Annotated in this window: 42 protein-coding genes and 2 pseudogenes; 21 read left to right on the forward strand and 23 right to left on the reverse strand. The window is 64.7% G+C overall.

The window, feature by feature from the left end; translation table 11 throughout:
- Positions 1-225: 225 nt before the first annotated feature.
- Both AADJ04_RS07810 and AADJ04_RS07815 read left to right on the forward strand, forming a co-directional pair.
- Positions 226-420 (forward strand): hypothetical protein, encoded by a 195-nt coding sequence (locus tag AADJ04_RS07810; protein WP_341239264.1) that lies wholly within the window; start codon positions 226-228, stop codon positions 418-420.
- A gap of 471 nt (positions 421-891) precedes the next feature.
- Complete coding sequence (locus AADJ04_RS07815; RefSeq protein ID WP_066691171.1) at positions 892-1209, forward strand: DUF4148 domain-containing protein; 318 nt, start codon at positions 892-894, stop codon at positions 1207-1209.
- 100 nt (positions 1210-1309) lie between these two features.
- On the opposite strand, the gene AADJ04_RS07820 is transcribed toward AADJ04_RS07815, so the two are convergent.
- Positions 1310-1735 carry a hotdog fold thioesterase gene (locus AADJ04_RS07820; RefSeq protein ID WP_066691168.1) on the reverse strand — a complete coding sequence of 142 codons (426 nt, stop codon included), beginning with the start codon at positions 1733-1735 and terminating at the stop codon, positions 1310-1312.
- Positions 1736-2224: 489 nt separating this feature from the next.
- Between AADJ04_RS07820 and AADJ04_RS07825 the strand changes: the two genes are divergently transcribed.
- Positions 2225-3379, forward strand: coding sequence for an ABC transporter substrate-binding protein (locus AADJ04_RS07825; RefSeq protein ID WP_341239265.1), 1155 nt, complete (start codon positions 2225-2227; stop codon positions 3377-3379).
- Positions 3380-3471: 92 nt separating this feature from the next.
- On the opposite strand, the gene AADJ04_RS07830 is transcribed toward AADJ04_RS07825, so the two are convergent.
- The 6 genes and pseudogenes from AADJ04_RS07830 to AADJ04_RS07855 form a co-directional block, all read right to left on the reverse strand.
- Positions 3472-3741 (reverse strand): hypothetical protein, encoded by a 270-nt coding sequence (locus AADJ04_RS07830; protein WP_341239266.1) that lies wholly within the window; start codon positions 3739-3741, stop codon positions 3472-3474.
- Positions 3742-4015: 274 nt separating this feature from the next.
- On the reverse strand, positions 4016-5530 hold the full coding sequence (locus AADJ04_RS07835) for an acetyl-CoA hydrolase/transferase family protein (protein WP_341239267.1): 1515 nt from the start codon (positions 5528-5530) through the stop codon (positions 4016-4018).
- A gap of 231 nt (positions 5531-5761) precedes the next feature.
- Positions 5762-6574, reverse strand: a complete 813-nt coding sequence (gene pcaD / locus AADJ04_RS07840; protein WP_341239268.1) for a 3-oxoadipate enol-lactonase — start codon at positions 6572-6574, stop codon at positions 5762-5764.
- Between the two features lie 94 nt (positions 6575-6668).
- Positions 6669-7082 (reverse strand): annotated as a pseudogene (locus AADJ04_RS07845) (MFS transporter); the annotation flags it as partial.
- A gap of 85 nt (positions 7083-7167) precedes the next feature.
- A complete protein-coding gene (catA, locus tag AADJ04_RS07850) occupies positions 7168-8103 on the reverse strand; it encodes a catechol 1,2-dioxygenase (RefSeq protein WP_341239269.1) in 936 nt (311 codons plus the stop codon).
- Positions 8104-8166: 63 nt separating this feature from the next.
- On the reverse strand, positions 8167-9369 hold the full coding sequence (locus tag AADJ04_RS07855; protein ID WP_341239270.1) for a muconate/chloromuconate family cycloisomerase: 1203 nt from the start codon (positions 9367-9369) through the stop codon (positions 8167-8169).
- 144 nt (positions 9370-9513) lie between these two features.
- Here AADJ04_RS07855 and AADJ04_RS07860 point away from each other — a divergent pair.
- Positions 9514-10458, forward strand: a pseudogene (locus AADJ04_RS07860) (LysR family transcriptional regulator); the annotation flags it as partial.
- 92 nt (positions 10459-10550) lie between these two features.
- Here AADJ04_RS07860 and AADJ04_RS07865 read toward each other — a convergent pair.
- Complete coding sequence (locus AADJ04_RS07865) at positions 10551-11837, reverse strand: solute carrier family 23 protein (protein WP_066696626.1); 1287 nt, start codon at positions 11835-11837, stop codon at positions 10551-10553.
- Between the two features lie 180 nt (positions 11838-12017).
- Between AADJ04_RS07865 and AADJ04_RS07870 the strand changes: the two genes are divergently transcribed.
- Entirely contained in the window at positions 12018-12761 is a 744-nt protein-coding gene (locus AADJ04_RS07870) for a zf-TFIIB domain-containing protein (protein WP_341239271.1), read from the forward strand.
- A gap of 13 nt (positions 12762-12774) precedes the next feature.
- Here AADJ04_RS07870 and AADJ04_RS07875 read toward each other — a convergent pair whose 3' ends face one another.
- Entirely contained in the window at positions 12775-13206 is a 432-nt protein-coding gene (locus AADJ04_RS07875) for a hypothetical protein (RefSeq protein WP_044397253.1), read from the reverse strand.
- 190 nt (positions 13207-13396) lie between these two features.
- Positions 13397-14698 carry a 5-demethoxyubiquinol-8 5-hydroxylase UbiM gene (gene ubiM, locus AADJ04_RS07880; protein ID WP_341239272.1) on the reverse strand — a complete coding sequence of 434 codons (1302 nt, stop codon included), beginning with the start codon at positions 14696-14698 and terminating at the stop codon, positions 13397-13399.
- A gap of 408 nt (positions 14699-15106) precedes the next feature.
- On the opposite strand from ubiM, the gene AADJ04_RS07885 reads away from it, so the two are divergent.
- From AADJ04_RS07885 to pssA, 3 genes are all read left to right on the forward strand, one after another.
- Complete coding sequence (locus AADJ04_RS07885; RefSeq protein WP_341239273.1) at positions 15107-15937, forward strand: M48 family metallopeptidase; 831 nt, start codon at positions 15107-15109, stop codon at positions 15935-15937.
- 208 nt (positions 15938-16145) lie between these two features.
- Positions 16146-18320 carry an acetoacetate--CoA ligase gene (locus tag AADJ04_RS07890; RefSeq protein ID WP_341239274.1) on the forward strand — a complete coding sequence of 725 codons (2175 nt, stop codon included), beginning with the start codon at positions 16146-16148 and terminating at the stop codon, positions 18318-18320.
- 207 nt (positions 18321-18527) lie between these two features.
- Complete coding sequence (gene pssA, locus AADJ04_RS07895) at positions 18528-19154, forward strand: CDP-diacylglycerol--serine O-phosphatidyltransferase (RefSeq protein WP_341239275.1); 627 nt, start codon at positions 18528-18530, stop codon at positions 19152-19154.
- A 76-nt stretch (positions 19155-19230) separates the two neighbouring features.
- Here pssA and AADJ04_RS07900 read toward each other — a convergent pair whose 3' ends face one another.
- Positions 19231-20154, reverse strand: a complete 924-nt coding sequence (locus tag AADJ04_RS07900) for a DMT family transporter (RefSeq protein WP_341239276.1) — start codon at positions 20152-20154, stop codon at positions 19231-19233.
- 52 nt (positions 20155-20206) lie between these two features.
- Between AADJ04_RS07900 and AADJ04_RS07905 the strand changes: the two genes are divergently transcribed.
- The 7 genes from AADJ04_RS07905 to AADJ04_RS07935 all read left to right on the forward strand — a co-directional run bounded on the left by AADJ04_RS07905 (position 20207) and on the right by AADJ04_RS07935 (position 26366).
- Positions 20207-21085, forward strand: a complete 879-nt coding sequence (locus tag AADJ04_RS07905) for an ion transporter (RefSeq protein ID WP_341239277.1) — start codon at positions 20207-20209, stop codon at positions 21083-21085.
- Between the two features lie 136 nt (positions 21086-21221).
- On the forward strand, positions 21222-21977 hold the full coding sequence (minC, locus tag AADJ04_RS07910; RefSeq protein WP_338821228.1) for a septum site-determining protein MinC: 756 nt from the start codon (positions 21222-21224) through the stop codon (positions 21975-21977).
- Between the two features lie 45 nt (positions 21978-22022).
- Entirely contained in the window at positions 22023-22838 is an 816-nt protein-coding gene (minD, locus tag AADJ04_RS07915) for a septum site-determining protein MinD (protein ID WP_066695226.1), read from the forward strand.
- Positions 22839-22841: 3 nt separating this feature from the next.
- Entirely contained in the window at positions 22842-23108 is a 267-nt protein-coding gene (gene minE / locus AADJ04_RS07920) for a cell division topological specificity factor MinE (RefSeq protein WP_142085214.1), read from the forward strand.
- Positions 23109-23322: 214 nt separating this feature from the next.
- Positions 23323-23736, forward strand: a complete 414-nt coding sequence (locus AADJ04_RS07925; RefSeq protein WP_341239278.1) for a hypothetical protein — start codon at positions 23323-23325, stop codon at positions 23734-23736.
- A gap of 155 nt (positions 23737-23891) precedes the next feature.
- Positions 23892-24644, forward strand: coding sequence for a hypothetical protein (locus AADJ04_RS07930; RefSeq protein ID WP_341239279.1), 753 nt, complete (start codon positions 23892-23894; stop codon positions 24642-24644).
- Positions 24645-24866: 222 nt separating this feature from the next.
- The gene (locus AADJ04_RS07935) at positions 24867-26366 is read left to right on the forward strand and encodes a DUF4832 domain-containing protein (RefSeq protein ID WP_341239280.1); all 1500 of its coding nucleotides are present in this window, start codon (positions 24867-24869) and stop codon (positions 26364-26366) included.
- Positions 26367-26454: 88 nt separating this feature from the next.
- Here the strand turns inward: AADJ04_RS07935 and AADJ04_RS07940 are convergent, their stop codons facing one another.
- Positions 26455-26976, reverse strand: a complete 522-nt coding sequence (locus AADJ04_RS07940) for a flavin reductase family protein (protein WP_312779850.1) — start codon at positions 26974-26976, stop codon at positions 26455-26457.
- 99 nt (positions 26977-27075) lie between these two features.
- Between AADJ04_RS07940 and AADJ04_RS07945 the strand changes: the two genes are divergently transcribed.
- Complete coding sequence (locus tag AADJ04_RS07945; protein ID WP_341239281.1) at positions 27076-27867, forward strand: alpha/beta hydrolase; 792 nt, start codon at positions 27076-27078, stop codon at positions 27865-27867.
- The gene (locus AADJ04_RS07950; RefSeq protein ID WP_341239282.1) at positions 27864-29012 is read left to right on the forward strand and encodes a M14 family zinc carboxypeptidase; all 1149 of its coding nucleotides are present in this window, start codon (positions 27864-27866) and stop codon (positions 29010-29012) included. Before AADJ04_RS07945 ends, AADJ04_RS07950 begins: the two co-directional genes overlap by 4 nt.
- Before the next feature lie 60 nt (positions 29013-29072).
- On the opposite strand, the gene AADJ04_RS07955 is transcribed toward AADJ04_RS07950, so the two are convergent.
- Positions 29073-29636: an NAD(P)H-dependent oxidoreductase gene (locus tag AADJ04_RS07955; RefSeq protein WP_142085224.1), complete on the reverse strand. Its 564-nt coding sequence runs from the start codon at positions 29634-29636 to the stop codon at positions 29073-29075.
- 39 nt (positions 29637-29675) lie between these two features.
- Positions 29676-31013, reverse strand: coding sequence for a D-amino acid dehydrogenase (locus tag AADJ04_RS07960; RefSeq protein ID WP_341239283.1), 1338 nt, complete (start codon positions 31011-31013; stop codon positions 29676-29678).
- A gap of 119 nt (positions 31014-31132) precedes the next feature.
- On the opposite strand from AADJ04_RS07960, the gene AADJ04_RS07965 reads away from it, so the two are divergent.
- Both AADJ04_RS07965 and AADJ04_RS07970 read left to right on the forward strand, forming a co-directional pair.
- Positions 31133-32044 (forward strand): LysR family transcriptional regulator ArgP, encoded by a 912-nt coding sequence (locus tag AADJ04_RS07965; RefSeq protein ID WP_341239284.1) that lies wholly within the window; start codon positions 31133-31135, stop codon positions 32042-32044.
- 131 nt (positions 32045-32175) lie between these two features.
- The gene (locus AADJ04_RS07970; RefSeq protein ID WP_142085230.1) at positions 32176-32790 is read left to right on the forward strand and encodes a TetR/AcrR family transcriptional regulator; all 615 of its coding nucleotides are present in this window, start codon (positions 32176-32178) and stop codon (positions 32788-32790) included.
- An 81-nt stretch (positions 32791-32871) separates the two neighbouring features.
- Here the strand turns inward: AADJ04_RS07970 and AADJ04_RS07975 are convergent, their stop codons facing one another.
- The 3 genes from AADJ04_RS07975 to AADJ04_RS07985 all read right to left on the reverse strand — a co-directional run bounded on the left by AADJ04_RS07975 (position 32872) and on the right by AADJ04_RS07985 (position 35295).
- The gene (locus tag AADJ04_RS07975) at positions 32872-33294 is read right to left on the reverse strand and encodes a universal stress protein (RefSeq protein WP_198847867.1); all 423 of its coding nucleotides are present in this window, start codon (positions 33292-33294) and stop codon (positions 32872-32874) included.
- A 125-nt stretch (positions 33295-33419) separates the two neighbouring features.
- On the reverse strand, positions 33420-34268 hold the full coding sequence (locus tag AADJ04_RS07980; protein ID WP_341239285.1) for a metallophosphoesterase: 849 nt from the start codon (positions 34266-34268) through the stop codon (positions 33420-33422).
- Positions 34269-34335: 67 nt separating this feature from the next.
- Positions 34336-35295 (reverse strand): LysR substrate-binding domain-containing protein, encoded by a 960-nt coding sequence (locus tag AADJ04_RS07985; RefSeq protein WP_341239286.1) that lies wholly within the window; start codon positions 35293-35295, stop codon positions 34336-34338.
- A gap of 128 nt (positions 35296-35423) precedes the next feature.
- On the opposite strand from AADJ04_RS07985, the gene AADJ04_RS07990 reads away from it, so the two are divergent.
- Positions 35424-35864, forward strand: coding sequence for a hypothetical protein (locus tag AADJ04_RS07990; RefSeq protein WP_341239287.1), 441 nt, complete (start codon positions 35424-35426; stop codon positions 35862-35864).
- 249 nt (positions 35865-36113) lie between these two features.
- On the opposite strand, the gene AADJ04_RS07995 is transcribed toward AADJ04_RS07990, so the two are convergent.
- The 4 genes from AADJ04_RS07995 to AADJ04_RS08010 form a co-directional block, all read right to left on the reverse strand.
- On the reverse strand, positions 36114-37985 hold the full coding sequence (locus AADJ04_RS07995; RefSeq protein ID WP_341239288.1) for a phosphoenolpyruvate carboxykinase (GTP): 1872 nt from the start codon (positions 37983-37985) through the stop codon (positions 36114-36116).
- Positions 37986-38350: 365 nt separating this feature from the next.
- A complete protein-coding gene (gene queC / locus AADJ04_RS08000) occupies positions 38351-39058 on the reverse strand; it encodes a 7-cyano-7-deazaguanine synthase QueC (protein ID WP_341239289.1) in 708 nt (235 codons plus the stop codon).
- An 82-nt stretch (positions 39059-39140) separates the two neighbouring features.
- Positions 39141-39284: a hypothetical protein gene (locus tag AADJ04_RS08005; protein ID WP_167336948.1), complete on the reverse strand. Its 144-nt coding sequence runs from the start codon at positions 39282-39284 to the stop codon at positions 39141-39143.
- 74 nt (positions 39285-39358) lie between these two features.
- Positions 39359-40558, reverse strand: coding sequence for a threonine ammonia-lyase (locus tag AADJ04_RS08010; RefSeq protein ID WP_341239290.1), 1200 nt, complete (start codon positions 40556-40558; stop codon positions 39359-39361).
- 181 nt (positions 40559-40739) lie between these two features.
- Between AADJ04_RS08010 and AADJ04_RS08015 the strand changes: the two genes are divergently transcribed.
- Positions 40740-42173, forward strand: coding sequence for a diguanylate cyclase (locus tag AADJ04_RS08015; protein ID WP_341239291.1), 1434 nt, complete (start codon positions 40740-40742; stop codon positions 42171-42173).
- Positions 42174-42214: 41 nt separating this feature from the next.
- Here AADJ04_RS08015 and AADJ04_RS08020 read toward each other — a convergent pair whose 3' ends face one another.
- Together AADJ04_RS08020 and AADJ04_RS08025 are read right to left on the reverse strand one after the other, a co-directional pair.
- Positions 42215-43066, reverse strand: a complete 852-nt coding sequence (locus AADJ04_RS08020; RefSeq protein ID WP_341239292.1) for a hypothetical protein — start codon at positions 43064-43066, stop codon at positions 42215-42217.
- 50 nt (positions 43067-43116) lie between these two features.
- Positions 43117-43320 (reverse strand): hypothetical protein, encoded by a 204-nt coding sequence (locus AADJ04_RS08025; protein ID WP_198847859.1) that lies wholly within the window; start codon positions 43318-43320, stop codon positions 43117-43119.
- Positions 43321-43438 lie beyond the last annotated feature (118 nt).

Raw genomic sequence — 43438 nt, forward strand, 5'->3', positions numbered from 1 at the left:
GGCAGGGTGGTGAACCAGGCCTGGGGGGACAGGCGCTCGGCCACCCGCGCGCGGTGGCGCTTCCACCACCTGGGGCGACGTGCGGCGCTACGGCGTATCGGTGCCGGTGTCATGGGCTTTGTCCAACGACTGGAGCCTGACCGTCGCCCCTTCTGTGGACTGGTTTGGCGAGAAAAGTGCCAGCAACAGCGAGTCCCGGGTCTGGGGCGCCATGGTGTCGGGGGTGTGGGTGAGGAAAGCGGGGTGCGGCTGTTCTTGCGCGTCACGCGCAATCTAGGCCCGCAAATGGCGCTGCACCTGTACGGCGGTGCCGTGGTGGGCTGCACGCTGCGGCTGGAAGATGCCTCCGGCAATTTGATCAAGAAGCAGAGTTTCAAGACGGCCCCGCTGATCGGGGTCTCTTTGGTGGGGCGTTTTTAGGTGCCAGAGCGACTGGCTGATGTGAATCACGCCACCCCGTGCGCTGGTTGCACGGGAAGGCGTTTTTCATTCAGTTCGATGCGTATGCCTTGTCTTTCTGGGCCGGCTGCAGTGCTTTGTCTCCACATGCTCTCGCATGTCTGTCTTGCGGTGGGTTGCAACGGCGCGCCACTGACTTTGCATGGCTGGCAGGACCTACCACAGCCCTGTTGCCCGCAGTGGAGGTGGGTATTTATCCATGTTGAAAATGGATCGAATCAAAAAGTTCCTGATGAATTGTTTCGGTTTGGTGAACATTTGGTTCCGCGCGAGGCGGTTTATCCCCGTACTAACCCTAGATACAGTCACTCCCATCGATGAGCGACACGTTCAACTGCCACTCATCGACGCAGGTCGAAACCGGCAGCTTCCGTGAAAGTGGAGTGCCGGGGCCGGCATCTGAATGTTGATCTGTAAGACAGGATTTTGATCATGAAGAACTTCCGCACTATCGCCGCTCTCTCCTTGTTTGCCCTGGGCTCTGTGGCCGCCCATGCCCAGTCTTCCGGTGCCTTCGGTGACAACTCCAACTACCCCGCTGCAGCATCCACCGCCAGCGCACTGACCCGCCAGGCCGTGATCGCTGACTTGCAAGCAGCGCGTGCCAACGGCGCCATGCCCCACGATGCAGAAGGTTCTGACGTGGCCTACAGCGCTGCCGCCGTGAACAGCGCCCGCAGCCGTGCTGAAGTTCGCGCCGAAGCCATTGCGGCCCACAAGGCTGGCCAGACCGTTCAAGGCGAACACTGATCTATTGCCGCCCCAGGCGGCACATGGCAAAACAAAGCCCGCAGACCTTTCGGCCTGCGGGCTTTGTTGCATGGGGCGGCAGGGGCGAGGCCCCAGCGCGTCATCCTTTGGGTGCGAGCACGGCCATGGTGATGCGTGACACGCAGGTCAGCTCACCCGCATCGTTCACCATGTCGATTTGCCACACCTGTGTGGTGCGGCCAATGTGCACCGGGCGGGCCGTGCCGGTGACCCAGCCGCTGGTAGCGGCACGCAAATGGTTGGCATTGATGTCCAGCCCCACGGCGCGGTGGCCCTCAGGGCTGGCATAAAAGGCGCCCATGGAACCCAGGGTTTCAGCCAGCACCACGCTGACTCCACCGTGCAGCAGCCCGAAAGGCTGACGCGTGCGCTCGTCCACCGGCACGCGGCCCCGCAGGAAGTCGTCGCCCACTTCCGTCAATTCGATCCCCAGGTGGCTGACGGCAGTGTTGGCGCCGCTCGCGGCCAGTTGTTCAACAGAGATGGGTTTCTTCCAGATGGACATGGTGTGTAGGGCTCCAGCGAGGGGGATGAAAGGACAGACGCCCGCAGTGAATGTGCCGGGGCGACGCAAAGATTATCAGCAGGCTCGAAGAACCTGTTCACAGTCTTTTTGGAGTTGCACAAGTGTCTTGCGGGGATGGGCTGCTAGGCGCAGCGCGCGGCCCACATTCATCCAAGGTGGCCCGTGCTATTGGCAAGCGGTGTAACACCGCAGACCGCCCGGCAAGCCGCTTGCCCGAAGGGTTGGAGTGAAATCGGGCCGATGAACTTGGAGCTTTGGCGCCCCGGCTGCTTGCATGGGCACCAGCCCATGCGGCGCATCCGTTGCATCCACTCATCCCGATTGCACTCCAATGCAATCTCCAAAAAGACTGTGAACAGGTTCTAAGGGTTGGCTCGGTGGTGCGAGGGGAAACCCCCCACGTACACTGATCAGTTGCTCCAAAAAGGGGGCGAGCCTTTGCGTTGAATTCTCGGGAGTTTGTTTTTTATGCAGCGTCGCCAATTTGTCACTATTGCCCCTCGCCTGGCCGCTGGTCTGGCTGCCCCTGCGCTGGTGCGCCATGCTTTTGCGCAAGACGCAGGCATTAGCAGCAAGAGCCTGACGATTGGGTGCTCGGCTTCCCTCTCGGGCCCCCTGGCCGGGTTCGGGCGCGACATCAAGCAAGGCGCAGAAGCTGCGCTGGCGCAGATCAACGCGCGCGGCGGCATCCACGGCCGCATGGTGCAACTGCAGATCCTGGATGATGGCTACGTGCCGCAGCGCACCACCGAAAACGTCCAGCAGATGATCAGCCAGGGCAGTGCCTTTGCGCTGATGTCCTGCGTGGGCACGCCCAACAACGCGGGCATTCTGCCGATGATTGAGGACGCGGGCATTCCGTATGTGGCGCCATTCACCGGGGCTTCGTCCCTGCGCAAGGGCGCCCGCAACGTGTTCCATGTGCGTGCCAGCTATACCGACGAAGTACGCCGCCTGGTGCAACGTCTGGCCGGTATGGGCCTCAAGGACATCGGCGTCGTCTACCTGGACAACGCCTACGGCCGCGAAATGTTGGAGGATTCCACCCGTTTCCTGGCGGAGCAAGGCCTCAAGCCTCTGGTGCAAGTCGCATTGGCCACCGATGGCAAGAACCTGAGCGATGTGCTGGCCAAGGTGGGCCAGGCCCGACCTGCCGCCGTGTTGCTGGCCACGGCGGGTGCCGTTTCGGTGGAACTGGTACGCGGGCTCAAGACGAACAACCCCGGTGTGCTCATGGCGGGCCTGAGCGTGACGCTGACCAGTGAAGGTCTCAAGCAGCTGGGCGATGCGGGCAGTGGGCTGGCCCTCACCATGGTCATGCCCGATCCCACTCGCGCCAAGACAGCCCTGGTGCGTGACTACCAGGCCGCCATGCGGGCGCGCGGTATTCAGGAGTTCAACCTGGGCACGCTCGAGTCTTACACCAACACCCGCGTGCTGGCCGAGGGGCTGGAGCGCGCCGGGGCCGACCCTACTCGCAGCAAGCTGCGCACCGCGCTGGCCGGGATTCGCAACCTGGACTTGGGTGGACTGGTGATTGATTACTCCGGCCAGGCCCCCTACGTAGGTTCGCGTTTTGTGGACATGGGCGTGTTGAATGGAGCCGGGCGGTTTGTGGGTTAAGGGCTGCTGACACAGCGCCTTCGGCGCCGTTGTTCCGTATCGTCGCAGCCCTGTACTACCTGGGACGGAACGCCCTCCCGGAACGCATTCCGTTAACCGACCATGCGGCCGTTGGCTCCGAGAATTCCCAGGTTCACAAACCGTGAACCGACATACGGCGCGCCGTTGCTGTAGTCCACGGTCATCCCGCCCATGTCGTGGCTGCGCACACTGGCGAGTGCCGCGCGCAGCTTGCCGCGGGTGAGTTCACGGCCGGCACGCTCGAGGCCTGCGTCCAGGCCGTGCTTCAGTTCGCGAGCCAGGCTGGCCAGAGGGCCCGTAGCGTCCAGCGAGCAGCCGACCGAAACCGTTTTGCTGTCCATGGGGTCTTGCAAACCCACTGCGCGGGAAGAGGTTGCCCAGAGAAGGCCTGTGCTGGCGGCCACCAGCGATTGGGTGAATTGACGGCGTTGCGTGGTTCGTATCCGCAAAGAAAAAGAGCCGGCCTCTGATGGAGGCCGGCCTGTGTCGTAAAAGAATCGGAGAGCTTGAAAAGCCACAAGCCCAATAGAACTAGGGTTAACCCTTGCTTTACAAAATGACTGAGCTTTTCATTAAGCCCCTTTGCAGACCCTGCGTTCGCCTTGGATCAAGCGTTCAGCGCATCGAGCCTGTTTCCACGTACTTCTGATGCCAGGACAGCGCCTCACCCAGCAGGTGGGGGGTGTGCTGACCCAGGGCGCTTTTGCGCGCGCGTGCCAGATAGTCGCGCAGGGCGGGGCGGAAGTCCGGGTGGGCGCACTTTTCAATGATGATTTCCGCCCGCTGTGTGGGCGAGTGCCCGCGCAGGTCGGCCAAGCCTTGTTCGGTGACCAGAATCTGCACGTCGTGCTCGGTGTGGTCCACGTGCGAAGCCATGGGCACGATGCAGGAGATGGCGCCGTCCTTGGCCAGCGAAGGCGTCATGAAGATCGACAGGTAGGCGTTGCGTGCGAAGTCGCCTGAGCCCCCAATACCGTTCATGATGGCCGAGCCCATGATGTGCGTGGAGTTCACGTTGCCATAGATGTCGGCTTCGATCATGCCGTTCATGGCGATCAGGCCCATGCGGCGAATCAGCTCGGGGTGGTTGCTGATCTCCTGCGGGCGCAGCACGATGCGCTCTTTGTAGAAATCGATGCGGTCGTTGAAGTCCTGCATTGCGGCGGGGCTCAGCGACAGGGCCGTGGCCGAGGCGCTGGCCAGCTTGCCCGAGCGCAGCATGTCCAGCATGCCGTCCTGCAGCACTTCGGTGTAGGCGGTGAGGTTTTCGAAAGGTCCGGCGTTCAGGCCTGCCAGCACGGCGTTGGCAATGTTGCCCACGCCCGACTGCAGCGGCAGCAGGTCAGCGGGCAGGCGGCCCAGCTTCACTTCTTGCTGCAGGAAATTGATGATGTGGCCGGCAATGCGGTTGGACGTGTCGTCAGGCGCTGCATACACCGAGTTGCGGTCGGGCTGGTGGGTTTTGACCACCGCAATCACCCTGGAGGGGTCACAGCGCAGGTAGGGCTCGCCAATGCGCTGGTGCGGCTCCGTCATCTGGATGGGCCTCCGGTTGGGCGGAACATCTGTGCCGTAGTAGATGTCGTGCATGCCCTCCAGACCCGGGTTGTGCCAAGTGTTCACTTCCAGAATGATCTTGTCCGCCTGGTCGAGCCAGGTCTTGTTGTTGCCCACGGACGAGGACGGAATCAGGCGCCCGTCGGGCAGCACCCCCGCCACTTCCACCACCGCCACGTCCAGTTTGCCCAAAAAGCCGAACCACACAAACTGGGCCACGTGCGACAGGTGGATGTCCACGTACTGCATTTGCCCGGCATTGATCTGCTTGCGGCACGTGGGGTCGGACTGGTAGGGCAGGCGCATATCGATGCCGTCCACCTGGGCCAGCGCTCCATCCAGCTCGGGGGCAGTGGAAGCACCCGTCCACAGCCCAATCTTGAAGGGCTTGCCCTGCGCGTTTTGCTGCTGGATATGCCGTGCCAACGCCTGCGGAACCGCCTTGGGGTAACCCGCCCCGGTGAAGCCGCTCATGCCCACATGGGCCCCTGCGGGGATCATGGTAGCCGCTTCGTCTGCGGTAACGATGCGCGAAAGAAAGTCTGGGTACAAAACCCGGTCGGCAAGTGACATGGGAGAGAGCGAAGAAAGGGTGGGAGAGGTGGGGCAATCGAACAGGGCTCACGTACCGTGAGCACCCGTGCGTCGCTTCAAAGAAGCGGAATGCTAACAAAAAGCCTCGCCTTGTTTAGGGGTTAACCCGAGTGGGTGGGTCAACCCTTGGCACTTGCCTCAAAGTCAGTTGCCCCCACCGCGCCAGGTTCCGGTGGGCCCTCATTCCCTCACCAAGGCTGCCGATGGCGCTCAAGCCTTGGCCGCGTGGGCCAGAAAATCCAGCACGGCTTGCTCAAAGGCCTGTGGCGCTTCCAGGTTGGAAAGGTGCGACGCAGGCACGACAGCCAGCGAAGAACCGGCGATGCTGGCCTGCATGGCCTGTGCGTCGGCCACTGTGGTCACCGGGTCATCTGCGCCGGCCAGCAGCAACGTGGGCACTGCAATGCGGCCAATGCTCTCACGCAGGTCCGAAGTGGCCAAGGCTTCGCAGCAGGCGGCGTAGCCTTCAGGGGCGATGCCTGCAATCCACGCCTGCGCGCGTTGGACGATGTCTGGATGGGTCTGGGTAAAGCCTGCGGTGAACCAGCGGCTGGGTGCGGAATCGGCCAGCGCCTGCATGGCGGCGGCACCCTGGCTGCGCACGGTGGCGGCACGCTCTTGCCATGCCTGTGCGGTGCCGATCTTGGCAGCGCTGTTGCACACGGCAATGCCGCGCATGCGCGTGCCAGCGTGCACCCCCAGCCACAGCCCGGTGTGGCCGCCCATCGAGATACCGCAGAAATATGCTTGGTCGATGTTCAGCGCATCGAGCAGCGCCAGCACATCCTGACCCAGGTCGTCCATGCGGTAGGGGCCTGGGGTGACAGGGCTGCCGCCATGGCCGCGCGTGTCGTAGCGGATCAAGCGGTGGCTGGCGGACAGCGCGGCCACTTGCGCATCCCACATCTCCAGCGTGGTGCCCAATGAATTGCTCAACACCAAGGCAGGTGCGTCAGGGCTGCCGTCGATGGCAACGCGGAAGGTGCCACGGCTTGTGGTGAGGAGGCTTGGGGGATTGCTCATGGTTTCTCCAGTTTCTTAGGGGGTGGCAAACGCCAAAAATCCCCGGCGCCAGGGGCGCTGGGGATTTCATGCATGGGCGCGGAATACTTTGCGCTCAGCCAGAGACGGCCGTTGGCGCTCGTCGGCTCGCAGGGTTTGCAACAGGTGCCACCAAGGGGGTAGCGCTGCGGCGGTTGAACAGAATAAAGCAACCCATGGCCAACGCGGCGACCAGGCCAGGGATTGCGAACACCAGGAAGTTCATTTGCAGGGGCAACGCAGCAGCCAGCAACGAGCCGCCCAACAACGGCCCCACGATGGCGCCGGTGCGGCCCACGCCCGAAGCCCAGCCCAGACCGGTGGAGCGCATGGCCAGCGGGTAGAACTGCGCCGTGTTGGCGTACAGCAGGATCTGCGTGCCGATGGTGGTGGCGCCTGCGATGAAGATCAGCAGATACAGCACAGGCATGGGGCTCTTGAAGCCGGGCAGCGCAATCGCCAGGGTGCCGGCCGTGAAGAAGGCCACCACCCCCGCGCGTGCGGCGCGGTTTTCAAAGGGGCGCCAAAGGGCGAAGCCGGCGGTAGTGCACCGTGGCGCTACCGCCGCAGGAGGGTCAGGCCGCCAGGCGTGGGCGGTCGACCAGCTGGTTGTCAACGCCGTTGACCAGGCTGCTGAGCTTGAAGTCGAACACGATCTCTGCGAAAGGACCGTTCAGGCCGTTGGCCTGGATGGAGGCTGCGTCCGTGCGCTCCACCAGTGCGGGCACCAGGCCTTCACGCGTGGCGTAGGCGAAGTCATCGTTCAACAGTGGGTCGCTGTCGATGTTGATCTGTGTAGTCAGCTTGCGGTGGCCCTCAGCCGTGACAAAGAAGTGGATGTGGGCGGGGCGGTTGCCGTGGCGACCCAGCTGATTCAGCAGTGCTTGTGTGGGGCCATCGGGCGGGCAGCCATAGCCTTGGGGCACGATGCTCTGGAACTTGTAGCGGCCCTGGTCGTCGGTGATGATGGTGCGGCGCATGTTGAAGGCCTTTTGCTCACCAGTGGGGTCGTAGTGTGAGTAGAAGCCTTTGGTGTTGGCGTGCCAGACTTCAACCTTGGCGTTGGGCATGGGCTTGCCGTCCGCGCTGTACACCGTGCCGTGCATGATCAGCGTGTGGCCTGCCTTATCACTGCCGTCGTCCAGGCGGGCAAAGCCCTTGGCTTCCGGCGCGCCGGCCACGTACAGAGGGCCTTCGATGGTGCGGGGCGTGCCATTTTCAACGCCCAGTTCCTTGTCCTTGGCGTCCATGCGCATGTCCAGGAAATGGTCCAGGCCCAGGCCGGGGGAGAGCAGACCGGCTTCGCCACGAGCGCCCAGGGTGTTCAGGTACGCAACACCGGCCCAGTATTCGTCCGATGTGATGTCCAGATCGTCAATGGCTTTGAACAGGTCGGACAGCAGGCGGTGCACGATCTGTTTGGCGCGTGGGTTGCCGCCACTCTGGTTCAGGCCGCTGGCCAGACGCAGGAAGTCCTGGACTTCAGGGGTGTTGAAAATTTGGATGGCCATGGGGAGATCTCCTGGGGGTCGTTGTGAAAGGTAAAGCGGGCCAGCGGTGACGGGGCCCATCCGTCATGCAATCTGTGGTTGCGGTGTGGGTTGGGCAGCGGCTATCAGGCCGCTGCGTTTCTTGTCGCGTCGGAAGTACTGCACGCGCTCTTCGTCCAGGGCAATGCCCAGGCCGGGCGCCGTGGGCACCGCCAGTTCGAAATCCCGGTATTGCAGGGGCTCTGCCAGGATCTCTTCCGTCAGCAGCAGCGGGCCGAACAGTTCGGTGCCCCACTGCAGGTGCTTGAAGGTGGCAAACACGTGGGCGGACGCGATCGTTCCCACGGCGCCTTCGAGCATGGTGCCGCCGTACAGCTCAATGCCTGCTGCGTCGGCAATGGCCGCCACCTGTTGTGCGGCCTGCAGACCGCCGGATTGCTCGGTCTTGACGGCGAAGACATCAGCGGCGGCGTCGCGTGCCAGCGCAAATGCAGAAATGGGGCCGGTGAGTGATTCGTCTGCCATCACGGCAATGGGATGGCGCCCCTTGAGGCGTCCCATGGCCTCGGCCGACGCCACGGGCTGCTCCACCAGTTCGCAGCCTGCGTCTGCCAGGCCGGCCAGACCTTGCTGGGCTTCCAGCTCGCTCCAGGCCATGTTCACGTCCACGCGCACCGCGCCGCGGTCGCCCAGGGCTTTCTTGATGGCGGCCACGTGGGCCACATCAGCGGCCACGCTGCGGCGGCCAATCTTCAGCTTGAAGGTCTTGTGCCGGCGCAGCGCCAGCATGCGCTCGGCTTCGTCAATGTCTTTGGCGGTATCGCCGGAGGCCAGTGTCCAGGCCACGGGCAGGCTGTCGCGCACACGCCCGCCCAGCAGTTGCGACACGGGCAGCCCGGTGCGGTGGCCCAGTGCATCGAACAAGGCGGTTTCCACCGCGCACTTGGCGAAACGGTTTTCCTTGATGGCTTTGTTGAGCTTGGCCATGAGGGCCTGCACGTGGTTGGCGTCAGCACCCACGAGCAACGGCGCGAAGTAGGTGTCGATGGCCAGCTTCATGCCCTCGGGCGATTCCGCGCCGTAGGCCAGTCCGCCGATAGTGGTGCCTTCGCCCACGCCCACGGTGCCGTCCGAGCAGTACAGGCGCACCAGCATGAACGTTTGCCCGTTCATGGTGGCCATGGACAACTGGTGTGGCCGGATCGTGGGCAGGTCTACCAGGAAGGTTTCCACCCGTTCAATCACGGCCGCACTGGCTGGAAGAGGGAGGCTGGGGCTGTGTTGCATGGTGCGAATTGAACAGCTTGGCCTTCCGCCAATCCAACACCAAATTGGTCTTATGGCATACCTAAAAGATATAGTTCAGCGTTACACCAATAAAAATCAACCACTTGCAGTGGTGATATGCCTGCATTTGTATGGTTTACCCTTATGGACATCCGTCAGCTCAAATATTTCGTGGCTGTGGCCAACGAGCGCAATTTCACCCGCGCCTCTGAAGTGCTGCACATCGCCCAGCCGCCGCTGAGTCGGCAGATCCAGTTGCTGGAGGAGGAGCTGGGCGTGCAGCTCATCCTGCGCAATAGCCGTCCGCTGCGGCTCACCGAGGCGGGGCGCGTTTTTTACGAGCAGGCGCTGCAAATCATCAACCGGCTGGACCAGCTCAAGACGGCCACCCGCCAAATTGGCCTGCAGCAGCGAGAGACCGTGTCCATCGGGTTCGTGCCCTCTACTTTGTACGGTGGTCTCCCGATGCTGGTGCGCAAGCTGCGCCAGCATTACCCCGATGTGGACATCCAGCCGGTGGAGCTGACGTCCACCCAGCAGATTGGGGCCCTGAAGTCAGGCCGCATCGATGTGGGCTTTGGCCGCATCCGGGGCAACGATTCCACGGTGGCCCGCACGGTGCTGCGCGAAGAACGCCTGGTGCTGGCCATTCCGCCCGATTCACCCCTGGCTGCCAACGCTGGCCACATCAGCCTGAGTGAGCTCAACGGGCAAAAGCTCATCGTCTACCCCAAGGAGCCCAGGCCGAGTTTTGCGGACCATGTGCTGAGCTTTCTGAACGACCAGGACATTCGCCCCTCAGTAATCCACGAGGTTCGGGAGATCCAGACCGCCCTGGGCTTGGTGGCGGCGGAGTATGGGCTGTGCCTGATTCCGTCGTCAGCGCGTTTGCGCAGCGATCTGCACTACCGCCTGATCGATGACCCGCGCATCACCTCGCCCATCATCCTGAGCCACCGGCTCAACGACAACGCCTGGTACATCGCCGCCATCAAGCAACTCGTCAGTGACATGTACGCAGAAAACCCGCCATGGCTGGATGTGGAGCACAACGTGTTGCCCGGCACGGGCCTGCCCCCGTCCAGGAAGGCTGCCAAGGAAAAGAAGGCCCAGAAAAAGCGCCCTGAGATCGGGCGCTTGGGGGGAGCCTGCCGCGCAGGGGGCGGCAGGTTGAGAGAGGCTCAACCCTTGCGGTTGAGCAATGCGTACAGAATGATCGCGCCGAAGGTGGCGGTGCCGATGCCGCCCAGGGCAAATTCACCAAACTTCAGTGTGAAGTCGCCCGTGCCCAGGATCAGGGTGATGGCTGCCACGATGAGGTTCTTGTTCTGCGAGAAGTCCACCTTGTTGTCCACCCAGATCTTGGCGCCGGCCACAGCGATCAGGCCAAACACCACGATGGAGACACCACCCATCACCGGCAGCGGAATGGTCTGGATCAGCGCGCCAAACTTGGGCGAGAAGCCCAGCACCAGAGCGAACACGCCAGCGAGCAGGAACACGGCGGTGGAGTAGATCTTGGTGGCGGCCATCACGCCGATGTTTTCGGCGTAGGTGGTCACGCCCGTGCCGCCAGCGCTGCCGCTGACCATGGTGGCAATGCCGTCGCCAATGAAAGCGCGGCCCATGTAGCGGTCCAGGTCCTGGCCGGTCATGGCTGTCACGGCCTTGATGTGGCCCAGGTTCTCAGCCACCAGGATGATGGCCACCGGGGCGATGAGCAGCATGGCGCTGCCGCTGAACACGGGGGCCGCAAAGCTGGGCATGCCAAACCAGGGCGCATTGGCCAGGGCCGACAGGTCCATGGGTTTGCCCAGGCCCATGCCGTTGGTCAGCACGGCATAGACGATGCTGGCGGCAATCAGCCCCACCAGAATCAACAGGCGCTGCACCATGCCGCGTGTGAGCACGGCCACCAGGCCCACGCACACGAAGGTGACGGCCTGCATCCAGCTGTCAAAGTTGCTCGCGGCCATGTTCTTGATGGGGATGCCTGCCAGGTTCAGGCCGATCACCGCCACCACCGAGCCCGTGACCACGGGGGGCATGCAGCGCTCAATCCACCGTGTGCCAATGGCCTGCACCAGTGCGCCGATCAGCGTGTACAGCAGGCCGCAGGCAATGATGCCGCCCAGTGCCACGCCGATATTGGCGTTGGCACCCTTGCCCGCGTAGCCCGTGGCTGCAATCACCACGCCAATGAAGGCAAAGCTGGAGCCCAGGTAGCTGGGCACCTTGCCGCCGGTGACCAGAAAGAAGATGAGCGTGCCCAGCCCGCTCATGAGAATGGCCACGTTGGGGTCGAACCCCATCAGGATGGGGGCCAGCACCGTGGCGCCAAACATGGCAATCACGTGTTGCACACCCATCACCGCCGTTTGCGGCCACGGCAGGCGCTCGTCCGGGCCAACGACACCGCCTTGCTGCAGCACGTCGGGGCTTTTGACTTTCCAGTCCATCAATCCCATGGTGTATTCCTTGTAAAAATTCGTGTGCTGGATGCTAGTGGATTTCTGCCTGTTGTTGCGTCGTGTGAAGGCGCTGCCTGGCCGGCTGTTGGCGCCCAGGCCGCTGCGGGGCAGCAGTTAGGATGCGGGGCGTTGCGCCCGCTTCGGGCGCGAGACGAGTTATCTGCCACCCTGCCCGCCATGAAGCCCACGCCCCTGTGCCCCTCTTGCCGCCTGCCCATGGAGGTTCACCAGCTCGACGGCCACGACCATGGGTTGGGCCATGGCGTGGTGGAGCTGGACATTTGCTTTGCGTGCCAGGGCATCTGGTTTGACCACCGCGAAAACCTCAAGCTCAGCCCCCAGGCCGTGGTAGAGCTGTTTACGCTGCTGCACCAGCACCGCACGGACGAGCGCCGCCCCCTGCAGCGCCAGCTGGCCTGCCCGCGCTGCGTGCGACCGCTGGCGCCGTCGTTCGACGTGGTGCGCAGCGGCCGCTACATGGTGTACCGCTGCGCGCAGCAGCACGGGCGCTTCAGCGCGTTTTCGTCTTTCATGGTCGAAAAGGGCTTTGTGCGCCACCTCACGCGCGCGGAGGTGGATGATTTGGCCCGGCGCGTGGACGCCATCTACTGCACCGGCTGCGGCGCGCCGGTGGACATTCGAAAAGACCACGCCTGCCCGCACTGCCGCGCCGCGTTCTCGCTGATTGACCCCGAGGCCGTGAAAAAAGCGCTGGAAGGCTACCGGGTTGCGGCGGCGCCCGCTGCCGCACCTTCTGCCCCCGATCTGGCCGACGCCCTGGTGATGCTGGAGCGGGACCGCAACCGCGCGCAGCGTGAACAGCAGAGAAAACGCTTTTCCGGCGAAGCGGAAGATTCCATCACTGGCGACCTCTTCGCTGCCGGGGTGGCCGTGGTGGTGGGCATGCTGATGGGCAAGTGACTGCCCTGGGTTCCTAGGCCTTGGCGGGCTTGCGGCTGCTTCTGCTGGCCTTCTTCTTGCCCGAGCCCGCTTTCTTGCCGCGCAGGTGCAGCCCCCAGCTCACCAGCACCCAGAGGTAAGACGCCAGCACCGAATACGCCGCGATGGCGGGCAGTGACAGGGGAGGAGCGGCGATGGAGCGCGGGTTGCTCAGTGTTTCGAGCAGTTGCTTGGTGCCTGCGCCCAGCACCGGGACGGCCTGCGCCGTGCCAGGGCGCGCCATGCGGGCGGCCATGAAGACGAAGAACTCCATCAGCAGGGCTCCCACCAGGTAGCAGGCCAGCAGCGCCATCAGGTACGAAAAAGACCGGCGGTCGCCTTTGGCAAGAAACACAACGGCCGACAGCAGCACCAGTGCGGGCAGCAGCAGGGCCACGGCGGGCCAGGCAGACATGAGGGTGGGCATGGCAGTGAAAGCGGTGAAGTAAGGCGAGGAAGACCGAGGGCAGGGCGGCGGAACCGCAGCGCACCGGCCGGGCAGAAGCCCTGCCCGCGTGGCGCGGCTGCCGATCATAGTGGTCGGCGTGGGTCGTCCTCCTGTGCCGCCACGTCCTCAACGTAACCGGGCTTTACCAAGTGCCGGCCCGGCTGGCACTTCAGCGCCCTGGCCTGGCAGCCGCCAGGGCCGTGCCCAGCCGTGCCAGCGGCGTTTGCCATGCCGGTGTTTTGCCGGTGAGCTGCCCGACGATGGCCGCCTTGAGCGGCGGCAGGTGCCGCGCGCCTTGCAGCACCGCTTGCCGCAACAGGCGGGGCAGGGGGCGGGCGTCGGTGTACAGCCGCACGATGGCGTTGGTGCCTTGATAGATAGGCCAGGCGTGCAGGTGGTGGGCGCGGGCATAAGGCGCCAGCGCGGCGGCGTCGCCCAGGTCCTGCCCCCGCTGGCGGGCGGCCTCCAGCGCTTGCGTCAACCGCTCCACCCCCGCCAGGCCCAGGTTGTAGCCATGGGCGGTGACCGGGTGCATGCCCACTGCGGCGTCGCCCAGCAGGGCGCAGCGCGGCCCGGTGAAGCGCTGCGCGTACACGGCGACCAGCGGATAGGCGTGGCGCTGCTCGATCAGCTCCATGTCGCCCAGCCGGTGCTGGAACTGCGCCTGCACCTCGGCCGTGAATGCGGCGGGCTCCAGCGCCATCAGGCGTGCGGCGTCGGCGGCCTGCGCCGTGACCACGACCGAGCATTGCGGGCGGCCCGCTGCGTCGTCAGGCAGGGGCAGCACCGCGAGGGTGCGTTCGTAGCCAAAGCATTCGTGGGCGGTGTCTGCGTGGGGCTGGGTGTGGCGCATGCGGCAGACGATGACGGTGCGGCCAAAGTCGGTCATCTGGGCGCCAATGCCCAGCTGGCGGCGTGCGGCAGAAAAGCGGCTGTCGGCCGCCACCACCAGCGGTGCGCACAGGCGCTGGCTGGCCTGGCCGGGGGCGGCAGCGTCGGTGTAATCGACTTCTGCGTGCGTGGGCAGGGTGGCCACCCGGTGCACTTGCGCACCCGGCACGACGCGCACGCCCGGCGTGCTGGCGGCCACGCCATAGGCCGTGCGCCGCAGGGCGTGGTTGGGCACGATGAAGCCCAGTGGCATCGATGGCGCGGGCGCAGCGCCAGCGCCGTGCGCCACCTGCAATTGCATGGCGCTGTGTGCGCCCACCGGGCCGTCGTGCACATGGGCGGCGCGGATGTGCCCCATCTCGCTGGCGGTCAGGCCCGCCCACGAACCCAGGCGCTGCAAGGTGGCCACGCTGGGGTGGGTGAGCGCGATCTCGCGGCCGTCGGGCGCGGGCTGCTCCAGCGTGGCGGCGGGGTTCTGGTCCAGCACGGTGGCGGTAAAGCCCGCTTTTGCCAAAGAGATGGCCAGCGACAGGCCCGCTGGCCCGGCGCCCACGATGAGTACGTCGCTGTGCATGTGCATGAAAGGGGGTGCGATTGGCGCAAAAAAAAAGAGCAGGCATTGTGGGCCGGGGTATGCGGCCGCGCCTTGCAATGCATCAAAGGGGCCCTGAAAAACACTGTGGTGCGGGTGCACGCCGTTCACCCGCAAAGCGTGGCATATGTAACGCAACGTGATGTGACGGAGTAGTGTTTCCCTCCCAAGGCATCCATCTGGTGTTACAAAAGGCGACGCGTTGCATACCGTAGGCGAAAGATACGAACGGTTGCAATTGCCTGGGGGTGGGAAGTCGTTGTGCGCGGGTGCATGGAACAATGGCGCGCCGTTCTGACAACAACATCCCACCGCATCACGGTGAGCGCGCCCTGCCATCACCACCGTGGCAGCGGCAGCACCTGTGGCGGTGCTTATTTCAACGAGGGAATCAACATGAAAAAAATGACGTACATCGCCCTGGCGTGCGCACTGGCGCTCACCGGCTGCGTGACCACCGAGGGGGGCTCGGCCAGCGGGTTGTCGGCCGTGGCTTCGGCCTTGAACACCACGGGTGCCTTGGGCTCGGGCGGGTCCAGGACGGAAAACCAGGTCGGCGCGGCGGTGGATGTGTTCAAGGCGGTGACGGTCTCGGACGAGGAACTCAAGTCGGTGGCGCTGCAGTACCGCGCCTATGGCGATCGCACCGAAAAGCTGGCGCCGCCCAACAACAAATACTCCCAGCGCCTGGAGCGCCTGACGCGCAAGCACGTCAATGAAGACGGCCTGCAGCTCAACTTCAAGGTGTACCTGAGCAAGGATGTGAACGCCAATGCGACGGCCGACGGCTCCATCCGTGTGTACGCAGGTTTGATGGACATGATGAACGACCAGGAGCTGCTGGGCGTCATCGGCCATGAAATCGGCCACGTCAAGCACGCCCACACCATGAGCGCCATGCGCACCGCCTACATGGCTTCCGCTGGCCGCAAGGCTGTGGCAGCCTCCAGCGGCACGGCAGCCAAGCTGGCCGATTCCGAACTGGGCGCGCTGGGCGAAAAGCTGTTCAACAGCCAGTTCTCGCAAAGCCAGGAAACCGAGTCGGACGACTACGGCCTGGCCTTCATGCAAAAGCACAAGTACAACGTCAAGGCGCTGGAGTCGGCCTTCCGCAAGCTGGCGTCGCTCAGCGGCAAACAGGGCGGGCTCGACCAGATGCTGTCCTCCCACCCCGATCCAGGCTCGCGTGCCGACCGCATGCGCGACAAGACGGGTGGCAAGAAGTAATGCTATTGAAATAATAGCTGTTGGCGCTTTCTGAATAAGCGCTAGAGGCCAATTTCATTCAAAGAGCCCCGCACTGCGGGGCTCTTTTTTTTTTGGCGCCGCCGCGCCGCACCCAGGCAACCCCCTGCCTGCCAGATGTCCCGGCCAGCCGTCAACCGCGTGACTGCCCCGGGTGGCTACTTCACAGCGGCGCTGCTACGCTGGCGGCATGGAGACAAAAAACCTTCCCCACGGCCGGGGCACATCGGCCCAGGGCACCACGCCGCCCTACGTTCCGCAAATCCGCCTGTACCAGCAATGGTTGCACGCAACGCGTGGCCTGCAGTTCGACAGCTACTACGCGCTGTGGCGCTGGTCGGTCACCGAGCTGGATGCCTTCTGGCAAAGCGTGTGGGACTACTTTGACCTGCAGTCGCCCACGCCGCACACGGCCGTGCTGGCCAAAAACACCATGCCGGGGGCGCAGTGGTTTCCGGGCGCCCAGGTGAACTATGTGCGCCAGGTGATGCGCCATGTCGATGCGGCGCACGCCGCAGGCCTGCCCGCCATCATCAGCCGCAATGAAAAAGGCAACCACCGCGAACTGGCTTGGCCCGAGTTGCGCCGCCAAGTCGCGTCGCTGGCGCTGCACCTCAAGGCCCAGGGCGTGCAGCCGGGCGACCGTGTGGCGGCTTACCTGCCCAACGTGCCCGAGGCCATGATTGCCTTCCTGGCCACTGCCAGCATTGGCGCGGTGTGGAGCATCTGCGCGCCCGACATGGGCACGCACGCGGTGCTCGACCGCTTCCGCCAGATCGAGCCCAAGGTGCTCATCAGCGTGGACGGCGTGAGCTACGGCGGGCGCGACCACGACCGCACCGGCGTGCTGGCCGAGCTGCGCGCTGGGCTGCCCAGCCTGCAGCACGTACTGCTGCTGGGCCATCTGGATGCTTCAATTTCCATAGCTGGTTGCGCAAGCTGGGCGAGCGCTACAGCCCGAAATGATGCAGAAACTGCGGCCTTCGAACCGATGTGGCTGCCGTTTGACCACCCGCTGTGGATCGTCTATTCCAGCGGCACCACCGGCCTGCCCAAACCCATCGTGCACGGCCATGGCGGCAGCATGCTGGTGGCGTTGCAATTGAAGGTGTTGCACAACGACATTGGCTGCAGCTACGAGCCCAACAGCTTTGGCGAGCGCTACCACTGGTACAGCTCCACCGGCTGGGTGATGTGGAACGCGCAGATGAGCGGCCTGCTCTCAGGCACCACCTGCGTCATCTTTGACGGCAACCCCGGCGGCAGCAAAGAGCACCCCGACTGGGGCGTGCTGTGGCGCTTTGCGGCCGAAACCGGCGTGACCTTCTTCGGCGCGGGCGCGGCATTCTTTGCCAACTGCATGAAGGCGGGCATCACGCTGGCCGACTATGGCGACCTCACGCGCATCCGCGCCCTTGGCACCACGGGCTCGCCGCTGTCGCCCGAGGTGCAGCAATGGGGCACGGCGCAGTTCCGAATCATCCGTGGCATGGCGGGCGAGACGCCCGCCACCGCCGGGCTGTCCACGCCTGCGCAGGCAGGCGTGGAGCCGCAGCCCGACGTCTGGTGGAACAACATCTCTGGTGGCACGGATTTCTGCGGCGCTTTCATCGGTGGCCACCGCGAACTGCCCCAGGTGCCTGGAGAGATGCAATGCCGCATGCTGGGCGCAGCGGTGGAGGCCTGGAACGCCGAGGGCCAGCCGGTGACGGACGAGTTGGGCGAGCTGGTGTGCGCGCAGCCCCTGCCGTCCATGCCGCTGTACCTGTGGGGTGACAAGGACGGTTCGCGTTACCTCTCGAGCTACTTTGACATGTACCCGCCAGGCCACGGCCGCCAGCCCGGTGGTGGCGACGGCCCCGCCAGCATGGGCGCGGTGTGGCGGCACGGCGACTGGCTCAAGATCGGCGCCAACGGCGGCTGCACCATCTATGGCCGCTCTGATGCCACCATCAACCGCCACGGCCTGCGCATGGGCACGAGCGAGATCTACAGCGCTGTCGAGGCCTTGCCCGAGGTGCTGGACAGCCTGGTGGTGGACCTGGAATACCTGGGCCGCGAGAGCTACATGCCCCTGTTTGTGGTGCTGCGCCCCGGCCAGGCGCTGGATGAGGCCCTGCGCGCACGCATCAACGCGGCGGTGCGCACCGCGCTCAGCCCCCGCTTTGTGCCCGACGACATCTTTGCCGTGGCCGAAGTGCCCCGCACCCTGAGCGGCAAGAAGCAGGAGCTGCCCATCAAAAAGCTGCTGCTGGGTCAGCCCATCGAGAAGGTGGTGAACAGGGACGCGATGGCCAACCCCGGCTGCCTGGACTGGTACGTGGCCTTTGCGGCCGAGCGGGCGCAGACCTTGCCAACGGCCTAGCCGTACGCTGGGACCCAAGGCGTATCGACTGGCTGTGGTGAAGAAAGCCGTGCCGGGCGTGGGGCAGCGGCTGGGGGGCTCGTCCTGCTGTTAACCTGCAGGGTGGCCGCCTGAAACCCGCTGCGCCGCCACAGATACCGGGGCGTTGGCGACCTGCACGCCCATAATTGAACTTTGCTTTGACTGTGCTCCACAGACGCACTTCCCATGAATACACCCCAGCACCCCAAACGTTTTTCCATGATCCGCGAATTCCATCTGGCGGACTGGTTCACCCTTGGCAACGCGGTTTGTGGCGTCGGGGCACTGTTTTCGGCCATGTCGTACCTGGCCACGCAGGATGTGGTGCACATCTACTTTGCCGCCGCCCTGGTGCTGGCGGCGCTGATTTTTGATGTGCTGGACGGCCGCATTGCCCGCTGGCGCCAGAAAAGCTCGGCCATGGGGCGCGAGCTGGATTCGCTGGCCGACGTGATCTCGTTTGGTGTGGCGCCCGCCATCATTGCCTACGGCTGCGGCATGCAGGGCCTGTACGACCGCGTGGTGCTGGCCTACTTCGTGGCCTGCGGGGTGTCGCGCCTGGCGCGCTACAACGTCACGGCCGAAAACCTCTCGGGCGATGATGGCAAGGTGAAGTACTTTGAGGGCACGCCCATTCCCACCTCCATCGTGCTGGTGGGCCTGCTCGCGCTGGCCGCTGCCCAGGGAGCCGTGGGCCCTGACCTGTGGGGCGGCAAGGTGGTGCTGGCGGGCTTCACGCTGCACCCGCTGGTGCTGCTGTTTGCGGCGTCCGGCTCGCTGATGATCAGCCGCATCCGCATTCCCAAGCTCTGACTTGCTATTGAAAATATAGCTGCTGGCGCTTGTTATATAAGCGCTAGAGGCTGTTTTTGCTCAATTTTCAGCAGCCTCAGGCAGCCGTGGGCTTGCGGTTCACCAGCACAATGCCCACCGCCACCAGGCCCAGCGCAGCCACCAGGCCGGCGGTGATGGGCTCGCCCAGCCAGCCCGCACCAAACAGCAGCGCAAACACCGGCGTCAGAAACACAAACGAAGACATCTTGGTGGCCGGGTAGCGCGCCAGCATCCACATCCAGGCCAGGTAGCTCGCAAACGCCCCCACCAGGGCCTGCACGAGGAGCGATGCCCACGCAAACGCGCTGAAGTCCCACGACCAGGGCTCGCCCAGCGCCAGCGACAACAGGGGCAGCAGGGCGGTGCTCACTGCCACCTGGTAGAGCAACTGGTGCTCAGGCGCCACCCGGGCCAGGGTCGTGCTGCGGATGACCACCGTGGTCAGTGCCCACATCAGCCCCGCCGCCAGCCCCAGCGCATCGCCCAGCCAGGCCAGCGGGTGCGCGCCTGCAGCGCCGCCTGCCAGCCCGTCGCCAAGCGCCAGCCCCACGCCCACAAACGCCGCCGCCAGGCCCAGCCATTGCCAGGTGTAGAGCCGCTCGCCGGGAATAAAGCGCGGCAGCAGCAAAGCCACCCAGAACGGTGAGCTGTACAAAAACACCGTCAACCGCGAGGCCGAGGTGTATTGCAAACCCACGTAGATGCACGCGAACTCGCCCGCAAACAGCGCCCCGGCCAGCAGGCCGGCCCGCCAGCTTCCCTGCGGGGCTGCAGCGCCAGGGGCGACCCGCCCGCGCCACAGGCACCAGGCGCCGATGGCCGCCGTGGCCATGGCAAAGCGCACAAAGGCCTGGAACACCGGCGGCACCTCGGCCACCGTGGCCTTGAGCAGCACCTGCTGGAACCCCCAGAACATGCAGCAGGCCAGCAGCAGGGTGATGGCGAAGGAGTCGAGGTGGGCTTTGCGGGTGGGGCTCATCGCTTGATTATGGTCAAGTGACAGCCGCGCTGCTTCGGGTTTCAATAGCGGAATGCCCCACGCCCCTTCCAGCCCCGACACCCCAGGCACCGACACCGCTTTGCAGGGCTGGCGCCTGCGCCTGTACACCATCATTTTCGAGAGCGACACCCGCGCGGGGCGCACCTTCGACATCGCGCTGATCGGTCTGATCCTGCTGAGCGTGGCTGTGGTGGTGGCCGACAGCATGCCGCGCCTGCAACCGCGCTGGCATGGCACCTTCATCGCGCTGGAGTGGGTCTTCACGATGCTGTTCACGGTGGAATATGTGGCCCGCCTGGTGTGCCTGCGCCACCCGCTGCGCTACGCGCTGAGCTTTTTCGGCATTGTTGATTTGGTGGCCCTGCTGCCCACCTACCTGGCACTGTTCTTCCCCGAGCTGCATGTGCTGATCGATGTGCGGGTGCTGCGGCTGATGCGCATCTTCCGGATCTTCAAGCTCACCGCCTACATGAGCGAGTACCAGAGCCTGGGCCGCGCGCTGCGCGCCAGCCGGCGCAAGATCACGGTGTTTGTCACCGCTGTGGCCATGGTGGTGCTGGTGCTGGGCACGGTGATGTACGTGGTCGAGGGACCGGCCAACGGCTTTGACTCCATCGTCACCGCGGTGTATTGGGCGGCCACCACGATGACCACCACCGGCTATGGCGACATCACGCCCAAGACCGAGCTGGGGCGGATCATCACCTCGATGATGATGCTGCTGGGCTGGGGCACGCTGGCGGTGCCCACCGGCATCGTCACGGCCGAGATCACCTCGCAGCGCCTGGCCCAGGGGGCTGCGTCAGCCCGCACTTGCCCCGAGTGCCTGACCGAAGGCCACCTGCCCGAGGCGCGCTACTGCCTGCACTGCGGCGTCCGTCTGTCAGCCTGGCAACGCGAGGGCGCCTGAGCGCCCATTCCAAGGCAACTTCTGATGCAAGCGAATGTGAGCGGTCGCCCCGCCGTGCACCGCCGGGCCATGCGCTGCCGCTACACTCAGGCCTTTGGGTTGCGCCCGGTGGTGCAGCCGTTGAACCTTCCCTTCCATGGCCACTGAAACGGCGGCGCAATCCCGCACCAGTTTTGACCTCAAAAGTGCTTCACTGCCCGTGGTGGCGGTGGTGCTCAAGACCACGGACGCGGCGCAGTTTGCCGTGGACCTGGCCGAGCGCGTGGCCGATGCGCCCGGTTTTTTCGACTTTGACCCCGTGCTGATCGACCTTGCGCCCGTGCGCGAGGCCGAAGAACCCATCGACTTTGCCGCCATTGCCGAGCAACTGCGCCAGCAGCGCACCTTGCCCGTGGCTGTGCGTGGTGGCAGCCCCGCCCAGATGGAAGCCGCCCGCGCCGCAGGCCTGGCCGCTGCTCCCGATGCCCCACCGGCCCGTGCAGAAGCCCCCGCCCCCGTGGAAGTGGTGCGTGAAGTGATCCGCGAGGTGGAGGTGGTGCGCGAAGTGCCCATGCCCGGCCCCGGCACGGTGGTGGTGGACAAGCCCTTGCGCTCGGGCCAGCAGGTGTATGCGCGCGGCGCCGACCTGGTGGTGATGGCGGTGGTGAGCTTTGGCGCCGAGGTGATTGCCGACGGCAACATCCACGTCTATGCCCCACTGCGCGGCCGCGCCATTGCTGGCGCCCGGGGCAACACCGAGGCCCGCATTTTCAGCACCTGCCTGGAGCCGCAGCTGGTTTCCATTGCAGGCATCTACCGCACTACAGAAACCGCCTTGCCCGACAGCGTGGCAGGCAAGCCCGCCCAGGTTCGCCTGGACGGTGAAAAACTCATCATTGAGCCTCTGGCTTGATGGGCCCCATCCGCTTCGTATCAACCCACTGAGAACTAACAAGACATGGCCAAAATCGTCGTCGTGACCTCCGGCAAAGGTGGCGTGGGCAAGACCACCACCAGCGCCAGCTTTGCCTCCGGCCTCGCCCTGCGCGGCCACAAGACTGCCGTGATCGACTTCGACGTCGGTCTGCGCAACCTGGACCTCATCATGGGCTGCGAACGCCGCGTGGTGTATGACCTGATCAACGTCATCCACGGCGAAGCCAATCTGAACCAGGCCCTGATCAAGGACAAGCAGTGCGACAACCTGTTCGTGCTGGCCGCCAGCCAGACGCGCGACAAGGACGCCCTCACGCAAGACGGCGTGGGCAAGGTGCTGTCGGACCTGGCCGGCATGGGCTTTGAATACATCGTGTGCGATTCGCCCGCCGGCATTGAAAGCGGCGCCCTCATGGCCATGCACTTTGCCGACGAGGCACTGCTGGTGACCAACCCCGAGGTGTCCTCCGTGCGAGACTCCGACCGCATCCTGGGCATGCTGGGCAGCAAGACCAAGCGCGCCATCGAAGGCGGCGAGCCCATCAAGGAACACCTGCTCATCACGCGCTACAACCCCAGCCGCGTGGAAGACGGCCAGATGCTGAGCCTGGAAGACATCCAGGACATCCTGCGCATCAAGCTGATCGGCGTGATTCCTGAATCGGAAGTGGTGCTGCAGTCGTCCAACCAGGGCACGCCCGCCATCCACGCGCAGGGCAGCGATGTGTCTGAGGCGTACAAGGACGTGATCGACCGCTTCCTGGGCCAGGAAAAGCCCCTGCGCTTCATCGAGGCAGAAAAGCCTGGCTTCTTCAAACGCCTGTTCGGGAGCAAATAAGCCATGGCTTCCTTCCTCTCCTTTCTCATCGGTGAGAAGAAAAAAACCGCCAGCGTTGCCAAAGAACGCCTGCAGATCATCCTGGCGCACGAGCGCAACGGCCGCAGCGCCGCCGAGCCCGACTACCTGCCCGCCCTGCAGCGCGAGCTGGTCGCCGTGATCTCCAAGTACGTCAAGATCAACCCCGAAGACCTCAAGGTGCAACTGGAGCGCCAGGACAACCTGGAAGTGCTCGAAGTGAAGATCGAGCTGCCCGACACCGTGCGCTGAACGCCGAACCCCGTCAGGCTCCAGGCCCGCCCCGCAGCCCTGCGGCGCGGGCTTTTTTTGTGCCCGTGCTGCGGGGCTTGATCGCCAGCGCCCTGACCGAGTCCGACTTTTTTGCGCTTGACGGAGGCTGCGGGTTTCGCAGAATCTCTGCGCCTGGGTATTGAAGCTGGCAAGCTTCGACCCGAAGCGCCTTTCACAACACGTTCGATACCCCATGACCATTCCGCGTCGCTCTCCCCAATGGTTCGCTGGCTACGACAAGCAATGCGCGTGGCTGAAGTACGGTGCCGATCCTGATTGGATGTTGAGCCTTGTTCGCTGCTGGGACACCCCTGGTATCGAACTCGCCATCAGAGTTTCAGATGCCGCGGCCACGAATTTGGACATTCCCGGATATGCCCCGTTCTCCATTGAGGCGGGTCTGAGCGATTCCATGGCGGTGATCGATGGCGTTGGAATGCTGGAACAACATCCGCGGCGCAAAGTGGTTTTTCGGGCGGGAAACATGGACTTTGACGATCCATATTCTCTGTTTCTCGTGCGCCGATGGCTGGCCACTGCAGACCCCCGGTCACCATTCATGTCGGGCAACTGGCTCTGTCATTTCCAGCCGATTCGTCCGCATTGAACGCGCTTTCGGTTCTCGCAACCAAGCAACGGCATTTCGAGAATACAGTGCTCAGCAACCCTGTTTATGTTCCAGATGGAGCCTGAAATTTCATCCAAACCCACCCGTCTGCCACTGGCGGCCCGCATGGGTGGTTAGGTCAAGAGGACTTCCGCATGACAAGTTCGAAGACAGAGATTCTTGAGCAGTTCATCGAAGATGAATCTCTCCATTACCCAAGGGGTGATCAAGGCTCCTATTTCCCGAGCAACCACCACAGAATCACACCACTGGTGGCACAAGCCTCCAAACTATTGCCACGGAATGGGCGCGTCGATTTGTATTTCCACTTGCTGCGCTTGAACCATTACCCCCTGGTGAAGTCAGCCGCCGAATTCGACGTCGTGCTGGAAGCCTATGCGCGTCTCAAGCCATGGTTCCAACGCGGCTACCCCTATTGCTCCATGCCAAGGCCGATGGGACTCTTTCTCTTTGGCTCGGATGACCGCGGTGAGCTTGCTGGAGTACCGCCGATCACCTATGAGTCGCAATCGGAACCTCTGAAGTTCTGGAGGTATGCGAACTCCTTTTCGCATATGCCGGGCATGCTCAAGAAGCAACAGAAGTTTCTGGAACTCAGCGGCGATTCGGCGCTTCTCGATCGAGTGACGAAGACGCTTCTTCGCATCCATCTCGCAGACGACCTGACCTCCAGTACTTGCCTTTGGTTTTGGTCTTTCATCCTGCTTGCGGTTCAGGGAAAAGGTTCCGGCCAAGTGGTCGTTGAATGGTTGCTTCAAGCCGAATGCCCTCCATCCGAGCGAGCTTTCTTTGTGGATAACCTGGCGCGCTTCCTGCGCACGTCATCCAGAGAAGACCTGCTTATGCAGTTCCAGGGTGCTCTCAACACCAGCGCAAATGAGGCCTAGCACGGCGCTCATCCTTGCTCCCTACAGCCACTGTGTGCAGCGCGATGGGGCCGCGCAGCATTGGCTGGCTCCAAGTGGGGCGCCATGCACACACCCGATACAGTCGTCTTCACCCTGGCGCTGAACCCTGCCTGTTGCCATTGTTCAAGATTGCACTCTGCCAGCCCTCTGGCGTGATGGGTGCATTGGCGCAACAATGCGGCAACCATTGCGGAGGGGCGCATGAACCAATCAACCACCATCAAGTGGGCCGTGCTGGCCCTGGGCTCTTCAGCGCTGGCAGCCTGCGGCGGCTCGGCCGAAAACGACGGCGTCACCATTTCGTTTGGCGGCCCGGGGGCGCCGCCCGCGCAGGTGCAGGTGCCCCAGGCCATGGTGGCCAGGGCCTCGTTGGCTGTGCCGATGGTCGAGGTCAGCCTGTCTCCGTCGGACCTGGACTTCCCCAACCCCGAGCGCGGCTTCTACCGCTTTGCGACCGACCCCTCCAAGATCACCGCCACCTCGCTCGCCTACGTGGTGGCAGACGGCCAGCGGCTCGTTTACACCCCGGGCGATTTGAGCGCCTACCGCACGCGGGATTTGCCCAGTAACTACCTCACCAAGCTGAACACGGGCTTTGCCAACCTGCGCAAGCAGGGCCTCAAGGCCGTGGTGCGGTTTGCCTACAACTACCCTGAAACCGAGTCCGACTACCTCAACGCGCAGGACGCCACGCTCTCGCGCGTCAAGCGCCACATCACCCAGCTGCAGCCGGTGCTGCAGGCCAATGCGGATGTGATTGCTGCGGTGCAGGGCGGCTTCATCGGGGCCTGGGGCGAGTGGCATACCTCGTCCAACAAGCTCACCACCCCCGCCAACAAGGCGGCCGTGCGCGATGCGCTGCTGCAGGCCGTGCCCGCCAGCCGCCAGCTGCAGGTGCGCTACCCCGGCGATCTGGCGGCGTGGTACCCCACGCCACCCACGCTGGAACAATTGCTGGCGCCCAGCCCCCCCGCGGCGGCGCGCATTGGCCAGCACAACGACTGCTTCCTGGCCAGCCCCGACGACGTGGGCACCTACTGGGCCAGCACGCCCCAGCAGTCTGCCGCGCTGCGCACCTATGCCCAGCAAGCCAGCGCCACCACGGGCGCGGGGGGCGAAACCTGTGCCCCACCCGTGGCGGCCCAGGCCCGCATGACCTGCGAGGACATCCTGCGCGAGGGTGCGGCGTACCACATGACCTACCTGAACCGCGACTACTACGAAGGCTTCTTCGCCCAGTGGCAGGCGGGCGGCTGCATGGCCGAGGTATCGCGCAAGCTGGGCTACCGGTTGCAGCTGCAGACCGTGACACACGGGGCCGTAGCCACGCCGGGCGGTTCGCTGGCCTGGCAGGTGTCCCTCAGCAACCAGGGCTGGGCCCGGCCGCTGAATGCGCGCAATCTGGCGCTGACTTTGGTCAGCGCCACCAACGTGGCCACCACGCTGCCTTTGGCGGGCACCGATCTGCGCCAGGCCAGCCCCGGCGAGCCGCTGCAATGGGCGGGCGAGGTCACGCTGCCCGCCACCCTGGCCCCCGGCAGCTACCGCGTGCACATCGGTGCACCCGATGCCGCCAGCGCACTGGCCGCCACCCCCGCCTATGCCGTGCGCTTTGCCAATGCCGACAACGTCGTGACAGGCGTGCAGTGGCAGGCGAGTACGGGGCGGCTGGCGTTGGGGACGACCCTGCAGGTGCAGTGACAGGGTTTGAAGCAAAAATAGCCGCCAGCGCTTATACAATCAGCGCAGGCAGCTATTGAATCAATAGCAAGGTAAAAGGGGGCGTGCCCTACAGCGGGTGCTCGGTATAAAACTTGCCCCCGTGGTACAGCAGGGGCGAAGCACCTTCGCGGTGTTCGCAGCGTTCTACCTCGCCCACAAAGATGGTGTGGTCGCCCTCTTTGTACTGGCTGCGGTTGAAGCATTCAAACGTGGCGGCGGCACCGGCCAGCAACGGGGCGCCGTTGATACCGGGGCGGTGTTCCACGCCGGCCCAGCGGTCAATGCCGCGCGTGGCAAAGCGTTCGGCCAGGGCTTTTTGGTCAGCAGCCAGCACGTGGATGGCGTAGTGCGAGCCATTGGCAAACGCGGGCATGCTGCTGGCGCCGTGCGACAGGCTCCACAGCACCAGCGGGGGCTCCAGCGACACCGAGTTGAACGAACTGGCCGTGAGCCCGACCAGCTCGCCCGCCGCATTGCGGGCGGTGACGATGGTCACGCCCGTGGCAAACATGCCCAGCGCGTTGCGAAATTCGCGCGAGGAAAAGCTGGGCGGCAGTGCCAGGGCAGGGCGGGGCAGGGGGCTGTTCACAAAATTCGGGCGCGGGGCCGGCATCAAAGGGGGATGGAACTATTATGGAGTGCCACCTGCGCGCGCGCGCGGCGCAGGCAACCCGGCACTCTTTTTTGTATGGCTTTGCTTCCCACTTTCTCTATCCTGGGCTCCGGCCCCACGGTGCTGATGCTGCACGACGCCGACGGCGATTACCTGACCTTTGCCCCCCAAGTGGAGATGCTGGCCAGCGCAGGCTACCGCGCCGTGGCGTGGAACATGCCCGGTTATGGGCACAGCGCGCCCATTGAGCCCTACACCTTCAAAGGCCTGGCACAAAGCTGCGTGGCACTCATCGAGGCCCTGCAGTGCGGCCCCGTCACCCTGGTGGGCCACGGCATGGGCGCCATGCTGGCCCTGGAAGTGGCCGTGCGCCGCGCCGAAGTGGTGAACCGCCTGGTACTGTGTGCCGGTGGCCCGGCGCTGGATGCCCAGGCCGTGCAGGACTGGCTGGCACCGCGCGAGCGGGCGCTGGACGCCGCGCAGCAGCCGGGCGGCAGCATGCAGCAGTTGGCGCAGACCCTGGTGCCACAGTGCATTGGCCCCGGCGCCTTGCCCGAAGGCGTGCGCCTGGCCGAACACGCGCTGGCGCAAGTGCACCCCGCCACCTACCGCCGTGCCTTGCAGGCCATGCAAGGTTTTGACCGCTGGGCCCAGGCCTGGGTGAACGTGCACACCCCCACCTTGCTGGTGGGTGGTGAGGCTGACCATTGCACACCGCCCGCCGCGCTGGAAGCCCTGGCCCAGCTGATGCCCGATGCCCGGCACCTGAGCCTGCCGCACGTTGGCCACTGGCCGCAGCTGGAAAACCCCGAAGCGTTCGACGCGGCACTGCTCGACTTTCTGGCCACGCAGCGGGTGCTGCATTGAACGCCGCCGCACCAACGCCCGCCCCCGCATCTGCTGTGCGCTGGCTGGGTTTCACCTTGCTGGCCGCAGGCTGCGTGGCCGCCGCGTGCTGGGGGCCTGCCCAACTGTGGCCCACCACGGCGGCGCCCGATGGGGTGTATGGCCGGGCGGGCGATGGGCTCTCGGGCCTGGCGCTGCTGTCTGCCCAGGCTGAGAAGGGGGCCTTGCAGGCCGACGTGCCACGCCCGGCCAGTGCTGCCAGCCCTCCAAGCCCAGCTTCCCCGCCGGTCACGGCTGTCGCAGAGCCTTTTTTGCCTGAGGTGGCCGAGGCCGCCTGCACCACGCTGCTGCCGCGCTTGCCCGGGCTGTCGCGCGCGCAATGCGTGGCCACCCGGTTGCAGGCCAGTGGTGCCTTGTCACGCCAGGGGGCGCCGCTGTATTGGCGGGATGTGCCGTCGCACGCCGGTGCTGCCGCCAAAGGCCAGCCCGACGCAGAGCCGCTGCGTGTGCTGGTGGTGGGCGCCATGCATGGCGACGAGCTCACCGCCGCATCGCTGGCCCTGCGCTGGATTGGCTTGGCGGCGGCCGAAGGCGCGGTGGATGCGGGCGAGCCAGCGCCCGTGCACTGGCGCTTCATCCCCGTGCTGAACCCCGACGGCCTGCTGGCCCCCAAGCCCACGCGCGTGAATGCGGGCGGTGTGGACCTGAACCGCAACTTCCCCACGCCCGGCTGGGCCGAGGAAGCCCCGGTGTACTGGGAAAAGCGCACCCGCAAGGACCCGCGCCGCTGGCCCGGCCACACGCCGCTGTCCGAGCCCGAATCGCGCTTTTTGCACCAGCAGATGGACCAGTTCCAGCCGCAACTGGTGGTCAGCATCCACGCGCCTTATGGCGTGCTGGACTTTGACGGCCCCCACGACCCGCCGCTGCGGCTGGGCCGCCTGCGCATGGACAAGCTGGGCGTGTTCCCCGGCTCGCTGGGGCACTACGGTGGGCTGCACCGGGGGGTGCCCGTGGTCACCATCGAGCTGGAGCACGCCCTGCGCATGCCGCCGGACGCCGAGGTGCGCGCCATGTGGCGTGACCTGCGCCACTGGATGAACACCCGGCTGCTGGAGGGCGCCGACGCCGTGGCCGGGGTGAAGCCACCTGGCCTGCAGCGTTGATCAGGGTGGAATTTGCATGAAATCGGGCTCTGGCGCTGATGTAGAAAGCGCCAGCAGCTCTTATTTTGGTAGCAAAAAGTGCGCAGCCTGTGCCACGGCCTGCGCATCTGCCTGCACCGCACCGGGCGGCCCGCCCTTGCCCCACAGGGCGCCGCCCCAGGGCATGGACAGGAACTTGGCGCACAGCTCTACCGAGTCGATCATCGGCTGGGCCTTGGCGCGGTCGCCGCTGGTGGTGATGAGGAATAGCGACTTGGCGGCCATTTGTTCCTTGAAGGGCAGGCCAGGCACGCGCATCCAGCCGCTCCAGTGATCCAGATAAGTCTTGAGCGGCGAAGGAATGCTGAACCAGTACACGGGCGACACGAACACGATGTGCGTGGCCGCCAGCGTGGCGTCGAGCAGGGTTTTCAGATCGCCCTCGGGCGCGGGGTAGGTGCCCACGGTGTGGCGCAGGTCCACAAACGGCGGCAGGCTCATGCGCGCCAGGTGGTGCCAGGTTTGCACCGTGCCCGCGGGCAGCGCGGCGGCGGCCTGCTGGGCCAGCCATTCGGTGTTACCCAGGTGGCCGCTTTCGCGGGTGGAGGTGGTGAGAAAGAGGTAATGCGGTGTGGTGTTCGACATGCCGCCGATGGTAGCTGCGGCATGCCGGGTGCGTCGTCGCTAGGCCGCCACGGCGCCGCGCACCGCGCGCGGGGCCTGCACGCCCAAAAAGCCAAAGTTCATCGCGGGCACTTCGCCGCTCAGCAGCTCGGCCATGGCCTTGCCCGAGCCTGCGCCGTGCGTCCAGCCCAGCGTGCCGTGCCCTGCATTCACCCACAGCTTGCCCACGCGGGTCTGGCCGATGAAGGGGATGTTGGTCGGCGTGGCGGGGCGCAGGCCCGTCCAGTACTGGGGGTTGCCGCCTTCTTCGGGCGTGCGGGTGTCGCACACGCCGGGCAGAATTTCGGCAATGCGGCGCGACAGCATGTGGCAGCGGGCACGGGCCACGGGGCTGTCCAGGCTCATGTCAAAGCCGCCCAGCTCGATGGTGCCGGCCACGCGCAGGACGTTGCCCAGGCGGCTCATGGCGATCTTCTTGCCGTCGTCGATGGTGGAGACCATGGGCGCGCCTTCGGGTTTGAGCAGCGGGAAGGTGGCGCTGTAGCCCTTGCCGGGGTAGATGGGCAAATCCACGCCCACGGTGCGCAGCAGCGGCGCGCTGTACGAGCCGCAGGCCACCACAAAGGCATCGCCCTTGAGGATGAAGTCTTTTTGGCCGCCAGCGCCCGTGTTGCGTGCGATAACAGCTACAGAATCGATAGCATCGCCAATCTTGTTCAGGCGCAGCACATCGTGCCCGTACAGGAACTGCGCACCCCGCGCAGCACAGCGGCGGGCCAGTTCTTGCGTGAACACGCGGGCGTCGCCGCTTTCGTCGGTGCTGGTGTAGGTGCCGCCGGTGATCTTGTCGCCATAGGCCTTGAAGGCTGGCTCGATCTTCAGCAGCTCATCGCGGCTGACCAGGCGGCGCTGCACGCCGAATTTGCGCATCAGCTCCACCGCGTGGCCTGCGGCGTCAAACGATTTCTGGTCGGTGTAGAAGTGGGCGATGCCGCGTTCGAGGCGGTTGTATTCAATGCCGGTGCTGGCCACCAGGTCCTTGAGGGCCGCGTGGCTGTAGGCGCCCAGCGCCACAATCTGCTGCACGTTGCGCTCAAACGCGGTGTCGTTGCACTGCGCCAGAAACTTCAGGCCCCAGCGCCATTGGTCCCAGTCGAACTGCGGGCGAAACAGCAGCGGTGCCTCTTTGTCGAACATCCACTTGAGCGCCTTGAGCGGCGCTTCGCGGTTGGCCCACGGCTCGCAATAGCTCACCGAGATCTGTGCCGCGTTGGCAAAGCTGGTTTCAAGGGCAGCGTCGGGTTGGCGATCGACGACGACCACCTCATGCCCGCGTTCGAGCAGGTGCCACGCTGTGCTGATGCCGATGATGCCGGCGCCGAGGACAATGGTTTTCATGAGGGCGCAGTGTGCGGCACATTGCGCTGAACAAAAAGCAAAATTAAACTTAATCAAAATTCATCAGGGCAGCTAATGTTGGGCCGCCTGTTTTCCGTCCCTTTTGCAGCGTTTCAGCCATGAGCACTTACGACCCCGCCGCCCTCGAATGCCTTGCCGCCATCGTGGAGGAGGGCGGCTTTGAGCGCGCCGCCCAGCGCCTGAACGTGACCCAATCCGCCGTGTCGCAACGCCTGCGCGCGCTGGAGGCGCAGGTGGGCTCGGTGCTCATCGTGCGCAGCCGCCCGCTCAAGCCCACCAGCGCGGGGCAGTTGCTGCTCAAGCACACCAAGCAGCTGCGCCTGCTGCGCGCCGACCTGGAGCGCGACCTGCAGGAGCTGGCCCCCAGCGCCCCGGGGGGCTCACGCGAAGACGAGCGCATCTCCATCGCCATCAATGCCGACAGCATTGCCACCTGGGCCATGGGCGCGCTGCACGACCTGGTGCGCCAGCGCCTGCCGCTCGAAATCATCACCGACGACCAGGATTTCACCCAGGAATGGCTGCGCTCGGGCCAGGTGCTGGGCTGCGTCACCACGCTCAAGCAGGCGCTGCGCGGCTGCAAGATGGTGCCGCTGGGCGCCATGCACTATGTGGCGGTGGCCTCAGCCGACTTTGCCCGCAAGCATCTGCCCCATGGGCTGACGCCGCACAACTTTCGCGATGTGTCGTTTCTGTCGTTCAATCGCAAGGACGACATGGCCGCTGAATTCGTGGCGCGCACCTTTGGGCTCAAGCGCGTGGCGCTGAACCACCTGTTCGTGCCCAGCACCGAGGGGCAGATGCGCGCTGTGTCGGCAGGCTGGGGCGTGGGCGTGATGCCCGAGCTGCTGGCCCGGGGCCCGATTGCCGATGGCAGCCTGGTGGATTTGGTGCCGGGGCATTTCCTGCCCATCCAGCTGTACTGGCACTGCTGGAACCTGGAATCAGAACTGCTGGACGCACTGACGGAAGCCCTGAAGGCGACGGCGGCCAACACGCTGGTGACCTGAGCGGCTGGCCTGCACTGGCTCGCATCCGTACGCATGGGTCTGTCGGCGAAACGACGGTAAAGACGTGAACGTAGTAGTTGTAATGCAACTACTGCATTTGTTTTTTTACCGTAATGGATAAGATGCGTGCCATGTCGACGCCGCCCACCAAAGTTTCTTTCAAAGAGCAGATGCACCTCGCCCGCGAGGAAGCCATTCTGCAAGCCACCTGCCGCCTGCTGGGCGAAAAGGCGTATGACGCCATGACCATGGATGACGTGGCCAACGCGGTCGGCATCGCCAAGGCCAGCCTCTACAAGCACTTCAGCAGCAAGGAAGAGTTATGCAGCGCAGCCATGGTGCAGATTTTGGCGAGAGTGCGTACTTACCTTGATGGGCTTGCCGCAGAGATGCCACCCGTGGAAAAGCTGCAGGCGCTGGTGCGCTGGTCGCTGGAGCGGCTCATCACCAACGAGATGCCACTGCTGCCCAGCCGCAACTCCAGCCTGCGTGCCGTGCTCATGGCCAACAAGGATTACCTCAATGGGCTGGTCACTGTCAGCGACCAGATCGGGGAATGGATCGTGCAGGCCCAGGGCCAGGGCTTGATCAACCCCACCTTGCCGCCCCTGGTGGTGCTGTACACCCTGTACGCCCGCGCCTGCGATCCGGTCGTCACCTTCCTCAAGGATGGCGGCCAGTACTCGGACGCCGAGATCGTGGAGCTGGTGGTGCGCACCTGTTTTGACGGGCTGTCCGCACGCTGATCCTTGGGCCGCCGTCCGGTGGCTGCGTGCGCAAAAAAAAGCCCCGCGAGGGCGGGGCTTGGTGGGGCGCGGGGCCGTCGCTTAGCGAACGATCAGCAGCGGCACCTTGCAGTGGGCCAGCACTTGCGTAGTGACCGAGCCAACCACCAGCGTGGCCAGTGCGCCGTGGCCGTGGGAGCCCATCACCAGCAGGTCGAACTTGCCGGTGTCTGCCACCTTGGCGATGGTTTCGCCCACGGGGCCCACCTTGTACATGCACTTGGCTTCCACGCCATGGCGGCCGAGGAACTTGGCCACCGGCGCCATGATCTTGTCGGCTTCTTCAGCGTGGTAGCTGTCCACCACTTCCTTGCCCAGGGCAGCGCGTGCGCGGGTGGGCAGGGGCGACTGCACTGTCAACACCGTATAGCTGTGGCCGGCGCCCAGCAAGTCTTCGTGGGTGGCGAGATAGGCCAGCATTTTCTTGGTGTAGGCGCTGCCGTCGACAGCAAGCAGAATGTTCATGGAAAGCTCCAGGTTGATGTTGTTCAGACTAATGCGCGCAGGCGGTTGTTGTCTTGACCTGGGTCATATTTTTCGTCGTGCGCCGCCAAAAGACCTTCGTAGAAGTCAGAGGCCTTTGCTCCCGATCATACGGTGAGGCAGAGCTGACTCTGAAAGGTGGCCTGTTCCCCCTTGCGGGCATACCCCAGCGGGTTCGCCACCACCCGGCATTGCCAGGCTTCCTGGGTGGCTGGGTTGGTGCCGCTCACGGTGTAATCGCTGGGCGCATGCAGGTGGCCGTGCAGCCACAGTTGCGCGTGGGGCAGCAGGTGATCCAGTGCGTTGCAAAAGCCTGCGGTGCCGGGCACCAGGCCGTAGCGCGGGTCTGCGCTGCGCAGGCTGGGGGCGAAGTGCGTGACGGCCACGGTGGTCCCCGCGAACGGCGTGCTCAGCGCCGCTTGCAACCATTCCTGGCAAGCCAGGGCTTGCGCACGCATGGGTTCGGCCAGAAAGGGCTCACCGCTGCGGGTGCCGCCGGTTTTGCGCAGGTAAAAGTTGGCCGCCCTGAAAGCCTTGTCGCGCAGCTGCAGGCGCCGGGTGAGCGAGTCAGTCTGTTCGTGGTCGGCCAGCGCATCGAAGTCGCTCCAGAGCGTGGTGCCTACAAAGCGCACCTGGTCCAGCACCAGGGTTTCGCGTTCCAGCCAGGCAATGCCGAGCTTGTCGCAGGTACGCCGCAGCCGCTGGTGGGCTTCGTCAAAGTCCTGGGCGTCGTATTCGTGGTTGCCCGGCACGAAGAGCACGGGTGTGGGCCAGGCACCCCATTGGGGTAATGGAGAAAACCGGGCGAGGCCGAAATCTTCATCGCCCAGCTGGCCGCCTTCCTGGTAGGAACCAATGTCGCCCGCCAGCACCAGTACATCGGCGCCCGGTGCGGGCTCTGGCACAAAGTGGGGATGGGCTTCCAGGTGGAGGTCGGACAGCAGCTGAATCTTCATGGGTGCAGTGTAGGCCGTGAGGGCTTTTGGACAGGTTCTCAGGCGTGCTGTGGGCCTGCAGGTGTTGTCAGTCACGAAACATGCTGCGGGCTGATCGGGCCAGGGCATGCAGCAGCCACTCCATGGCCTTTTCCTGCGGCCCGCGTCGGCGCCACAGGGCATCCACGTGCACGGCAGGTACATTCAGCGGCAGGGGGCGTTGCACCAGTTTGTCGGCAATGCCCGTCACCGGGATGAAATGCCGTGGCAGCACGGTCAGCAGGTCTGAACCCACCACCACCCGGCCCGCCGTGAAGAACTGGTTGACGGTGATGACCACCCGCCGGGTGCGCCCGAGCGAGGCCAGCGCTTCGTCAATGAAACCAAACGGCCGGCCGGAAAAGCTGACCAGCATGTGCCGCGCTGCGCAGTAGGTGTCGAGGCTCAGCTCGCCCGTGGCCAGCGGGTGCCCCTGGCGCATTACACACATGTACTCGCCGTCGTACAGGCGGCGGCTGTCGTAGGCCACGGCCCCGCCCGATTGGGCGCGGGCAGTCAGGTCGGCCAGGGCTGCAGGGAAGTAGCCCACGGCCATGTCGGCGTACTCTTCGTCCAGCAGCCGCCGGGGGTCGCGGGTGGTGAGCGGCAAGACCCGCACGGAGATGCCCGGCGCCTCGCGTTCAATGATTTGCACCAGCGGCGGCACCAGCGTGGCGGCCGTCGCGTCGGCCATGGCCAGCACAAAGGTGGATGTGGCCGTGGCGGGTTCAAAGTTGCCGGGCGCCAGGGACTCCTGCAGCAGCGCCAGCGCATCGCGCACGCTGGGCCACAGTGCCAGCGCCCGGGGGGTGGGCTCCACCCCCTGGCCGCTGCGCACCAACAACTCGTCTCCCACCACCTCGCGCAGGCGGCGCATGGCGTTGCTCACGGCAGGCTGGGTGATGGAAAGCTTGTGCGCTGCCTTGGTCAGACTGCGCTCCGCCATCACTTCATCGAACACACGCAGCAGGTTCAGATCGAACGAGCGAAAGTTCAGTGGTGAGGTCATCTCTCAATCATCACTGATATGAATGTAAAAAATTCAAAATATAAATTTGAATAGATAAAGGGTAAACCCTAAGATTCACGCATTCGCCCGGCAATCTCGCCAAAAGCGTTTGAAAAGGGACTACCAAAATGACCAGCTTCGCACACGTTGATTACCCCACTGAACACCCTGGCGTGGTTCGCGCTGAAAACGCCGCCGCCGCCATCAAGGACATTGCACACAATTTCGACGGTGCGCGCGGTGCTGCTTCGTTGCTTCTGGCTGCGGTGGTTTCGGCGTTGATGGTGGTGGCCAACCAGGTGATCGACACCTGGAGCGAAGGCCACCTGCTGGCTGCCTGGGTGGTGCTGTGGGTGGTGGCGTTTGCCGCTTTGGCCCTGCTGACCCTGCCCGCACGCCGCATGGCCGTTGCCCTGCGCGCTGGCACCCAGGCTTGGGCTGAGCGCCGTCGCCGCGCTGCCGAAGACGCACGCACATGGCAAGTGGCGATGCAAGACCCACGCGTCATGGCTGAACTGAACCACGCCATGGGCATTGCCACCGTGCAGGACGTTCGCCGCTACTACTGATCCATCAGGAAGGGCAGCACCAACACTGCCACTTTCTGTAAAAAGCCATGGTCGCCTTGAGCGTCCATGGCTTTTTTCATGGGCCCGTGGAATCGAGCCGAAACGCCGAGGCCGGGTCTTCCCCATGGAGTTCAGCGCTGCCAGGATAAGGTTTCAATTTGCCATGAAAAAAAGCTGACCCACCGCATGGTGGGTCAGCTTTTTTGGCTGGGCAGCCCAACGCGGGCTGCCGTGTGTTGGCGGAGCTGCTTACGCAGACAAACGCTTTTCGAGTTGAGCCTTGGTGTCCAGCAGCGCTTGAGGGAGGTGGTACGCCAGCTGCTCGAAGTGGGCCGTGTGCAGCTTGAACTCTTCGGCCCAGGCTGCCTTGTCGATGCTGGTCACTGCGGCGAACTGCTGGGCGCTGAAGTCCAGACCCGTCCAGTTGATCTCGGCATATTGTGGCGCCACGCCGAACATGGTTTCCTGGCCTTGCGCCTGGCCTTCGATGCGGTCGATCATCCACTTGAGCACGCGCATGTTGTCGCCGTAGCCGGGCCAGACGAACTTGCCGTCTTCACCCTTGCGGAACCAGTTCACGCAGAAGATCTTGGGCAGGGTGTGGCCGGATTCTTCGAGCTTGTGCTCCATATCGAGCCAGTGCTGGAAGTAGTCGCTCATGTTGTAGCCGCAGAAGGGCAGCATGGCGAACGGGTCGCGGCGCACCACGCCCTGGGCGCCAAAGGCGGCGGCGGTGGTCTCCGAGCCCATGGTGGCGGCCATGTACACGCCTTCCATCCAGGTGCGGGCTTCGGTTACCAGCGGCACGGTGGTGGAGCGGCGCCCGCCGAAGATGAAGGCGTCGATCGCCACACCATTGGCATCGTCCCACTGGGGGTCGAGCGCCGGGTTGTTGGTGGCAGCCACGGTGAAGCGCGAGTTGGGGTGCGCAGCCTTGGCGCCGGTTTCCTTGGCGATCTGCGGAGTCCAGTCCTTGCCTTGCCAGTCGATCAGGTGATCGGGCAGCTTGCCGGTGTCCTTTTCCATGCCTTCCCACCACACGTCGCCGTCGTCCGTCAGGGCCACGTTGGTGAAGATCACGTCCTTGTCCAGGCTGCGCATGCAGTTGGGGTTGGTGTGCATGTTGGTGCCGGGGGCCACGCCAAAGTAGCCCGCCTCGGGGTTGATGGCGTACATCTTGCCGTCGGCATGGGGCTTGATCCAGGCGATGTCGTCGCCGATGGTCGTGACCTTCCAGCCCGCAAAGCCGGCCTCGGGCGGCACCAGCATCGAGAAGTTGGTCTTGCCGCAGGCGCTGGGGAAGGCGGCTGCCACGTGGTACTTCTTGCCTTCGGGGTTGGTGACGCCCAGGATCAGCATGTGCTCGGCCAGCCAGCCCTGGTCGCGGCCCATGGTGGAGGCGATGCGCAGGGCCAGGCACTTTTTACCCAGCAGCGCGTTGCCGCCGTAGCCCGAGCCATACGACCAGATTTCACGTGTTTCGGGGTAGTGCACGATGTACTTGACCTTGGGGTTGCAAGGCCAGCTGGTGGAGTCTTTCTCGCCAGCGGCCAGGGGCGCGCCCACGGTGTGCATGCAGGGCACGAACTCGCCTTCCACCCCCAGCACGTCGTACACGGCCTTGCCCATGCGGGTCATCAGGCGCTGGTTCACGGCCACGTAGGCGCTGTCGGTCAGCTCCACGCCAATGTGGGCGATGTGGCTGCCCAGCGGGCCCATGCTGAAGGGCACCACGTACATGGTGCGGCCCTTCATGCAGCCGTCGAACAGCGGCTGCAGCGTGGCGCGCATTTCAGCAGGGTCCATCCAGTTGTTGGTGGGGCCGGCATCTTCCTTCTTGGCCGAGCAGATGTAGGTGCGGTCTTCCACGCGGGCCACGTCCGATGGGTCAGACCAGGCCAGGAAGCTGCCGGGGCGCTTGGCAGGGTTGAGCTTCTTGAAGGTGCCTGCCTGCACCAGTTGGTCGCACAGGCGGTCGTACTCTTCCTTGGAGCCGTCGCACCAGTAGATGCTGTCGGGCTTGCACAGGGCTGCCATATCGGCCACCCAGGCCAGCAGGCGCGGGTTTTTGACGTAAGCGGGGGCGTTGAGATTCAGGCCCTGCATGGTGGGTGCGTTCATCGGGAGCTTCCTAAGTTGAAAAAACGGTTTTCCAAAGGAAGCGAACCGGGCGGTTCACGACGGCAAAGACCTGGCGCAATTGCGATGCTGAGCGCTGCCTTTGAAAAAACGGCTTTTCGACAGAGAGCTCCGCAAATGCCGCCTTCACAAGCACTTGCAGGCCCTGCGCCTGTGCTCAGTCGGCGGGCAGAACATGCGAAGGCCCCACGGGTTGGAGGCGTCTCCACGCATTCCGCGGGTCGGCTGGGATGACGATTTTATGAATCTGCCGCCCATTTGTCTGTCAGACTCGGGTCAAAACAATGCAAAAATTGCATGGGGTTATGCATCATGATTGCTGCCACCCCAGCAGGTCCTTGTCTTGATCAGCGGGCCAGAGTGGCGTTCCATCGCTCAAATCCAGCCTTGCGCAGGGCGCATGCGGGGCAGGTGCCGCAGCCGTAGCCCCAGGCGTGGCGCTCTTCGCGCACCCCGTGGTAGCAGGTGTGGGATTGCTCCAGCACGATGTCCACCAGCGTGTCGCCGCCCAGGGTGCGAGCCAGGTCCCAGGTCTGGGCCTTGTCCAGCCACATCAGCGGGGTCTCGATGGTGAAGCGCTGGCCCATGCCCAGCGACACCGCCACCTGCAAGGCCTTGAGGGTGTCGTCACGGCAGTCGGGGTAGCCGGAGAAGTCGGTCTCGCACATGCCGCCCACCAGGGTGTGCAGACCGCGCCGGTAGCCGACGGCCGCCGCCAGCTGGAAGAACAGCAGGTTGCGGCCCGGCACGAAGGTGTTGGGCAGGCCTGCAGCGGTCATCTGGATTTCGGTCTCGCTGGTCAGGGCCGTGTCGCTGATGTGGCCGAGCACGCTCAGATCCAGCATGTGGTCGTCGCCGAGCTTGCTGCTCCACTGTGGGAACTGGCTGCGCATGGCATCGAGCACTGCGTGGCGCGCCTGCAGCTCCACATGGTGGCGCTGGCCGTAGTCAAAGCCGATGGTCTCCACATGCGCAAACTGGCTCAGCGCCCAGGCTAGGCAGGTGGTGGAGTCCTGTCCGCCAGAGAACAAGACGAGTGCGTGGCCAGAGCGCATGGGAAATCCTTCCGAAAAAGCGGGGTGCAGACGAAAAAAAGCCCCGCAGTGCGGGGCTGGTGGGATGGGCGTGAGCAATGCCTCAGGCCATCTTGACGGCGATGAATGCCAGCAGGAACATCATGATGCCGCCCACCACGGGGAGCACCACGGGCATGGCGGAGACCACGTTTTCCACGGGGTCAGACGATGGCTCGGAAGAGTTGTGCGAGGTGTGATCCGACATGGTGATTGCTCCAATGCTGAAAGTTGGCCGATTCTAGCGGTTCTGCCACGGGGTTGCGTTGTGCCGCGTGGCGCTCACATGAGCGCGGCTTCCATACCGGCGGAGCGCAACTGGTCCAGCACCTGCTCGACGTGGGATTTGCCCCGCGTTTGCAGCACCAGTTCAATTTCCACATTCTGTGCGGCCAGCATGGTGAAGGCGCGCTGGTGGTGCACTTCCTCGATATTGGCGCCTGCGTCTGCCACCGTGGCGGTGATGCGCGCCAGCACGCCGGGCACATCGCGTGCGCTGACCTTGATGCGAGCGAGACGCCCCGAGCGCACCATGCCGCGCTCGATGATGGCGGCCAGCAGCAGTGGGTCGATGTTGCCGCCGCACAGCACCAGGCCCACGCGCTTGCCCTGGAAGCGTTCGGGGTAGCGCAGCAGCGCCGCCAGCCCTGCGGCGCCCGCGCCTTCCACCAGGGTTTTCTCAATTTCGAGCAGCATCAGCACGGCCTGCTCAATGTCGCCTTCGTCCACCAAAACCAGGTCGTCCACCAGGCGCTTGACGATTTCCTGCGTGATCTTGCCCGGCGTGCCCACGGCAATGCCCTCGGCGATGGTGGATGTGCCCTGCGGGTGGTGCGTGCCCTTCACCGCGTTGACCATGGCCGGAAAGCGCGCGGTCTGCACGCCGATGATCTCAATGCTTGGCTTGATCGCCTTGGCCGCCGTGGCCACGCCCGAAATCAGCCCGCCGCCGCCCACGGCGATGACCAGCGTGTCCAGGTCGGGCACGGCCTGCAGCATCTCCAGCCCCAGCGTGCCCTGGCCCGCTGCCACCGCCTCGTCGTCGTAGGGGTGCACAAACGTCAGCCCCTGCGTGTCCGACAGCATGTAGGCGTGGGCGCGGGCCTCTTCCAGCGTGTCGCCGTGCAGTACGACTTCGGCGCCAAATCCCCGCGTGCGCTCCACTTTCACGCCGGGTGTGAAGCGCGGCATCACGATGACGGCGCGCAAGCCCAGGCGCTGCGCGTGGTAGGCCACCCCTTGCGCGTGGTTGCCCGCGCTCATGGCGACCACGCCATGCGCTCGCTCTTCGGCCGTGAGCAGCGTGAGCTTGTTGCAGGCCCCACGCTCCTTGAACGAAGCGGTGAACTGCAGGTTCTCGAACTTGAGGAACACCTGCGCGCCCACGATCTGCGAGAGCGTTCTGGATTCCACACACGGCGTGTCCAGCACCTGGCCTTGTAGGCGCAGTGCGGCATCCTGGATGTCTTGAAGGGTGATCATGTGCGGCATTGTGGCAATAAATGTCGCACGGCGAGGTCCATTTTTGCGGTACACGCCTCACGCCTACATTCGCTGCAATGGCGGGTGGCGATGTAAAGTAACAAAGCGTATCGTCGCGAGACATTGCAGCAGCCAGGGCCGCTGTCCTGGAAAACGCCCGAGCACCAGGATTTTTTTGACCATGCACCCAGAACGCCAGCGCGAGATCCGCGAGTTGTTCGACGATTACATCGAGATGTACGCCGCACGGGACGACCGGCTCACCGCGCGCTTCAGCCAGAGCGTCACCGGCTACCCCGGCAGCGGCAGTCGGCTGATCCGTGACCGCGAGGAATGGGTGCGCATCACCCGGCAGGACTTTGCGCAGGTGCCGGGCCGCATCCGCATCGAAATGCTCGACCTTGCGCTGCAGGACCTCTGCGACGACGTCGTTGCCGCGACCGCCTGCTTCCACATCCACCTGCCCAGTGGCGGGCACCAACTGTCGAGGGAGGTGGCGCGGCTGGTGCTGATCTTCCGTCTGGAAGGTGCCGAGTGGCTGATCGTGCACTGCAGCTATTCCATCCCGTACCAAAGCGCGCAGGACGGCGAGGTGTTCCCCCTCCAAAGTCTGCAGGAGCAAAACAGCGCATTGCAGGCACTGGTAGCCGAGCGCACCCAGGCTTTGAACGAAAGCCTGGCCCTTTATCGCTTGCTCACCGAAGACGCCCAGGATGTGCTCTGGCGCACAGACAGCCGGCTCATCGTCACCTACATCAGCCCGGCAGACGAACGCCTGCGGGGCTTTCGGGCCGACGAGGTGGTGGGGCACTCGGTCTTCGAGATGTTCACCGACGAAGGTGTCGAGGTGATCAAGAGCATGCTTCGGCTCAGGGCGATGGAGGACGCGGCAGGCGGTACGGAGAGATTCCTGCGCTTCCAGGTGGAGCACCGCTGCAAGGACGGCCGCCTGATCTGGGGCGAGATGCTGTCCAAGCCCGACCGCAACGCGCAGGGCGAGATCATCGGCTACCACGGCATCACCCGCGAGATCACCGAGCGCAAGCGCCTGGAAGAACAGGTCCACCAGCTCGCCTTCCACGACCCCCTGACCCACCTGGCCAACCGCCGCCTGATGCTGGAACACCTGGAGCAGGCCATGTCGACCAGCAAGCGCAGCCAGCGCCATAGCGCCCTGCTGTTCCTTGACCTCGACAACTTCAAACCCCTCAACGACACCCATGGCCACGGTGTGGGCGATTTGTTGCTGATCGAAGTGGCCGAGCGCCTGAAAGCCTGCGTGCGCGAAGCCGACACCGTGGCCCGCTTTGGCGGCGACGAGTTCGTTGTGTTGCTGTGCGAACTGAGCACGCAACCCGGCGAGGCCGCCGAACAGGCGGTCGCCATCGCGGAGAAGGTTCGCACCCGCCTGGCCGAGCCCTACGTGCTGCAGTCCGCGCCCTCCGCCCCGGCCATCCGGCACGAATGCACCGCCAGCATTGGCGTGGCGGTCTTCCGTGGGCGTGATGAAAGCCAGAACGCAGTGATTGACCGGGCCGACGCGGCAATGTACCGGGCCAAGGAAGAGGGCCGTAACCGGATCCAGTGTGCGCCGGGCCCGGCCGCTGCGGGCTGATCTGCACATGGCGGGGGCACATGCCATGCGTGGTGGGCGTGTCAAAAATGATAGCTGCTGGCGCTTGCTGCATAAGCGCTAGAAGCCATTTTGATGTAAATCACTGCGCCGTGTGCATCAGCGGCGTCTTGTCGCTCACACCACCCGGTTCCACTCCAGCGCCCGGCTCTTCCAGTGCGCTTCGATGGTCTGCGTGAAGTCCGCGCGCACCAGTTTTGCGCGGTTTTCCAGCCAGTCAGCGTTCTCGCGCCGCACCACGATGCCTTCGAGGTGGCCCTGGCGGAACTGGCTGTCGTGGGCGTGCACCCAGTCGCGCAACTGGTCCAGTGTGACTTCGCCCGCGTACAGGCGCGGCACGGTCTTGAAGCCCATCTCTGCGGCCCAGGCGTTGCGTCGTCGCGCGGCGCGCCCGTGGCCAGCCAGGCGATGTGGGGGGTGTGGGGGAAGCGGAAGAAATCGGGCATAGATCCTCTTATTTTTGCGCGCCGCAGGGGCGGGTGTTTCTGGCGCCAGCGTGCCTGCAGCCAGTCGGGCAGCAGGTTTTCCACCTTCAGCCCCACGGCGTGCAGGGCCTGCTGGCAGTCGATCCAGTCGGTGTCGGCGGCGTTGGTAATCCGGGTGGCGTTGCCCGCGTCCAGCGCGGCCAGGGCGGCGGCCACCATCTTGCGGTCGGCCAGGTCGGTCATGCGCTGCAGCCAGTGCGACACGCTGCGCAGCACGCTGCCCTGGTGCTCGGACGGCAGCAGGGCGTTGGCCAGCAGTGCGTCGATGGCCTGGTGGCCGTCGCTGCCCACATCCCCCGGGGCGGTCTTGTTCCACACATAGTCGCGCTCGGGGCGCACGGCCCGAAAGCGCCGCGCCACGGTGGCCAGTTCCAGCGCCTGGATGGCCACGGCGCGGCTGCGCCGCGTGCCAGCACCGCATCAAAGCCGCCAAAGTGAAATTAGTCGTTGGCTTCGTCCCCGCCCAGGTTCAGGTGGATGGTGCGGTCGGGCGAAGCCACGGTCTGCTTGAGCAGCAGCAGGCTCTGCAGCAACGTGGACTTGCCCGACGAGTTGCTGCCCAGCAGCATGGTGACGGGCGCCAGCTGCACCGCGCCGCTGTCGCGCCAGGCATTGAGGTTCTGGCGATGGCGTTGGTCGATCATGGCGGGGCCATCTTACGGGGGGGGGGGCGGAATTTTGAAGAAAAATGGGCTCTTCTAGCGAATGCTAGTGTGGTGTCTCAAAAGTAATCATCAAATAATGGTACTCGCTGCCCGCGCC

This window comes from uncultured Acidovorax sp., assembly GCF_964021665.1.
In the GTDB taxonomy this organism is placed as follows: Bacteria; Pseudomonadota; Gammaproteobacteria; order Burkholderiales; family Burkholderiaceae_C; genus Acidovorax; species Acidovorax temperans.

What these genes read in the sequence shown, in the direction of transcription:
- AADJ04_RS07815 (WP_066691171.1), top strand. Translation starts at nt 892, where the DNA reads ATGAAGAACTTCCGCACTATCGCCGCTCTCTCCTTGTTTGCCCTGGGC.
- AADJ04_RS07820 (WP_066691168.1), bottom strand. Translation starts at nt 1,735, where the DNA reads ATGTCCATCTGGAAGAAACCCATCTCTGTTGAACAACTGGCCGCGAGC.
- AADJ04_RS07825 (WP_341239265.1), top strand. Translation starts at nt 2,225, where the DNA reads ATGCAGCGTCGCCAATTTGTCACTATTGCCCCTCGCCTGGCCGCTGGT.
- AADJ04_RS07830 (WP_341239266.1), bottom strand. Translation starts at nt 3,741, where the DNA reads ATGGACAGCAAAACGGTTTCGGTCGGCTGCTCGCTGGACGCTACGGGC.
- AADJ04_RS07835 (WP_341239267.1), bottom strand. Translation starts at nt 5,530, where the DNA reads ATGTCACTTGCCGACCGGGTTTTGTACCCAGACTTTCTTTCGCGCATC.
- pcaD (WP_341239268.1), bottom strand. Translation starts at nt 6,574, where the DNA reads ATGAGCAATCCCCCAAGCCTCCTCACCACAAGCCGTGGCACCTTCCGC.
- catA (WP_341239269.1), bottom strand. Translation starts at nt 8,103, where the DNA reads ATGGCCATCCAAATTTTCAACACCCCTGAAGTCCAGGACTTCCTGCGT.
- AADJ04_RS07855 (WP_341239270.1), bottom strand. Translation starts at nt 9,369, where the DNA reads ATGCAACACAGCCCCAGCCTCCCTCTTCCAGCCAGTGCGGCCGTGATT.
- AADJ04_RS07865 (WP_066696626.1), bottom strand. Translation starts at nt 11,837, where the DNA reads ATGGGATTGATGGACTGGAAAGTCAAAAGCCCCGACGTGCTGCAGCAA.
- AADJ04_RS07870 (WP_341239271.1), top strand. Translation starts at nt 12,018, where the DNA reads ATGAAGCCCACGCCCCTGTGCCCCTCTTGCCGCCTGCCCATGGAGGTT.
- AADJ04_RS07875 (WP_044397253.1), bottom strand. Translation starts at nt 13,206, where the DNA reads ATGCCCACCCTCATGTCTGCCTGGCCCGCCGTGGCCCTGCTGCTGCCC.
- ubiM (WP_341239272.1), bottom strand. Translation starts at nt 14,698, where the DNA reads ATGCACATGCACAGCGACGTACTCATCGTGGGCGCCGGGCCAGCGGGC.
- AADJ04_RS07885 (WP_341239273.1), top strand. Translation starts at nt 15,107, where the DNA reads ATGAAAAAAATGACGTACATCGCCCTGGCGTGCGCACTGGCGCTCACC.
- AADJ04_RS07890 (WP_341239274.1), top strand. Translation starts at nt 16,146, where the DNA reads ATGGAGACAAAAAACCTTCCCCACGGCCGGGGCACATCGGCCCAGGGC.
- pssA (WP_341239275.1), top strand. Translation starts at nt 18,528, where the DNA reads ATGAATACACCCCAGCACCCCAAACGTTTTTCCATGATCCGCGAATTC.
- AADJ04_RS07900 (WP_341239276.1), bottom strand. Translation starts at nt 20,154, where the DNA reads ATGAGCCCCACCCGCAAAGCCCACCTCGACTCCTTCGCCATCACCCTG.
- AADJ04_RS07905 (WP_341239277.1), top strand. Translation starts at nt 20,207, where the DNA reads ATGCCCCACGCCCCTTCCAGCCCCGACACCCCAGGCACCGACACCGCT.
- minC (WP_338821228.1), top strand. Translation starts at nt 21,222, where the DNA reads ATGGCCACTGAAACGGCGGCGCAATCCCGCACCAGTTTTGACCTCAAA.
- minD (WP_066695226.1), top strand. Translation starts at nt 22,023, where the DNA reads ATGGCCAAAATCGTCGTCGTGACCTCCGGCAAAGGTGGCGTGGGCAAG.
- minE (WP_142085214.1), top strand. Translation starts at nt 22,842, where the DNA reads ATGGCTTCCTTCCTCTCCTTTCTCATCGGTGAGAAGAAAAAAACCGCC.
- AADJ04_RS07925 (WP_341239278.1), top strand. Translation starts at nt 23,323, where the DNA reads ATGACCATTCCGCGTCGCTCTCCCCAATGGTTCGCTGGCTACGACAAG.
- AADJ04_RS07930 (WP_341239279.1), top strand. Translation starts at nt 23,892, where the DNA reads ATGACAAGTTCGAAGACAGAGATTCTTGAGCAGTTCATCGAAGATGAA.
- AADJ04_RS07935 (WP_341239280.1), top strand. Translation starts at nt 24,867, where the DNA reads ATGAACCAATCAACCACCATCAAGTGGGCCGTGCTGGCCCTGGGCTCT.
- AADJ04_RS07945 (WP_341239281.1), top strand. Translation starts at nt 27,076, where the DNA reads ATGGCTTTGCTTCCCACTTTCTCTATCCTGGGCTCCGGCCCCACGGTG.
- AADJ04_RS07955 (WP_142085224.1), bottom strand. Translation starts at nt 29,636, where the DNA reads ATGTCGAACACCACACCGCATTACCTCTTTCTCACCACCTCCACCCGC.
- AADJ04_RS07960 (WP_341239283.1), bottom strand. Translation starts at nt 31,013, where the DNA reads ATGAAAACCATTGTCCTCGGCGCCGGCATCATCGGCATCAGCACAGCG.
- AADJ04_RS07965 (WP_341239284.1), top strand. Translation starts at nt 31,133, where the DNA reads ATGAGCACTTACGACCCCGCCGCCCTCGAATGCCTTGCCGCCATCGTG.
- AADJ04_RS07970 (WP_142085230.1), top strand. Translation starts at nt 32,176, where the DNA reads ATGTCGACGCCGCCCACCAAAGTTTCTTTCAAAGAGCAGATGCACCTC.
- AADJ04_RS07975 (WP_198847867.1), bottom strand. Translation starts at nt 33,294, where the DNA reads ATGAACATTCTGCTTGCTGTCGACGGCAGCGCCTACACCAAGAAAATG.
- AADJ04_RS07980 (WP_341239285.1), bottom strand. Translation starts at nt 34,268, where the DNA reads ATGAAGATTCAGCTGCTGTCCGACCTCCACCTGGAAGCCCATCCCCAC.
- AADJ04_RS07985 (WP_341239286.1), bottom strand. Translation starts at nt 35,295, where the DNA reads ATGACCTCACCACTGAACTTTCGCTCGTTCGATCTGAACCTGCTGCGT.
- AADJ04_RS07990 (WP_341239287.1), top strand. Translation starts at nt 35,424, where the DNA reads ATGACCAGCTTCGCACACGTTGATTACCCCACTGAACACCCTGGCGTG.
- AADJ04_RS07995 (WP_341239288.1), bottom strand. Translation starts at nt 37,985, where the DNA reads ATGAACGCACCCACCATGCAGGGCCTGAATCTCAACGCCCCCGCTTAC.
- queC (WP_341239289.1), bottom strand. Translation starts at nt 39,058, where the DNA reads ATGCGCTCTGGCCACGCACTCGTCTTGTTCTCTGGCGGACAGGACTCC.
- AADJ04_RS08005 (WP_167336948.1), bottom strand. Translation starts at nt 39,284, where the DNA reads ATGTCGGATCACACCTCGCACAACTCTTCCGAGCCATCGTCTGACCCC.
- AADJ04_RS08010 (WP_341239290.1), bottom strand. Translation starts at nt 40,558, where the DNA reads ATGATCACCCTTCAAGACATCCAGGATGCCGCACTGCGCCTACAAGGC.
- AADJ04_RS08015 (WP_341239291.1), top strand. Translation starts at nt 40,740, where the DNA reads ATGCACCCAGAACGCCAGCGCGAGATCCGCGAGTTGTTCGACGATTAC.
- AADJ04_RS08025 (WP_198847859.1), bottom strand. Translation starts at nt 43,320, where the DNA reads ATGATCGACCAACGCCATCGCCAGAACCTCAATGCCTGGCGCGACAGC.